This is a genomic window from Thermoanaerobacterium sp. PSU-2 (assembly GCF_002102475.1).
GTDB lineage: Bacteria > Bacillota > Thermoanaerobacteria > Thermoanaerobacterales > Thermoanaerobacteraceae > Thermoanaerobacterium.
Genome location: NZ_MSQD01000016.1, coordinates 1 through 48,391 on the forward strand (window position 1 = coordinate 1; position 48,391 = coordinate 48,391).

Annotated in this window: 46 protein-coding genes, 3 pseudogenes and 2 riboswitches; of the genes and pseudogenes, 40 read left to right on the forward strand and 9 right to left on the reverse strand. The window is 35.0% G+C overall.

Annotated elements, in window-relative coordinates:
- The 10 genes and pseudogenes from BVF91_RS13315 to BVF91_RS11215 form a co-directional block, all read left to right on the forward strand.
- On the forward strand, positions 1-342 hold a 342-nt coding region (locus BVF91_RS13315), incomplete at its 5' end, for a hypothetical protein (RefSeq protein ID WP_168170205.1).
- Positions 343-548: 206 nt separating this feature from the next.
- Positions 549-815, forward strand: a pseudogene (locus tag BVF91_RS11180) (PIG-L deacetylase family protein); the annotation flags it as partial.
- A 69-nt stretch (positions 816-884) separates the two neighbouring features.
- Positions 885-2,012 (forward strand): murein hydrolase activator EnvC family protein, encoded by a 1,128-nt coding sequence (locus BVF91_RS11185; protein ID WP_168170206.1) that lies wholly within the window; start codon positions 885-887, stop codon positions 2,010-2,012.
- Positions 2,013-2,060: 48 nt separating this feature from the next.
- Positions 2,061-3,158 (forward strand): rod shape-determining protein RodA, encoded by a 1,098-nt coding sequence (gene rodA / locus BVF91_RS11190; RefSeq protein WP_085113483.1) that lies wholly within the window; start codon positions 2,061-2,063, stop codon positions 3,156-3,158.
- A gap of 260 nt (positions 3,159-3,418) precedes the next feature.
- A complete protein-coding gene (locus BVF91_RS11195) occupies positions 3,419-5,188 on the forward strand; it encodes an efflux RND transporter periplasmic adaptor subunit (RefSeq protein WP_085113484.1) in 1,770 nt (589 codons plus the stop codon).
- A 2-nt stretch (positions 5,189-5,190) separates the two neighbouring features.
- Positions 5,191-5,883 (forward strand): ABC transporter ATP-binding protein, encoded by a 693-nt coding sequence (locus tag BVF91_RS11200; RefSeq protein ID WP_014759209.1) that lies wholly within the window; start codon positions 5,191-5,193, stop codon positions 5,881-5,883.
- Between the two features lie 15 nt (positions 5,884-5,898).
- Positions 5,899-7,071 carry an ABC transporter permease gene (locus BVF91_RS11205; protein ID WP_085113485.1) on the forward strand — a complete coding sequence of 391 codons (1,173 nt, stop codon included), beginning with the start codon at positions 5,899-5,901 and terminating at the stop codon, positions 7,069-7,071.
- 108 nt (positions 7,072-7,179) lie between these two features.
- On the forward strand, positions 7,180-7,839 hold the full coding sequence (locus tag BVF91_RS11210) for a hypothetical protein (protein ID WP_085113486.1): 660 nt from the start codon (positions 7,180-7,182) through the stop codon (positions 7,837-7,839).
- Positions 7,840-7,959: 120 nt separating this feature from the next.
- Complete coding sequence (locus BVF91_RS13320) at positions 7,960-8,121, forward strand: YrzR-like zinc ribbon domain (RefSeq protein WP_168170207.1); 162 nt, start codon at positions 7,960-7,962, stop codon at positions 8,119-8,121.
- A gap of 109 nt (positions 8,122-8,230) precedes the next feature.
- Positions 8,231-8,689, forward strand: coding sequence for a Fur family transcriptional regulator (locus tag BVF91_RS11215; RefSeq protein ID WP_085113518.1), 459 nt, complete (start codon positions 8,231-8,233; stop codon positions 8,687-8,689).
- A gap of 56 nt (positions 8,690-8,745) precedes the next feature.
- Here BVF91_RS11215 and BVF91_RS11220 read toward each other — a convergent pair whose 3' ends face one another.
- On the reverse strand, positions 8,746-8,934 hold the full coding sequence (locus BVF91_RS11220; RefSeq protein WP_085113487.1) for a hypothetical protein: 189 nt from the start codon (positions 8,932-8,934) through the stop codon (positions 8,746-8,748).
- Positions 8,935-9,141: 207 nt separating this feature from the next.
- Here BVF91_RS11220 and BVF91_RS11225 point away from each other — a divergent pair, with 207 nt between their 5' ends.
- From BVF91_RS11225 to BVF91_RS11240, 4 genes are all read left to right on the forward strand, one after another.
- Positions 9,142-9,429, forward strand: coding sequence for a DUF5320 domain-containing protein (locus BVF91_RS11225; protein WP_085113488.1), 288 nt, complete (start codon positions 9,142-9,144; stop codon positions 9,427-9,429).
- A 256-nt stretch (positions 9,430-9,685) separates the two neighbouring features.
- A complete protein-coding gene (locus BVF91_RS11230) occupies positions 9,686-10,558 on the forward strand; it encodes a YitT family protein (RefSeq protein ID WP_085113489.1) in 873 nt (290 codons plus the stop codon).
- A 102-nt stretch (positions 10,559-10,660) separates the two neighbouring features.
- Entirely contained in the window at positions 10,661-12,061 is a 1,401-nt protein-coding gene (gene hydG, locus BVF91_RS11235; protein ID WP_085113490.1) for a [FeFe] hydrogenase H-cluster radical SAM maturase HydG, read from the forward strand.
- A gap of 130 nt (positions 12,062-12,191) precedes the next feature.
- The gene (locus BVF91_RS11240; RefSeq protein WP_085113491.1) at positions 12,192-12,548 is read left to right on the forward strand and encodes a NifB/NifX family molybdenum-iron cluster-binding protein; all 357 of its coding nucleotides are present in this window, start codon (positions 12,192-12,194) and stop codon (positions 12,546-12,548) included.
- On the opposite strand, the gene BVF91_RS11245 is transcribed toward BVF91_RS11240, so the two are convergent.
- Positions 12,496-13,149, reverse strand: coding sequence for an alkyl sulfatase-like hydrolase (locus tag BVF91_RS11245; RefSeq protein WP_240495881.1), 654 nt, complete (start codon positions 13,147-13,149; stop codon positions 12,496-12,498). The genes BVF91_RS11240 and BVF91_RS11245 overlap by 53 nt on opposite strands.
- Positions 13,150-13,307: 158 nt before the next feature.
- Between BVF91_RS11245 and BVF91_RS11250 the strand changes: the two genes are divergently transcribed.
- From BVF91_RS11250 to BVF91_RS11310, 13 genes are all read left to right on the forward strand, one after another.
- Positions 13,308-13,976 carry a response regulator transcription factor gene (locus BVF91_RS11250; protein WP_085113519.1) on the forward strand — a complete coding sequence of 223 codons (669 nt, stop codon included), beginning with the start codon at positions 13,308-13,310 and terminating at the stop codon, positions 13,974-13,976.
- A 1-nt stretch (position 13,977) separates the two neighbouring features.
- Positions 13,978-15,327 (forward strand): sensor histidine kinase, encoded by a 1,350-nt coding sequence (locus BVF91_RS11255; RefSeq protein ID WP_085113492.1) that lies wholly within the window; start codon positions 13,978-13,980, stop codon positions 15,325-15,327.
- An 83-nt stretch (positions 15,328-15,410) separates the two neighbouring features.
- Complete coding sequence (locus BVF91_RS11260; RefSeq protein ID WP_085113493.1) at positions 15,411-16,004, forward strand: DUF1847 domain-containing protein; 594 nt, start codon at positions 15,411-15,413, stop codon at positions 16,002-16,004.
- A 157-nt stretch (positions 16,005-16,161) separates the two neighbouring features.
- Entirely contained in the window at positions 16,162-17,355 is a 1,194-nt protein-coding gene (locus BVF91_RS11265; protein ID WP_085113494.1) for an MFS transporter, read from the forward strand.
- An 82-nt stretch (positions 17,356-17,437) separates the two neighbouring features.
- Positions 17,438-18,163, forward strand: a complete 726-nt coding sequence (locus tag BVF91_RS11270) for an ABC transporter ATP-binding protein (RefSeq protein ID WP_085113520.1) — start codon at positions 17,438-17,440, stop codon at positions 18,161-18,163.
- Positions 18,164-18,907 carry an ABC transporter permease gene (locus BVF91_RS11275; RefSeq protein ID WP_085113495.1) on the forward strand — a complete coding sequence of 248 codons (744 nt, stop codon included), beginning with the start codon at positions 18,164-18,166 and terminating at the stop codon, positions 18,905-18,907. It begins immediately after the preceding gene.
- A 179-nt stretch (positions 18,908-19,086) separates the two neighbouring features.
- Positions 19,087-20,313 (forward strand): S1C family serine protease, encoded by a 1,227-nt coding sequence (locus BVF91_RS11280; protein WP_085113496.1) that lies wholly within the window; start codon positions 19,087-19,089, stop codon positions 20,311-20,313.
- A 107-nt stretch (positions 20,314-20,420) separates the two neighbouring features.
- Positions 20,421-21,290, forward strand: coding sequence for a hypothetical protein (locus tag BVF91_RS11285; protein WP_085113497.1), 870 nt, complete (start codon positions 20,421-20,423; stop codon positions 21,288-21,290).
- A gap of 55 nt (positions 21,291-21,345) precedes the next feature.
- A complete protein-coding gene (locus BVF91_RS11290; protein ID WP_085113498.1) occupies positions 21,346-22,068 on the forward strand; it encodes an ABC transporter ATP-binding protein in 723 nt (240 codons plus the stop codon).
- A complete protein-coding gene (locus BVF91_RS11295; protein ID WP_085113499.1) occupies positions 22,065-22,802 on the forward strand; it encodes an ABC transporter permease in 738 nt (245 codons plus the stop codon). Before BVF91_RS11290 ends, BVF91_RS11295 begins: the two co-directional genes overlap by 4 nt.
- Positions 22,803-22,894: 92 nt before the next feature.
- Positions 22,895-23,875, forward strand: coding sequence for a lipoate--protein ligase (gene lplA / locus BVF91_RS11300; RefSeq protein ID WP_085113500.1), 981 nt, complete (start codon positions 22,895-22,897; stop codon positions 23,873-23,875).
- Positions 23,876-24,022: 147 nt separating this feature from the next.
- Positions 24,023-25,687, forward strand: a complete 1,665-nt coding sequence (gene lpdA, locus BVF91_RS11305; RefSeq protein ID WP_085113501.1) for a dihydrolipoyl dehydrogenase — start codon at positions 24,023-24,025, stop codon at positions 25,685-25,687.
- Positions 25,688-25,740: 53 nt separating this feature from the next.
- Positions 25,741-26,184, forward strand: coding sequence for an OsmC family protein (locus BVF91_RS11310; protein ID WP_085113502.1), 444 nt, complete (start codon positions 25,741-25,743; stop codon positions 26,182-26,184).
- A gap of 20 nt (positions 26,185-26,204) precedes the next feature.
- On the opposite strand, the gene gcvPB is transcribed toward BVF91_RS11310, so the two are convergent.
- The 5 genes from gcvPB to BVF91_RS11335 form a co-directional block, all read right to left on the reverse strand.
- On the reverse strand, positions 26,205-27,656 hold the full coding sequence (gcvPB, locus tag BVF91_RS11315; protein ID WP_085113503.1) for an aminomethyl-transferring glycine dehydrogenase subunit GcvPB: 1,452 nt from the start codon (positions 27,654-27,656) through the stop codon (positions 26,205-26,207).
- Positions 27,643-28,998, reverse strand: a complete 1,356-nt coding sequence (gcvPA, locus tag BVF91_RS11320; protein ID WP_085113504.1) for an aminomethyl-transferring glycine dehydrogenase subunit GcvPA — start codon at positions 28,996-28,998, stop codon at positions 27,643-27,645. The genes gcvPB and gcvPA overlap by 14 nt, the downstream gene beginning before the upstream one ends.
- A gap of 29 nt (positions 28,999-29,027) precedes the next feature.
- A complete protein-coding gene (gene gcvH / locus BVF91_RS11325) occupies positions 29,028-29,402 on the reverse strand; it encodes a glycine cleavage system protein GcvH (RefSeq protein WP_085113505.1) in 375 nt (124 codons plus the stop codon).
- A gap of 12 nt (positions 29,403-29,414) precedes the next feature.
- A complete protein-coding gene (gene gcvT / locus BVF91_RS11330; RefSeq protein WP_085113506.1) occupies positions 29,415-30,515 on the reverse strand; it encodes a glycine cleavage system aminomethyltransferase GcvT in 1,101 nt (366 codons plus the stop codon).
- Positions 30,516-30,583: 68 nt separating this feature from the next.
- A riboswitch (glycine riboswitch) is annotated at positions 30,584-30,652 on the reverse strand.
- 3 nt (positions 30,653-30,655) lie between these two features.
- Positions 30,656-30,756, reverse strand: a riboswitch (glycine riboswitch).
- A 131-nt stretch (positions 30,757-30,887) separates the two neighbouring features.
- The gene (locus BVF91_RS11335) at positions 30,888-31,133 is read right to left on the reverse strand and encodes a helix-turn-helix domain-containing protein (protein WP_045410528.1); all 246 of its coding nucleotides are present in this window, start codon (positions 31,131-31,133) and stop codon (positions 30,888-30,890) included.
- A 102-nt stretch (positions 31,134-31,235) separates the two neighbouring features.
- On the opposite strand from BVF91_RS11335, the gene BVF91_RS11340 reads away from it, so the two are divergent.
- Entirely contained in the window at positions 31,236-31,958 is a 723-nt protein-coding gene (locus tag BVF91_RS11340) for a GGDEF domain-containing protein (RefSeq protein ID WP_168170208.1), read from the forward strand.
- 90 nt (positions 31,959-32,048) lie between these two features.
- Here BVF91_RS11340 and BVF91_RS11345 read toward each other — a convergent pair whose 3' ends face one another.
- Complete coding sequence (locus tag BVF91_RS11345; protein ID WP_085113508.1) at positions 32,049-32,915, reverse strand: N-acetylmuramoyl-L-alanine amidase; 867 nt, start codon at positions 32,913-32,915, stop codon at positions 32,049-32,051.
- Between the two features lie 131 nt (positions 32,916-33,046).
- Here BVF91_RS11345 and BVF91_RS11350 point away from each other — a divergent pair, with 131 nt between their 5' ends.
- From BVF91_RS11350 to BVF91_RS11405, 12 genes and pseudogenes are all read left to right on the forward strand, one after another.
- Entirely contained in the window at positions 33,047-33,748 is a 702-nt protein-coding gene (locus BVF91_RS11350; protein ID WP_085113509.1) for a coenzyme F420-0:L-glutamate ligase, read from the forward strand.
- Between the two features lie 328 nt (positions 33,749-34,076).
- On the forward strand, positions 34,077-36,851 hold the full coding sequence (locus BVF91_RS11355) for a cation-translocating P-type ATPase (RefSeq protein WP_085113510.1): 2,775 nt from the start codon (positions 34,077-34,079) through the stop codon (positions 36,849-36,851).
- A gap of 9 nt (positions 36,852-36,860) precedes the next feature.
- Positions 36,861-37,505, forward strand: a complete 645-nt coding sequence (locus BVF91_RS11360) for a potassium channel family protein (RefSeq protein WP_085113511.1) — start codon at positions 36,861-36,863, stop codon at positions 37,503-37,505.
- 67 nt (positions 37,506-37,572) lie between these two features.
- Complete coding sequence (locus BVF91_RS11365; protein ID WP_085113521.1) at positions 37,573-38,235, forward strand: potassium channel family protein; 663 nt, start codon at positions 37,573-37,575, stop codon at positions 38,233-38,235.
- Between the two features lie 226 nt (positions 38,236-38,461).
- Positions 38,462-40,597, forward strand: a complete 2,136-nt coding sequence (locus tag BVF91_RS11370) for a sodium-translocating pyrophosphatase (RefSeq protein ID WP_085113512.1) — start codon at positions 38,462-38,464, stop codon at positions 40,595-40,597.
- Between the two features lie 229 nt (positions 40,598-40,826).
- Positions 40,827-42,920 carry a ribonucleoside triphosphate reductase gene (locus tag BVF91_RS11375; protein ID WP_502688661.1) on the forward strand — a complete coding sequence of 698 codons (2,094 nt, stop codon included), beginning with the start codon at positions 40,827-40,829 and terminating at the stop codon, positions 42,918-42,920.
- The gene (locus tag BVF91_RS11380; RefSeq protein ID WP_085113513.1) at positions 42,917-43,600 is read left to right on the forward strand and encodes an anaerobic ribonucleoside-triphosphate reductase activating protein; all 684 of its coding nucleotides are present in this window, start codon (positions 42,917-42,919) and stop codon (positions 43,598-43,600) included. The genes BVF91_RS11375 and BVF91_RS11380 overlap by 4 nt, the downstream gene beginning before the upstream one ends.
- A 108-nt stretch (positions 43,601-43,708) precedes the next feature.
- Positions 43,709-44,161, forward strand: a complete 453-nt coding sequence (locus BVF91_RS11385) for a VOC family protein (RefSeq protein ID WP_085113514.1) — start codon at positions 43,709-43,711, stop codon at positions 44,159-44,161.
- A gap of 16 nt (positions 44,162-44,177) precedes the next feature.
- Positions 44,178-44,825, forward strand: a complete 648-nt coding sequence (locus BVF91_RS11390) for a ThuA domain-containing protein (protein WP_085113515.1) — start codon at positions 44,178-44,180, stop codon at positions 44,823-44,825.
- 205 nt (positions 44,826-45,030) lie between these two features.
- Positions 45,031-46,047, forward strand: coding sequence for a LacI family DNA-binding transcriptional regulator (locus tag BVF91_RS11395; protein WP_085113516.1), 1,017 nt, complete (start codon positions 45,031-45,033; stop codon positions 46,045-46,047).
- A gap of 54 nt (positions 46,048-46,101) precedes the next feature.
- Entirely contained in the window at positions 46,102-47,283 is a 1,182-nt protein-coding gene (locus BVF91_RS11400; protein WP_085113517.1) for an AGE family epimerase/isomerase, read from the forward strand.
- Positions 47,270-48,130: pseudogene (locus BVF91_RS11405) on the forward strand (glycoside hydrolase family 130 protein); the annotation flags it as partial. The gene BVF91_RS11400 and the pseudogene BVF91_RS11405, both read left to right, overlap by 14 nt.
- Before the next feature lie 53 nt (positions 48,131-48,183).
- Here the strand turns inward: BVF91_RS11405 and BVF91_RS11410 are convergent.
- A pseudogene (locus BVF91_RS11410) lies at positions 48,184-48,391 on the reverse strand (IS701 family transposase); the annotation flags it as partial.

Consider the following 48,391-nt stretch of genomic DNA (forward strand, 5'->3'; position numbering starts at 1 on the left):
TTTATAAATAAACCTATAAACATAGACAAAAATGTACCAATGCCAGATACTAAAGCAATTAGAAGATTACTTAATATTCCGATCCTTATTTTTTTAATCCCATATGCTATGGCCACAGTAAAGTTATCAATATTTGCTGATATTGAAAATAATAAACTTGATATAACATGCATAACAAAACCCCCCTATTTTAATGTGTCTTTATATTATATTCTTCATTTGAGAATTATGTTATCTGAAGCAGATGGAAACAGGTACTTTGGGATTGAATCAATAATGGTAGATAAAACAATAGATTTTTGTATGCTTAACTATATGATTCTATGGGGAGATTTGCAATGAGAACATTTGAGTATGATCTATTTGCTTTTATTTAGAAGATATCCTTGATGTTGTTGTTTTGAGTTGAACTTGTGTCAATAGAGTAGACACAAGTTCAGAAATTGTAATGATTTTTATAATTTGTTTACATCTTATTAACAATTTGTTCATAAAGTTTTGATATTATTTTCTTACAATTATGCCACAAATACGAGGGAGAATTAAAATTGAACAAGAAACTATTCAAATGGAAATATATTTTTATAACTTTTGGGCTAATCATTGCTATTATTATCGCATCAGTTATGAATTTGAAAACTACTTTTGCCAATCTCACAGAGAAAAAGCCTGTTCCAAATAACGACGATCCGGGACAAAGAATACTTGTAGTCGTACCACACCCTGATGATGAATCATTGGGAATGGCAGGTGTCATACAAAAAGCTATCGAATTGAAAAGACCTATAAAAGTGGTAATCGTAACAGATGGTGAAATTAAATATTAAAAAGATACTTTTATGGTTATTTGTAAATTAATGTTTTTATGGAGGAGAAGTAATTTGTTGCTTAGGAAGATTGTATTTTTATTAATTATAATAGAAGTAATCCGGATTGTTGCATTTCCTATGGCTGATCAGCAAAGTCAACTAAATAATATTCAAAAGTCTTTGAATGAGTATAAAACAGAACAATCTCAAATAAACAGTCAAAAAAAGGAAGTTTCAAGTGAATTACAAGATTTAGATAAAAAAATTAATGATACGCAAAAACAATTAAATAGCACAGAATTAAGTCTTTATGATTTGAATTTAAAATTAAATTCTATACAAGTAGAACTTAATAATGCAAAAGAGACCGAAAACAAGCAAAAAGAGTTGTTAAAAGAACAAGTGAATGCAATTTATACATGTGGACAGGTAGGTTATTTAGATATATTGTTTAATTCGAAAAATATAGATGATTTTTTGAACAGATTAGAATTGATAAAAAGCCTTCTAAGTTTTGACAATAATTTGCTTGTTGATTACCATAAACAAACTTTAGTAATTAAACAGAAAGAAAATCAGATGTTTTCTTTACAGCAAACAATAAAAAAACAGGAAAATTTTTTGCAAGATAGAAGTAGAGATTTACAGTATGCATTAGTATCTCGAGAGGGAATAATGAGAAGTTTGGATAAGCAAAGCCAATATATACAAGAGCGGGAAAAAGAACTTGAGAGGGAATCACAACAAATAGAGGATATAATAAGAAGTGAGCAGGAAAAATCTTTAGATGGAAAAATAAATGCAAATTCAAATGGTAAGTTAGCATGGCCTTGTATCGGCCCAATAACTTCTCCATTTGGCTATAGAGGTATAAATCCATATACCGGGCAGCCAAATGATTTCCATCCGGGAATAGATATTGGAGTCCCTGATGGAACACCAATTCGCGCTGCTGCAGACGGAATTGTCAGTTATTCAGGTTTGATGGAGGGGTATGGAAATGTAGTAATAATTAATAATGGGAATGGAATATCTACACTTTATGCACATAATGAAAAATTACTTGTTGTCGTTGGTCAACGAGTGTCAAAGGGAGAGGTTATTGCATATTCCGGGCATATAGGATGGGCTACAGGTCCTCATTGTCATTTCGGCGTTTACGTTAATGGTATTCCAGTTAATCCATTGTTATACTTAAAATGAAATGCTAATTGAAAAAATAAATGTTTTAGGTAACTAAGGAGATTTATCATGCTTGATAGAAAACTTATAAAAAATTTTGATTTTGTTTTATTTACATTAGCTATTCTAATATCGATTATAGGAGTAATTGTAATTACAAGCGCATCTCATGTTGCGGCAACAGGCTCTTTAAAACAGACTATAACCCAGTCAGTTTCAATAGTAATAGGTGTTATTGCTCTTTTGGTAATCACACTTTTTGACTACAACTTATTATCGAATTATTCTTTACAGCTTTATATATTAAACATTTTATTGTTAGTTTCTGTTTTTTTGATAGGAAAAGAGATCAATGGTGCTAAGACGTGGATTGTATTCGGTCCAATATCTTTAGAACCTGTTGAAATATCAAAAGTTTTTTTAATAATTACGTTGGCCAGTTATTTAAAAGATAAAGATGAGATTACAAATTTTAAAGAATTAATTTATCCGCTTATTTTGGTGATTATACCTTCTATCATTGTTATATTGCAACATAGTCTTGGATCGGCACTGGTATTTATTATGATTTTTATTGGTATGATTTTTATATCTGGAATAAGGTTCAGAGTGTTTTCAGAATTAATTGGTTCTAGTATAGCGATTATGCCAATAGTGTATAAGCTATTAAAACCATATCAGAGGAAAAGGCTTTTATCATTTATAAATCCTAACCTTGATCCTTTAGGTGCTGGATATCATGTTATACAGTCGATTATATCTGTTGGATCAGGTATGTTTTGGGGTGAGGGATTATTTCATGGAACAGAGACACAGTTGTTTTTTTTGCCAGAATCACAAACAGATTTTATTTTTTCAGCGTTAAGCGAAGAATTAGGATTTATTGGTTCAGCAACTTTGATTTTACTATATAGTTTGTTGCTATACAGAGCTTGGAAGATAGCATACAATGCTAAGGATAAGTTTGGAAGACTAATTTCGATTGGAATACTATCAATGTTTGCGTTTCATGTCTTTGAAAATATTGGGATGGCAGTAGGCATAATGCCGATAGCAGGGATACCTCTACCATTTGTTAGCTATGGAGGCACTTCTCTGATTGTCAATATGATGTCAATAGGCTTGCTGATAAATATTGGCATGAGGAAAAATAAAATTAACTTTTGAACAGATTATTTTAAATAAATTTTTACACATTGTTCATAATTTTTTCACAAATAGACTATATAATTATACTTGAAAGTTAAAGCCTCTCCTTGACCTCCCTTATTAATAATAGCAGCCCGAAAAATTTTGGGCTGCATTTTACTTTTTAATATTATTTTCTTACAAAAAGTTAACAAATTATTCAACAATTTTTTAAAACTAACGTGTATAATTAATAGTTAAGTACTAATTTATATTTTTCGCTGGAAAGGAAGGATATGATGAAAAAGAAATACATTGCCATCATTGTTGCTTTAGTCCTTATTGTTGGCAGTACAGCTTATTATTTTGCAAAAGTAAGAAACACTCAGAAGACATCAGAAGCTCTATACGCCACAGTAACAAGAGGAAACATAGTCATGCATATAGACGGTTCAGGAAATCTTGATGTGGATAAAAGGGTGATAACGTTAAAAGGCAATGGAACAGTGGCAAAAGTTTATCACAAAGTTGGAGATAAGGTAAAAGCTGGTGAGTTACTTTATCAAATAGAAGATGACAATTTAAACGAACAGGTACAAAATGCTCTTGTAAGTGTACAGCTTGCTCAACAGCAGCTTGATAATGATACTAAAACATATAACGATACTGTGTCAAATCAAAATATTGTATCGCCATATTCAGGAATTGTTGATAGTGTAAATGTTTCAACAGGACAGAACGTCAATCCTGGAACAACTATAGCTACAATTGCCGATTATTCCAATGCGACTGTGAGAGTGCCGTTTAATGGTTCACAGATAGATGATATAAAAGTTGGTCAGACTGCAGATATATATTTATACGACTCTTTCGCAACAGTAACAGGCACTGTGACAGATGTTTCGACGCAAGCCATACCTGTCAATGGAGCACCGTATTACTATGTAACGGTGACATTGCCAAATCCAGGTGCATTGACTGATGGAAGTAAAGTGCAAGTGACAATACATACAAGTGCTGGTGATGAAAGAGCGATTCAAGATGGTACACTAAGTGTCAAGACAACTAATATAGTTTCATCAAAGATACAAGGTACTGTAGCAAGCGTCAATGTAAAGCAAGGACAAAAGATAAATGCTGGTACGATATTAGCGACGTTGACAACTAATGTAGATGATACGGCGATAAAAAGAGATCAATTGAATCTGCAGCAAGCTCAAAATAACTACAATAACCTGCAAAATCAGTTAAATAATTTAAGTATATATGCACCGATTGATGGCGTCATCATTTCACAAAATATAAATGAAGGAGACGAGCTTGGCTCAAATTCTTACAGTGCATCTGCAAGTAGCGGCACAGGTTCAAATGCAAACAGCGGTAGTGGTGCCAACAGCAGTGGTAATGTTGCTGTAAGCAGTTTGTCATCACTGACAAGTCAAGCAGAAACAGCCGTAATAATTAATGATAGCAATTATTCGGTAGATGTACCTATAGACGAAACCGATATTAGCAAGATTAAAGTTGGACAAAAAGTCACTTTGACGACAGACGATTTACCTGGAGAAACTTTTGATGGAACAGTAACGGAAATATCGTCTATTCCAACGATACAAAATAATGTGGCGTCTTATGATGTAACTGTATCGCTGCCTTATACAGATAAGTTGAAATTAGGACAAACAATGAATGCTTCGATAATCGTGGCAGAGAAGGATAATGCGCTTCTATTGCCAATTGAAGCGGTTCAGACTAATGGGAATAACAAATACGTGATATTATATGATGAAAATAATTCGAATAACAGTAACAGAAGAAGAAATATAAGACAAGTTCAAACAGGCCTTTACAACGACAAATATATAGAGATAGTAAGCGGATTAAACGAAGGTGATAAAGTATTGATATTTGGTGCTGCGGCAACTTCGTCAAATGGCAATAACAATCGCACTGGTTTTGGCGGATTTGGCGGCGGTGGCAATTTTGGCAGTAGAAGCTTTGGTGGTGGATCAGGAGGAGCCGGTTTTATAGTGAGACAACAATCTGGTGGGAATAGGAGTAGAAATTAGCTATGGAGAATAACGGCAAATTAAACAAAAATGTCATAACCATGAGAAACCTGTCAAAGATATACAAGATGGGAGACAACGAAGTAAGAGCTTTGGACAACATAAACTTAACTGTCGACGAAGGAGAATTTGTGTCAATAGTAGGACCATCAGGCTCAGGAAAATCTACATTGATGAATATAATAGGGTGTTTAGACGTAATGACAGAAGGAGAATACTACCTAAACGGAAACGACACAAGCAAGCTAAATGAAAACAAACTGGCTGAACTAAGATCCAGCGAAATAGGGTTCATATTCCAAAGCTTCAACCTGCTTCAAAAACTTACAGCATTAGAAAATGTAGAACTTCCAATGATATACAAAGGCATACCTGCAAAAGAAAGGTACAATAGAGCAGTAGAGCTCCTTACCATGGTAGGTCTGGAAAAAAGAATACACCATAAACCTACAGAATTATCAGGAGGACAGCAGCAGAGAGTAGCAATAGCAAGAGCCTTAGCCAACAACCCGCATCTTATACTGGCAGACGAACCGACAGGAAACTTAGACTCCCAAAGCGGCAAAGAAGTCATGAAAATAATAAAAGAATTAAACGAAAGGGGCAACACCATAATACTCATAACCCACGACATAAACGTAGCAAACCAAGCAAAAAGGACTGTAAAAATAATGGACGGCAAAATATATGAATAAAAGGAAGTGCGTAGAATGGCATTGATTCAGGCAATAAAAATGTCCTTAAAAAGCATAATAGACAACAAACTAAGATCATTTCTTACCATGCTTGGAATAGTAATAGGCGTAATGTCAGTAATAGGACTGGTAAGCTTAGGACAAGGAGCCACAGAAGGAGTAACATCACAGATAAAAAGCATGGGGTCAAACCTGATAATGATATCAATAATGGGCAGGGGTATGGACACATCCTTGTCCTACAGCCAAGCCATGTCAATAGGAGACTCACCGTACATATCGCAAATATCCCCCATAATGAGTGCCAACGCATATGCCAAGTACGGTGACCAATCATACGAAGAAAACATAAGTGGAGTAAATGAAAACTATGCGACACTGAGAAATTTAAAACTTGCTGAAGGTAGGTTCATACTATCAATAGACAATGACATGAGGCAAAAAGTAGCAGTAATAGGCAGCAACGTAGCCAGTGACCTATTTGGATTCACAGACCCATTAGGAAAAACAATACAATTGGATGGAAACAACTTCACAGTAGTAGGAGTATTAGCATCAGGAGGATCATCAATATCAAACTCCTATGATGACTCAATATTCATCCCAATAAAGACGATGTTCGTATTTCAGCGAAACAGAGGAATAACCCAAATATACCTAAGCGCATCATCAGAACAATACGTAAACATAGCACAGTACCACGTAGAAAACATGCTAAACACCATATTCAAAGGCGACACAAACGCATACAGAATATTAAACCAATCAGACCTATTATCAACAGTAAACAGCGTCAGCAACACACTGTCCATGATGCTGGGTGGAATAGCAGGCATAGCATTAATAGTAGGTGGCATAGGCATAATGAACATAATGTTAGTATCAGTCACAGAGAGGACGAGAGAAATAGGCATAAGAAAAGCATTAGGAGCTAAGAAAAGGGACATACTGCTGCAGTTTATGATAGAATCGTTGACCATAAGCGGAGTAGGAGGAATAGTAGGAGTAATCTTTGGATTTATAGCATCGTATCTGATGGGACACTTTATGAACATGACAGTAAGCCCATCTGTAAATACGATATTAATATCATTCTCATTTTCTCTCTTAATAGGCTTATTCTTTGGGATATATCCTGCAAACAAGGCAGCGGGGCTTAAACCGATTGAGGCTTTGCGGTATGAGTAAAGAATGGCAATGGAAATAAACATTAACAAAAAATATACACTTATTTAACAGTTTGTTAAAAATTTTGGGCTATAATGAGTTTAAAATAAAAAATAAGGAGGATTTTTTATGACAGGGAAAAGCAAAAAAATCATAGCGACTGCTGTCATAGGCACGGTTCTTTTGACATCAATAGCCTTTGCGGATACATCAACATCATCTTCACAGGCTAATTCAAATGCCTCAACAAGCCAGACAGTTAAATCAAATAAAAAGTTTGATCCAATACAGGCATTAGAAAATTTTAAAACAAAAATTGAAGAAAAGTATAGCCAAGGCAAAATAAGTCAGGATCAAGAAAATAGTATTCTGACAAAAATAAATAATGCTGAACAAAAAATACAAGCTTTTAACAATATGACTTTAGATCAAAAAAAGCAAACGCTGATTGATGATTTTACAAATATCGTTAATAATCAAGTAAAGAATGGCAAGATTACACAAGACAAAGCTAATACTCTTATTAAGAATTTTACCGATAAAGTCAATAAATGGGATGGAAATGGCTATCCACAATTTGTCACACGTTATTTGAAGAAGTACATGGGTGTGGTACACGAAAAATTTAGTTTTATGGGAAGATTTAAAAAAGTGCTTGATGAAGCAGTTAAGAAGAATCAAATAACATCGACGCAAGAGCAACAAATACTTAATGACTTAAAAGGAAGTAAAACAAATACTCCTACAAGCACCACGACAGTAAATTCAGATGCTTCTAACACATTATGATAATAATAATGATTACAAAGGACATAACATAATTAATTATAACCTCCCTATAAAGCAGCCTAACATTAGGTTAGGCTGCATTTTTAAAATACAGAATCATTATAAAAAGAGGTAATCAAAATGAGGTGTCCTAATTGTAAAAGTAAGAATGTCGGTAAAATTGGAGGCAATTTATTTTTCTGCAGAGAATGTTTTTGTGAAATTAAAGTAAAGGAAAATAAATTCATAGTAAAATTGTACGATCAAGAAGGACGTATTAAAAAAGTACAGTACGTAACGTAAAGTTGAAGGGTACACAAAGTTGTGTACCCTTAGTTTGTGATAAATTATTGACATATGAAGAAATTAATTATATCATATATAATAAACATATGTTAATTATAATTTAATGGTGATAAAATTGGAAAATGTATCTTTACAAAATTTAATAGATTTTTTAAAAAAGACTGGTGTAAAAATCACATTAACCAGATTTATACTTTTAAAGACATTTACAGACAAACCTTATGTTCATTTTGATTTCGATAGATTGCTGAAGATTGTTAAAAAAGAAGATCCCAATTATGGCATAGCGACTCTTTATAGAAATTTGAACATGTTGATTAAAAAAAATATTATTTCTGTCAATACAATCAATAATGTAAAATATTATGAGCTAATTACACCTCAAAAGGGCAATATTCACATACATTTGATTTGTAAGTATTGTAACAATGTAGAAGAGTATTCAGATTATGAAATCATACAGTTTCTAAATTTAGTCAAAGATAAATATGGATTTGACATAAATTATGGCAGCATTAATGTATATGGTATATGTAAAAAATGCAGAGAAAAACTCAAAGAATAAAAAATTAATAGTAGCATCTCTATAAAATATAAGAGCTACTATTAATAAAATTGATTTTAGCTTTGTGTTCTTATACTTAAGCTTATTAAACCTGCTAAAATTGGTATGATTGCCATTAGTAAAATTGCTGATGTAACACCATTAAAGTCAATGGGTATTCCAAATAAACCTACGCCAAGACCACCTATTCCTGTTCCAAATTCAAGTGCCAAGCCAGAAGCCATTGCAGCATTTTTGCTCAGCAAACTTTGAGCAAGCACTGTAGTAATTGAGAATGATGCTAAAAGCTATTTATGTAGAATGTCAAGCTAGAGTCTTTGTAGATATTTATGTCATACAAAGATTTGGAGAGAAGAAATTTTTTAAAATATTATTGACATATGACAAAAACAGTGGTAATATATAATTGCGAAACGGTCATAAGACCAAAATAATTTAAAGGAGTGGTTTATATGCCAAGAGGAGACGGCACAGGCCCAATGGGCTATGGTCCAATGTCTGGAAGAGGTATGGGATTTTGTTGTGGTCATGGTGCTCCAGGATATATGAGTGGACATGGTATACACAGAGGATATAGAAACATGTATTACGCAACTAAAGCACCGTTTTGGGCAAGATATGGAAATGCTGTGGACGAGAAGTCTTACCTTAATGCACAAGCCCAATACCTCAAGGATCAACTTAAATATATAGAAGACAGATTGAAGGATTTAGACGACGAAGACAAAGATAACAAGTAATATTATGAAAAGCTGGTGGCAATCATTGCTGCTGGCTTTATTTTTTTGAAAGTGAATATAAAAATTTATGCATAATTATTTTAGTTTTTATGAATATAAATGTATTAGAATAGCATAAATGAAATTTTTACTTTTTAAAAAATTATTTTGAATAATTTATTGCATAATTAACTGACATAGTTTAAACTTAATTTTGGAAGATGTTTCATTGATATAATATCTTGTTTATATAAGACTGTAGGAGGCAATTATAATAATGTTTGTTGGCAACAATAAATTAAGAAGCAGATTAAGCGTAAAAAATATACTGGGAATCCTCTTTGGCACTTTTATTTATTCAATTGGAATTAATACATTTATCGTACATGCAAGACTTTTAAGTGGTGGTGTATCTGGTATTTCTCTAATTGTACAGTATTTGACAGGACTTCCTGCCGGATACACGATTTTCATGCTTAATATACCATTGCTTATTTTAAGCTACAAAAAAATAGGTTCTCGATTTACTTTCTATACGATATTAGGTACAGCTTCTCTATCTGTTTTTTTGATATTAACTCAGTTTTTAGATAAATTAATCAATTTTGACGATCCCATATTATTATGCCTTTACGGTGGTGTACTTACAGGTGCAGGCATGGGAATAGTCTTTGCTAATCATGGTTCAACTGGTGGACTTGATATCATATCTGTATTAGTAAAGAAAAAATATGAGAATTTTGAATTGGGCAAGACAAACCTATATATTAATTTTTTCATAGTCTTGGCTGGAGCCATATTTATAGGGCTTAAAAGTGCTTTATACACACTTGTTTCAATGTCAATAAATTCGATTGTGCTGGATAAGACGATAAATGGGTTTAACAGGCGAAAGATGCTTTTTATAATTACAAATGATGAGGAAAAGATTAGCAATGCAATCATGAATGATTTAAAAAGAGGTGTTACGTTTATTCAAGCTGAAGGCGCATATACAAAGACTAATCGCAGAATACTGTATTGCGTTGTATCACTTTCACAAATTCCATATATTAAACATCTAGTTTACAGCATTGACAGCAATGCATTTATATCAATTTTAGACGTTTCTGAGGTAAGAGGGAAAGGATTTATGGACGATTTATTTTAGCAAAATTTCATTGTTGAATATTTAACAAAATAGGTATATAATTTTATTATAAATACTAAGCCCAAGGGATTTACTGAGGGCAAGGGAAGGAGAAATCAATATATGGATAGGCAAATTGCAGATTTTATTGACGACGAGAAGATAAAAGCGGCTTTAAAATATGGTGAAGGTGCATCAAAAGATGAAGCACTGAGAATCATTGAAAAAGCCAAAAATTTGAAAGGTATTACGCCTGAAGAAGCGGCAGTTCTTCTAAATTTGGAAGATGATGAGCTTCTTGATGAAATGTACAAAGTTGCAAGATATATTAAAGAGCAAATTTACGGCAACAGAATAGTCATATTTGCGCCACTTTACATTAGCAATTATTGTGTTAACAATTGCAGGTATTGCGGTTACAAACACTCCAATGAACAAGAACGCAAAAGACTTACTATGGATGAGGTAAGGCGTGAGATAGAGATATTGGAGGAAATGGGACATAAAAGATTGGCGGTTGAGGCAGGTGAGGATCCTGTAAATTGTCCTATTGATTATGTCTTAGATGTGATTAAGACAATTTACGATACAAAATTGAAAAATGGCAGCATAAGGAGAGTCAATGTAAATATTGCTGCTACCACTGTTGAAAATTATAAAAAGTTAAAGGATGTAGGCATAGGGACGTATATATTATTCCAAGAGACTTACCACAGGCCCACATACGAATATATGCATCCTACAGGGCCAAAGCATGACTACGATTATCATACAACTGCCATGGATAGAGCCATGGAAGCGGGTATTGATGATGTAGGCTTGGGAGTCTTGTATGGACTTTATGACTACAAGTACGAGACAATAGCACTTTTGTACCATGCAAATCATCTTGATGAAAAATTTGGTGTTGGACCACATACTATATCTGTTCCAAGACTTAGACCTGCTTTAAATATAACGTTAGATGAATACCCATATCTGGTGTCTGATAAAGATTTTAAAAAGCTTGTAGCTGTAATAAGGCTTGCCGTACCGTATACGGGAATGATCTTATCTACAAGAGAACTTCCTGAATTTAGAGAAGAAGTTATAAGCGTAGGCATATCTCAGGTAAGTGCTGGTTCTTGTACAGGTGTAGGTGGCTATTACGAAGAAATATCAAGGAAAGAAAGTACGAAACCTCAGTTTGAAGTAGGGGATCATAGGACGCCAAATGAGATATTGAGAACACTATGTGAGCAGCATTATCTGCCAAGCTATTGTACAGCATGTTATAGAATGGGCCGTACTGGCGATAGGTTTATGAGCTTTGCTAAATCAGGACAGATTCACAATTTCTGTTTGCCAAATGCTATACTTACATTTAAGGAGTTCCTTTTAGATTACGGTGATGAAGCTACAAAGGCTATAGGTGAAGAAACGATTGCTGCAAACATAGAAAATATTCCTTCTGATAAGGTAAGAGAAGAGACGAAAAATAGACTCAAACGGTTAGAAAATGGTGAAAGAGATCTGTACTTCTAAAAAAATCCGGGTTATCCCGGATTTTTTTACAGAGAAATTTTAATATTTTTGTTGACATATGACAAAAATAATTATATATTTATAATTGTATATGACGTATGTTTGAAATGTTGAAAGGATGGGTGTTTAAATGAAGATAGCTGTTGCTACAGATGGAAGAAGCGTTTCAATGCATTTTGGACATTGTGAGGGATTTACGATTTTTAATGTGGAAGAAAATAAAATAGTAAGTGCCAATTTTATTGAAAATCCAGGACATAGACCAGGATATTTGCCGGAATTTTTGAAAGACAAAGGTGTAGAATGCATCATTTCTGATGGAATGGGTTCAAGCGCAATAGATTTGTTTAATTCTTACGGCATTGATGTCATTACAGGTGCGTCTGGCGATGCTGAAGATGTGGTAAAGAAATATATTGATGGAACTTTGATATCTACAGGTAGTGCATGTGAAAAACATGAACATGAAGGACACTGTGAAGACTAAAAATATAAAAAGTAATATGGCCGCGGGGAAATCTTGCGGCCATATTATATGAATCAGAAGATTGTATAGCATCATTCAGAAATTCACTTAATTGTTTACCTGATTGAAAATGCATATTTTTACCGAAACCTGTACCGTGTCCTTTGCCATATCCATTACCTGACATTCCATTTCTTCCAAAGCCTATTCCAAGTCCTGCACCACCATTGCCAGTACCATCACATGCATTTATTCTTTCTTTAAGTAGTGATTTTAGCTCTGTTGCCCTTTCTTCTGTAATTACACCATTTTTAACCATTTGGTCTATATAGTCGGTTTTTTGTTTTAACAAGGCATTTTTGAAGTCTTCTAATTTTACACCATTTTCAACTGCTATTTGTTCCAGTGTCTTACCGGAATTTAAAAGTTTCAATGTTTCGTCTGTAGACTTTCCTAAAAGATTTGCCATAAAATCTACCATTTGAGCTCTGCCATACCTTGGTGCAGTATATGATGTGTTTATTTGAGGCGAATTGTTATTTGCTGTCTCTGCATATGCAGCAATGCCTGTTAAAAGTAAACCTCCTACCATTATTGATGCTACTAATTTTTTGATGTTCATAAAAACATCTCCTTTCAAAATTTATTTATCTTACACTTTTATTCTACCCATTATATTTGATACATCTTTAATGAAATTGTGATGTTTTTGTGAAGATTTTTTGATAATATTGTAAATAGTTTTTAGAATATGTAAACTAAAATTGGAGGTGTTTTATGATGGAAAAAGTGTTGGTCATTGAAGACGAGGAGGGAATGAGGGATATTTTAAAAACTTACTTAGAGAAGAACAATTTCGATGCTTTATTTGCTGAAGATGGCATTACAGGAATAAATATGTTTAAAAGTAATTCATTTGATATAGTTTTGTTGGATGTAATGTTGCCAGATATGAGTGGTTGGAATGTTTTAAAGACAATAAGAGAATCATCTAAAATACCTGTAATGATGATAACTGCCCGCAGTGAAGAATACGACAGGCTTTTAGGATTTGAACTTGGCGCTGATGATTACGTAGTCAAACCATTTAGTCCGAGAGAAGTCATAGCAAGGATAAAAGCTATCTTATCGAGATCTAAATGGACTGAATCTGATAATCTAATATCTTTTTCGGGTATTACTATTGACACTGATTCAAGAGTTGTTAAAGTTGATGGAAAGAAAATAGATCTTACTCCAAAAGAATTTGATCTTTTAAATCTACTTGCACAAAACATGGGGAAGGCGTTAAGCCGTGAGAAATGCCTTAATATTGTTTGGGGATATGAATTTTTTGGCGATTTAAGGACAGTCGATACACATATAAAGCAGTTGAGAGAAAAACTTGGCGATAAAAGGGACATTATAAAAACAGTATGGGGTTATGGATATAAATTAGGTGGTGATTAAAGTGAGAGGCATAAGAAAAAAGCTTTTTATTACGTATCTGATTATAACAGGAATAATTTTTTTATTGTTTTACTTGTCTCAAGTTGTCTTTATAGGTAAGATATACACTTATTATAAGATTAATCAGTTGAAAAACTACAGCTTAGAAATTGCCAATGCGTTATCTAAAAATGATGACAAAACTGCTAATGAGCTTATGGAAGAATCCAATGCAAAAGTAATTGCAGTGACTGATACGGGTAAATTGATTTTTGGAACGCATGGAAACGGACAAGGCTACGGAATAGGGTTGCCAAAAACTTTCCTAAACACTAATGAAAAATTAACTGTGGTAGAATTTACGCATCCATCAATTGGTGTAAAATCTCTTGCAGTTATAAGATCATTTTCATACAATAATCAAAACGCAAAACTGGTATTGACTATTCCACTATCGACTATTACTGATACTGCTGTGATATTTAAAAATGAATTTTTTTTGATGCTACTAATATGTATTGTTGTAATAATCATTATGTCAATTATCATGTCGAAAAGGCTGACAAAGCCAATTGATGATTTAAAAAATGCGGCGCAAAATATAGCCTCTGGGAATCTTGACGTGAAATTAGATGTAAAGACAAATGATGAATTAGAAGACCTTGCAATGTCGATGAATAGCATGGCAGAAAATCTCAGTAAAGCAGAAAAATTTAAAAGAGATTTAATAGCAAATATTACACACGACCTTAAGACGCCTTTAGGGCTTATAAAAGGATACTGTGAGATGCTATTGGACTTTTATGGTGATGATAAAGAAAAAAGAAACAAATATTTAAATGCTGCATTAAATGAAGTCGATCGAATGTCAAAAATGATAGACGATGTTTTATCATTATCAAAGCTTCAATCAGGTTTAGTAAAACTAAAGATATCATTTTTTAATTTAAAAAATTTAGTTGATGATGTGGTTTTAAGCTTTGAACCATTGCTACATGGCAAAAATATAAATATTGTCACGGAGAATCTTGATGTTATTGTAAATGGAGATGTTGAACTAATTAGAAGAGTTCTGATGAATCTTTTAAGCAATTCGATAAAAAGTATTAATGAAGCAGGTTTAATTACTATTTCTTCGATATTAGAAAATAATAATGTAAAAGTCATCGTATCAGACACGGGTAAAGGCATAAAAAGAGAAGAACTTCCAAATGTTTTTAAGAAGTTTTATAAAGGCGATAAAAAAGGTACAGGTTTAGGACTTGCAATAGTAAAAGAAATATTGGATTTGCATGGCAGCGAATACTATATAGAAAGCGAGATAGATAATGGAACTTCATTTTATTTTACCTTAGAGAAAGAAAATACATGAAATTTAATCATATACTACCCCCTATACAATGGGATAGGTATGTGGTATAATATTAATGAATACAGTATACAAGGAGTGATTTTATGATTTCCATATTTTCTTGTGCAGTATGTCCTAATAAGCCTTGTGCAAAAGGTGATGATAATTTTCCTAAGAATTGTCCTACATTTATGGAAAAAGATATTATTAATGATTCAATTGAAAAATATAACAATGATGAAAATGTAAATAAGATGATGAAAATAGCAAATACACTTCCTGTTGACGAAAATGGCGAATTAAGGAGCAGAGCGGAAGAAATAATCAATTTAATTATGCAAATGGGTATGAAGAAGATAGGTGTTGCTTTTTGCTATTCACTTGAGAAAGAAGCAAAAAAATTTGTCAAGATGCTTAATAAATACGATGTAACTGTAGTACCGGTGTGTTGTAAGGTAGGTTCGGTAGATGTAAAAGAAATTGGAATAGAGAAAAAGAGGGACAAATTTATCGCAACATGCAATCCTATTACACAAGCTGAAATAATGAACAAGGAAAATACAGAATTAAATGTGGTTGTTGGGCTTTGCGTTGGACATGATATATTGTTTAATAAAAATTCTAAAGCATATGTGACAACTTTGGTTGCTAAGGATAGGAAGTACGGTCATTGTCCTGTAAAGGCATTTGAAGAATAGGAGAGGAGCTATCCATGTATGAGGATAGCTTTTTTATTTTCTACTATAAATATTTGCAAAATTACTTTAAATTAATTTAAAATTATATTAACAAGTTTCAATATAGCTTTTATTATTTCATGCAAAATGAGAAATTTTTAGGAGGAGTCAATCGATTATGACAAATTCAAAAAAAGAAGTTGTTATATCAAATATTGTACTGATTGGCATGGTAAGTTTGCTAATTGATATGAGTACAGAAATGGTGTATCCGATAGTCCCTCTTTTCCTGACGGCAACACTTAGGGCTTCGCCAGCAATTGTAGGAATTATCGAAGGTATTGCTGAAAGCATAGCATCGATTTTAAAGGTCTTTAGCGGTTACATAGGTGATAAATACAAAAACAAGAAAGTGCTGACTTTTATAGGATATGCAGCTTCGGTTATCTATAAAATACTTCTTCTTTTAGCAGGATCATGGATAGGTGTTTTGATAGCGCGAATTATAGATCGCACAGGAAAAGGCATCCGTACTGCACCGCGGGATGCTCTTATTGCGCAGTCTAGTGAAAAGGATAAACTTGGCGGATCTTATGGACTCCATAAAATGCTTGATATGGCTGGATCATCTGTAGGTGCTTTTATTGCTTTTATCATAGTAACAATTGGGCTAAAGTATAAAGTAGCATTTATGTGGTCGATTATACCTGCTATTCTTGGTATTATAATTATTCCATTTATAAAAGAGGATAAAAGTAAGAAACAGAAAAGTGAAAAATTGACGTTTAAAAATTTAAATTTAAGCTTAAAATTAAAACTTTATCTGGCTGTCATATTTATTTTTAACCTTGGGAATTCATCAAATACTTTTCTACTTTTGAAAGCACAAAATTTGGGCTTTTCTTCTCCATATGTCATGCTTCTTTATCTCGTATTTAATGTTTCCACGTCACTACTTGCCATTCCTTCCGGGAAGTTGTCAGATAAATTTGGGAGGAGATTGATTTTGGTTTCTGGTTATGCTATTTATGGACTTGTCTATTTGGGATTTGCGTTGTCTAATTCAAAAATCATAATTTTTCTTTTATTTATATTTTATGGAGCTTATACAGCATTTATAAGCGGTGCTGAGCGGGCATTTGTGGCCGAAGTTTCCCCTGATAAGTATAAAGGTACAGTATTGGGTATCTATGGTATGATGCAAGGTATAGGATTATTGTTGGCATCTATTATAGCTGGAGCTATGTGGGTACATATAAGTCCAGATGCGCCATTTTGGTTTGGCGGTGTTCTTGGACTTACCTCTGCGGCTTTAATTGCAGTTATACTAAGTTTAAGTCGATTTCAGGGAAATAAAGAATCAGGGATGTAAGAGAGGGTATTTTTCAAAAGATGTGTGAGACAAATTTATTTCCTTTAATAATAATTATACGAGGAGGATACATTTGCGCGAAATGAAAAAAATAAAGTTCATTGATGCATGTTTTAAGGATCATGATGATGTAATATTGAAAGATATATCAATGGAAATTTCTTTAGGTTATATATATACAATAATTGGGCCGTCTGGCGCTGGCAAGTCTACTTTTATAAAATTAATAAATAGGCTTATCGATCCAACTGAAGGGAAAATATTGATAAATGAGAGAGACATAAAGGATTATGACGTAATAGAACTTAGGCGAAAGATTGGGATGGTTTTTCAGCAGCCATATCTTTTTGAAGGAACTGTTGAGGACAATATTAAATACGGACCTATGCTTAAAGGAAAGAAAAATATTGATGTTGAATATTACTTGAGTATAGTTGGGCTTGATAAAAATTATAGAAAAAGAAAAGTTGATGACTTATCTGGTGGTGAAGCACAGAGAGTTTCAATAGCAAGGTCACTTGCAAATGAACCTACAGTATTACTGCTAGATGAACCTACGTCTGCACTTGATCCAGCATCTACACAAGTGATTGAGGATCTTGTCATGGAGTTAAAAAACAAATTAAATCTTACAATTATATGGATTACACATAATATGGAACAAGCGAAGCGTGTTGGAGACTTTACCATTTTCATTAACAATGGTAAACTGGTTGAATATGGAAACACGAAAGATTTTTTCTCAAATCCCAAAAATGATGTGACAAGGCTTTTTATTAATGGAAAATTGACAAAGGAGGGGGATTAAATGAGCGTTTTGTCGCTTATATTGTCATCAAGTCTCGTATTAGTATCAATTTTCATTTCATATTATCAGAAACTTGGGGTTGAAAAAGAAATTATTATCGGTTCTATAAGAGCAATTGTACAACTGACGATTGTTGGATATATTCTTCATTATATTTTTAGAGCAAATAATATATTTTTTACACTTGCAATGGTTATTTTAATGACTATTGTGGCGGGAAACAATGCAGCCAAAAGGGGAAAGGGAATACCATATGTGTTTTATTTTATAACGATATCTATTGCATTTGGTGCTGCTATAACACTTACAGCACTCATATTATTTGGTAGTATCCATTTTAGGCCGCAGGAGGTGATCCCTGTATCTGGTATGATAATAGGAAATGCAATGGTTTCATCAGGCTTGACAGTGTCAAGGCTTAAAGACGAGGTAAAAAACAGAAGACACGAAATTGAAACGTACCTTGCTTTGGGAGCCAATTCAAGACAAGCATCACAAAAAATATTGAAAATAGCTATTAAAACAGGAATGATGCCTACGATAGACAGCATGAAAACACTTGGAATTGTGCAGTTACCAGGCATGATGACAGGTCTTATCCTTGGCGGCGTTGATCCTGTAAATGCAGTAAAATACCAAATGATGGTTACATTTATGATGACATCTACTACAGCAATAGCGTGTTTTACAGTTGCACTATTATCATATACTCGATTTTTTACAAAAAACCATCAATTGATATAAAATATATCTATATTTAACTTTTAACGTGCACATAGTACATAAAATTAAGCTATCCTATATAAGGATAGTATTATTTTTTTAAAACGTAAAAAAATATTTACAAAGTATTCACAAATTCTTAAAAAATGTTATTTATAATATAATCGTGAAAAGAAAAAATTGTAAGGAGGTTGGTATAAATGGAATTCAACAATGGTTTTGAAAATTACAGGCTTCCTGAGGTCAATCCAAAAAATGATAAGAAAAGTTTAGGCAAGATGGTTAAAAGATATAGAAGAAAAATGTTTATGTCATTTGTAGCTGTAGCACTTGTTGCTGCATTGGCTGGTGGTGCTTTAGGAGCTGGAATTGTTAAATACGTTGATACAGGCAATACTCAAGTTGTGAATAGGTATTTACCGCTTTCATCTGACAACAACAACTTTAACTTGATTACAAACATTGTAAAGGCTGTAAGCCCATCAGTTGTCGGCATAGATACATATATTAATGGTTATGGGGCTTATGGATACGGTGGCAATTCTTACGTTGAGGAAGGAAGCGGCTCTGGAATAATCATAGATTCGGAAGGTCACATTGTCACAAATGATCATGTTGTGGAAGGCGCATCAAAGATAACCGTAAACTTGTCTGACGGAAGGAAATTTCCTGCACAATTGGTAGGTAAAGATTCAAGGACAGATCTTGCGGTTTTAAAGATAAATGCTACAAATTTGACACCTGCAAAATTAGGAGATTCATCAAAGCTTGAAGTAGGAGAATTAGCAGTAGCTATAGGAAATCCATTGGGTGACAGCTTTGCTGGAACTGCGACAGCAGGTATCATAAGCGGTTTAAATCGAAATTTGCAAAGTGATTATGGTCCGGTAAATCTTATCCAGACAGATGCTGCGATAAATCCAGGAAACAGTGGAGGACCTCTTGTAAATAGCATCGGTGAAGTGATAGGAATAACAAGCATAAAGCTTACATCAACTGGCGGTTCAAGTTCTGGGGATCCTTTTGGACTATTTCAAAGTCAAAGTGTGCCGCTTGAAGGAATGGGTTTTGCGATACCTATAAACGAAGCAAAACCTATAATTGAAGAGCTTATTCAAAAGGGATATATTGAAAGACCTGTTATAGGTGTAAGTGTGCAACAAATAACGCAGCAGCAAGCAAATCAATACAATATACCGGTAGGACTTTATATTGCACAAGTGCAGCAAGGAAGCGGTGCTGATGCTGCAGGTCTTCAAGCAGGTGATATAATAACCGCTGTAGATGGAAATAATATAACCACATTTAATCAACTTGAAAATATTTTAAATAAACACAATGTTGGCGATGTGATAAGCGTGACAATTTGGAGAAACGGTCAAACACTTACAGTTAATGTGAAACTTTCAGGCTCAAATGGGCAATAATAGAATTATTTTATTAAAAGATCATTAAAAATCGCTACAGTTATTGATACTGGTAAAAATGAGAACTATAATGTATGTAAACAAATTTATAAAAAGGAGATAATAATATGAAAAAGAAAGGACTAAAAATTGCGATTGTAGCTTTAGTGGTTGGTACAATGCTATTGACTTACAGCTTAATGGCTTTTGCATCGTCTGGTTCTGGGTATGAAACATATAAAAATGCTGTGGTTTCAACTTTGCTGGCCAAAAATTCAACTATTGATGCGCAATTTACAGTTACAGATAATGGAAATACAGTCTTAACAGGAACTACCACTAAAAAAATTGACAATGGCAATTTTTCTACTAAAACAAATTTAAATATTATGGGCTTAACTAACAACGTTGAAAGCAGTTATGATAACGGCAACTTGATAACAGAAGTTAATGGAAAGTACTACAGCATGAGTGGAAAGAGATTTGACAAGATGGAGAATTTGACAAGCTCCAGCAGCACTGTTAAATTAGCGGAAGTTTTGGCAGATACTCTGGTTGGCAATGTAAAAAATGATTTCATTGAGAATGGACAGACAATCAGTGTAAATTTACAAGGATCACAAATTCCAGAACTTGCTAAATTAGCTATTTCAGCTATGGCAGAGAATATGGATAGAATTAAAAATCACAGCAGTGCAGAAATATCAAACAATGGTATGGCAAGCATGAAAAACATAATGAGCCTGATTCCGACCCTTAGCAACATCGATGTCAAATCAATAGGGTTGATAGCTACTGTTGATGGCAATTTATTAAAAAGCAACGAATTTAACATTGCAATTTCAGGCACCGATACCAGTGGCAATGTGCACAATATAAATTTGACAGTAGATGCAAACATCAGCAATGTAGGCAATACAAAAATTGATACGATTGATACCACTGGAAAGCAAGTAATTACTGTAAATAATGCTGGAAGATTTCATGGTATGCACTAAATAATTTGTAAAAGAGTGGCCTGTTGTGCCACTTTTTTATTTTGGAGGGAATGCGATGGTTTTGAAAGTTGATAACTTAACGAAAAGATATCACAATGGGAGAGGAATCAATTCGATTTCTTTTAGTGTTGACGATGGGGATATTTTCGGATTGCTTGGTCCAAATGGTTCTGGCAAGACCACCACAATGAAAATTATAGTAGGCCTTATGAAACCTGATAGTGGAAGCGTAGAGATCTTTTCAAATAAAATAGATGATATTCAGGAGAAGTATCTGAGGGATGTAGGGTGTTTAATTGAAGCACCAGCATTGTACGATTTTTTGAGTGCCAGGAAAAATTTAGAAATCGCTGCATCTTACTATGATGACATTGATGATTATAGAATTGAAGAGATGCTGAACATCACCGGATTGGTAAAATTTCAAAATGAAAAAGTAAAAGAGTTTTCGCTTGGAATGAAGCAAAGGTTAGGGTTGGCTTTGGCGCTTATATCGAACCCAAAGCTTGTCATACTTGATGAACCAGCCAATGGATTAGATATAGAAGGAATGGTATCCATAAGAAAAATTATAATGAATGAAAATAGAGAAAAAGGAACTACATTTTTAATATCAAGCCATTTAGCACATGAATTAGAAATTATGTGCAATAAGATCGCTGTCATGAAGGAAGGTCGTTTATTAAGCGTTGCTACAATGGAAGAAGCATTAAAAAAAGGAAGTCTTGAAGCGTATTTTATGGAAACCATAAATAAAACGGATGGAGGATTGCAATGATAAAGATAAAAAAAGATTTGCTTAATGAGTTGATAAAGATTCTGTACAGAAAAAAATATTTGCTTTTACTTATGTTTATATTTTTTATGTCTATTGCATTTGCGTTGATTGGTAAATTTGTAAATGGACTAATAGGCCTTTATATATCGAATTTTCCAATGACAGTTTTATCTGTATTAGTTACTTTTATTTTGCCGTTGATCGTCTTTATGGTTACTGCTGATGTGTTTACAGCAGAGCAAGAAAATGGCACTATAAAAGCGATCTTGAAAAGACCCGTAAGCCGTATCAGAATATACATTTCAAAGTTCATGGCGATATTAATATACTCATGTATGATATTGCTTTTGGGATTTATCTCAAGCCTTGCATGTGGAACAATTTTAAACTCTTTCATGTCAATTAGCATAGGTTCTACTATAGTAGCATATATATTGTCAGTTTTTCCATTGATTCCAATAATATTTTTTGCTATTACAATTTCACAGATATCGAGAAGTACATCTGGCACGGTGATGATTTCTGTATTGACTTATATTACCATCTATGTAGTAACTGTTATTTTCCCTAAAACATATCCTTTATCATTTACATCGTATACAAGTTGGTATCTACTATTTATTGGCTCAGTAATACCAGTCTTTAATGTGTTAAATATCATTGTATTATTTTTAGCATATAGCTTAATATTTTTTGCCATAAGTTTTTGGCTTTTCGATAAGAGACAATATTGAATTCATTTAAAGCTTAGTATATTATTGGCCTTTATTGTTTTAAATGATATACTTTAATAGGAATAGTTTAATTTTTGGAAAGGGTGTACACTATGATTTATATCTACAACAAGAACACAGATCCTTATTTTAATTTAGCGGCGGAAGAATATGTGTTAAAGCAATTTAGCGATGAATGTTTCATGCTTTGGAGAAATAGGCCAAGCATAATAATAGGTAAAAACCAGAATGCTTTAGCGGAGATAAACCTTGACTACGTTAAAGAGCACAATATACCGGTTGTAAGAAGGTTGTCTGGAGGTGGAGCGGTATTCCACGATTTAGGCAATGTGAATTTTACCTTTATTGTAAACGATGATTTGAATGGGTTTAGCGACTTTAGAAGATTTACACAACCTATTATTGATGTGCTTCGAAAGCTATCTTTAAATGCTGAGTTTTCTGGCAGAAACGATATAACGATCGATGGTAAAAAAATATCAGGCAATGCGCAGTACTATTATAAAAACAGGATACTTCATCATGGAACACTGCTGGTGTCGTCAAATATGGCAGATCTATCAGCGGCATTAAAGGTGCGACCTATAAAATTTGAAGACAAAGGTGTGAAGTCTGTATCTAAGAGAGTGACCAACATAAATGAACATTTGGAAAAGCCTATAGATATAGAGGAATTTATTAACCTTATAATGGACGATATAAGGCTAACTACAGGTGGAAGTGGCCTTTATGAATTTACAGACGAAGATATAAGAAATATAGAAAGGCTGAGAGATGAGAAGTACAATACGTGGGAATGGAATTTTGGTATGTCTCCAGATTACAACTTAAAAAATGAAAAGAAATTTTCAGGCGGTACGGTAGAAGTGGATTTAAACGTGTCTGACGGGATAATAAGAGATATAAAGATCTACGGCGATTTCTTCGGAAAAAAGGATGTAAAAGATGTAGAGGAAATGCTAAAGGGTGTAAAGCACTCTGAAAATGATATTAAAAATGCGCTTTCATCAATAGACATTGGAGAATATTTTTCAAACATAACATTAGAGAATTTGCTTGAGGTTATGTTTTAATCAAAATTATGTTCAAAATATTGAACTATCGTTTAGATAGTGCTAAAATATGGTTAGAGTGAGTTGTCAAATAATTAACTTGCTTAATGATTTCACTTCAAGCAATAATAATTTAGTGAATAGTAATTAAAATTGGAGGTGTACCTTATGGAGTTAGAAGTTAAGGTACCTGTCTTGTCTGATACTATTAATGAGGGCAAAATAACTAAATGGTATATTAGCGAAGGGCAATTTGTTAAAAAAGGAACTTCTTTATGCGATATATCGGTTGGTAAAATGAATTTTGAAGTGTATTCAGAATATGATGGCATAATTTCTAAGATTATTTTTCCTGCCGGTAGTACAGTAAAATCAGGAGATGTCATTTCGTTGATATCAGAATCTGAAGAAGTTTCTCAAAAGTCAATTTCAGGTGATGCAGATACATTTTATAGTGAAGTAAATGATTATGATTTGGCTGTCATAGGTGGCGGCCCTGGAGGTTATGTGGCTGCTATAAAAGCTGCAAAAAAAGGTGCAAAAGTGGCACTTTTCGAAAAAGATAAAGTAGGTGGTACTTGTCTTAATAGAGGCTGCATACCCACAAAAGCTTACGCAAGAGTTGCAGAAGTTTATGACATTATAAAAAGGGCAGATGAATTTGGCCTCAGTGTAGATGTAAAATCTTTTGATTACAAAAAAGTGGTTGAAAGAAAGGATAGTATAGTAAACGAGCTTGTATCTGGCATAAAAGCATTGCTTAAAGCCAATGGTGTTGATTTGTATTCTGAAGAAGCAAAAATAGACAAAGATAAAAACATATTATTTGGAGAAAATAAGATAAAGGCGAAAAACATAATAATAGCAACTGGTTCTAATCCGCAAGAATTGCCTATTGAAGGCATTAAATCAAAGAACGTCATAAATAGCAACGACATTTTGGAGATTACATCATTGCCTGACAGCATGTGCATAATAGGTGGTGGTGTAATTGGCATGGAGTTTGCCTTTATAATGAACCAATTTGGAGTAAAAGTATCTATCGTTGAGATGATGCCAAGACTTCTTCCTCAACTTGATAAAGAAGTAAGCAATTTAATAAAGTCTGAGGCGCAGAAGCGTGGTATGAAGATTTACATATCTTCTAAGGTCGAAAAGATTTTAGAAGAAGAAAACGGTGGAAGCATTGTAACGATAGAAAAAGATGGTGGGACAAAATGTATATATGCTGACAAAGTGTTTATTTCCATTGGAAGAAAACTAAATACAGATGTAGGGCCAATTTCAGAACTTTTAGAATTCGATGGAAAAGCTATAAAAGTCGACGAATACTTAAGGACGAATATTGACAATGTATACGCCATTGGCGATGTTACAAACAAAATGATGCTGGCACATGTGGCATCAGCGCAAGGAGAAGCAGCAGTTGACAATATTTTTGGAGGCAATGTTGCTCTCGATTATATGAAAATACCTGCTGCTGTATTTACAGAGCCGGAGATAGGTTATTTCGGCTATACGGAGGAAGAGGCTAAGAGCAAATTTGGAAATGTAAAAGTGGGTAAATTTTACTTTGCAGCTAATGGCAGAGCAAAAACGTACGGTGAAACAAAAGGCTTTGCCAAGATCATATCTTCCGAAAATGGAGATGTCTTGGGAGCATGGGTTGTGGGAAGTGATGCATCTGAAATTGCTCAGATAATATCTACTTCATGTCAAAGTGGTGCAAAGGCAGATGATCTTAAAAAAGCCATATACACTCATCCTACCAGAAGTGAGACTATAATGGAGGCAGTAAAAGACATTTTTAAAGAATCTATACATAAAGTGTAAATAGCGATCAAAGCTTATATAAAAGCTTTGAAATAAATAAGAAGGTAATTAAAATGGCAGTGGAAACTTTTAAGGCGGTTTCTAAAAAATTGCCGGAAGGATTGGCAGTGGAAAGCGAAGTAAGAGGCTTTAAGATGGTTTTAGACGAGCCGAAAGAAATGGGCGGTACAAATAAAGGAATGAATCCTGTAGAGGCATTGCTTTGTGCTTTGGGCTCTTGCCAAACCATTGTAGCATCAGCTTTTGCAAAGGCAAAAGGCATAAATCTTCAAGACTTCTGGGTAGAACTAGAAGGCGATATTGATTTGGATGGCTTCATGGGAAAATCCGACGTAAGACCAGGTTTCCAAGAGATAAGATTTAAGATGCACATTAAGACAGATGCTTCAAAAGAAAAAGCAGAGGAGTTTGCAAAGTTTATTGAAAAAACATGCCCAGTAGGCGATTCTATAGCGAATCCTGTAAAATTAGTTTTGTCAGACGTTGTCGTAGAATAATATTATAAAAGCCGGTGTCATTAGACACTGGCTTTTACTATTGGATTTCTTGCTGCTTTTACTTCATCAAGCCTTCTTACAGGCGTATTGTGAGGCGCTGTCTTTAATATTTCTGGGTTTTCTTCTGCTTCTTTAGCGATTGATTTCATCGCATCTATGAACTCATCTAAAGTCTCTTTGCTTTCGGTCTCAGTCGGTTCAATCATCAGTGCACTGTCAACTATGAGAGGGAAGTAGATAGTAGGAGGATGGAACCCATAATCTATCAATCTTTTTGCCACATCCAGCGTCGTTACGCCAGTTTCTTTATTCTTGAGGCCACTTAAGACAAATTCGTGTTTGCATATTGTATCATATGGAAGATCATAGTGGCTTTTAAGCTTTTCTTTAAGATAGTTTGCATTTAAAACAGCCATTTCACTGGCAAACTTAAGTCCTTCAGCACCCATAGTCAATATATATGCGTACGCTTTGACAAGTACATTGAAATTGCCGTAAAAACTCCTTACTCTTCCTATTGTATGCGGTAAATCATACTTAAAATAATATTTATCATTGTTTTTTTCAACTACAGGTACAGGCAGAAAATCTACAAGATCGCCTTTCACGCCAACTGGTCCGCTTCCAGGCCCACCTCCACCGTGTGGTGTGGCAAAAGTCTTATGGAGATTTATGTGGACCACGTCAAATCCCATGTCACCTGGTCTTGTTATACCCATGTTGGCATTCATGTTTGCTCCGTCATAGTACAGAAGACCTCCAGCATCATGAACTAGCTTAGCTATTTCTATGATGTTTTTTTCAAAAAGGCCGAGAGTATTTGGATTTGTAAGCATTAACCCTGCCACATCATCGTTAAGCATTGATTTCAATGAATCTATGTCTATAAGGCCATCACTTCCGGATTTTACTTCTACAACTTCAAAACCGGCTGTCGCGGCGCTGGCTGGATTTGTGCCATGGGCAGAATCGGGTACTAAGATTTTTTTCCTTTTGTATTCACCGATGCTTTCGAAGTATGATTTAATTATCATCATTCCAGTAAGCTCTCCATGAGCTCCTGCAGCAGGTTGAAGCGTTATCCCATCCATGCCTGTTATTTCTTTTAGCATTTCTTGCAAATTGTACATAAGTTTTAAAGCGCCTTGTACAGTGCTTTCACTTTGCAGTGGATGTATATTAGTAAATGCTTCAAAGCTGGCAATATCTTCATTTACTTTTGGATTGTACTTCATAGTGCAAGACCCTAATGGATAAAATCCCTTGTCGACGCTGTAGTTTTTATATGACAAATTTGTATAATGCCTTACAAGCTCTACTTCGCTGACTTCAGGAAGGATTAAGTCTGTATGTCTTAAAAGCTCGTCTGGAATGGATTCTTCTAATTCAAAATCATCTACATCTAATGGTGGAAGGCTGTACGCTGTATGGCCTGGTTTTGATACTTCAAATATAAGTTTATCGTAGCTCATCACTTGCACCTCCCATGACACTTACAAGCTTATCGATTTCTTCTTTAGTCCTTTTTTCAGTGACGCAGACAAGCATTGAATTTTTGTACTTTTTATACTCCTTTTCAAGGTTATAACCGCCAATTATGCCATTTGACAAAAGAAGTTCATTTAAGTCATCCACGTTGCTTTCACATTCAATTGCAAATTCCATGAAAAATGGCTTTTCAAATAGAGGCTTAAACTTTCCTGTTTTTAGTAGCTTATTATATGCATAATGAGCCTTTTTATAGCACTGTGAAGCAACCTCTTTGATGCCATGTTTTCCAAGTGTTGCCATATACACGGCGGCAGTCAATGCGTTCAGTGAGTGATTTGTGCAAATATTTGATGTGGCTTTTTCTCTCCTTATGTGCTGTTCTCTTGCTTGCAGCGTCAATACAAACCCTCTTTTGCCATCTACATCATTTGTTTCGCCTATGATCCTACCTGGCAATTTTCTCATTAATTTTTGCGTAGTTGCAAAAAATCCCAGGTGAGGACCGCCGAAGTTAAGACTATTTCCAAGAGGCTGGCCATCACCAACCGCTATGTCTGCACCTATTTCGCCAGGCGTTTTTAATATAGATAACGATATTGGTTCAACGTACATGATGAGAAGTGAACCATTTTTATGAACAAGTTTTTCTACATCATCAAGGTCTTCTATTATGCCGAAGAAATTCGGATTTTGTGCTATGAATGCTGCCGTATTGCTGTCAATAGAAGATTTTAAAAGATCTACATCTATCGTGCCTTCTTTATCATCTATCTCAACAATTTCTATATCGCTAAATCTCATGTATGTACGAAGTACCTTTTTTGCTTCAGGATTAACTGACGATGATACAAGCACTTTTTTCCTGTTTGTAACAACGGAGGCCATTTTTGCAGCTTCGCTTAAAGCTGTAGCACCATCGTACATAGATGCGTTTGAAACATCCATACCAGTCAAGTTGCATATCATCGTCTGATACTCATATATGGCTTGCAATGTACCTTGACTTATCTCAGGTTGGTACGGCGTATAAGCTGTATAAAATTCAGGCTTTGATACTATGTGCTTTACAACAGATGGTATAAAATGATCGTATACGCCTGCACCTAAGAAACAAATAAGATCATCTGTCGTCTTAATATCTTTAGCCAATTCTTTCATGCTTTTTATAAGCTCTGCCTCTGACATAGGACCTGCCACATTAAGCTTCCGCTTTAACCTTATATCCTCTGGAATGTCCACGAATAAATCTTCGATTGATTTTACATTCACAGATTTAAGCATTTCGCTTTGTTGGACATTGGATGTTGGGATGTATTTGTGCACTATACCCACTCCTTTTAGAAAAATTTTGATTAATTGCAAAAATCGCTGTATTCTTCCGGTGACATAAGCTGGTCTAATTCACCCTTGTCATTTATTTCAATGCAAATCATCCAGTTTTCGTATGGATCGCTGTTTAAAAGTGATGGATCGTCTGCGACGGCTTGGTTTACTTCAACTATTTTGCCGCTTATAGGGCAGTAGACATCAGATGCTGCTTTTACTGATTCAACAGTGCCTAATGTATCTCCTGCATTTAATACTGTATCAATTTCAGGAAGTTCTGCGTATACTATGTCGCCTAATGAATGCTGAGCAAAATCAGTTATTCCAACGTATGCCTTGTCGCCTTCAACTTTTACCCATTCGTGATTTTTTGAGTAATAAAGACCTTCTAAAATTTTCATAAAAACAACCTCCTATTTTTTGTAATTTTTCTTGTAAAAATTTTTGCTTGCCACAAAAGCCTTATATGGCTTATTGCGTATTATTATGTTTATTTCATTGCCAATAGTGGCAAATTGACTATTTATTAACGCCATACCTATGTTTTTCTTTAGCGTAGGCGATAGATATCCGGTTGTCACATATCCGATCTTTTCGCCTTCTGCATAAACATCATAACCATGGCGCGGTATAGCATTGTCCGCCATTTCAAATCCTACTATTTTCCTTTTAAGTCCTTCTTCTTTTTGATTTAAAAGAGCTTCTTTTCCTAAAAACAATTTATCAAGTTTAACAAATGAACCTAATCCAGCTTCTAATGGTGTTATGTCATCAGAAAGTTCATTGCCGTATAGCGGAAGTCCTGCTTCAAATCTCAGCGTATCTCTGGCCCCTAAGCCGGCGGGCTTTATGCCAAGATTTTCTCCGACAGATAAGATTTTTTCCCACATCAATGCTACATATTCGTTTTTTAAAAATATTTCGAAGCCGTCTTCGCCAGTGTAGCCAGACCTTGAAACAAGGCAATTTATCCCGTCTAAGTCCATGTAATCAAAATGGTAGTATTTTAAACTGTCTAAATCGTAATTTGTAATTTTCTCAAGTATTTCCTGCGATTTTGGCCCTTGCAAAGCAAGCTCTGAGATCTCTCCTGATTCATCTTTTATTTCCACATCAAAGTCATTTTTGTTTTCCCATAACCATTTGTAATCCTTATCTATATTGCTAGCATTTACTACTAACATGTATTTTTCATAAGAAAATTTGTACACTAATAAATCGTCTACTGTTGTGCCATTAGAATAGCACATAGGAGAATACATTGCTTGGTTTGCACCAATTTTTGTGATGTCATTTGTAACCATGTAGTTTATGAATTTTTCAGAGTCACGACCTTCTACAATTATTTCACCCATGTGTGATACATCGAAAAGACCTGCGTTCTTTCTGACTGCTTCGTGTTCTTTAAGTATGCTTTCGTACTGTACAGGCATTTCAAATCCTGCAAAATCTATCATCTTTGCGCCGTACTTTTTATGGATGTCGTAAAGTGGAGTTCTTTTTAAGCTGTCCAATCAGTTCATCCCTTCCTAATTAAATTTGTCAACAAAAAAGGAATATGAAGACAAGTGTCATCATATTCCTCTGTATCATGACCTGAGAGTTTCTACCAAAAGGTATTGCCCCATCGGTGCCATACGGCTTTCCAGAGTCCCATCAAATAGCGATTAATTTGCCTGAGAGATTTTATGAAGCCGTGACCCACTTCATATTGCTCCTTCGGCCACCTTAAAAGGTGTCTCTCGCCATCCTCATCTGGATTTTATTAAACTCGCGCTACTATAATTATAGTGCAGCAAATTTATTAATTCAATATAATATAATGGAAATAAAATTGATTTACAAAAGATAAAACAAATGATATAATGTTCTAATAAAGAACAAAATTATTTTTCAAGTCCTAACAACCAATTAGGGCTGACTTTAAGTATTTCGGATAAAGCAAGTAATTCAAAATCGGTAACGATGCGTTTTTGTTGCTCAATTTTAGAGATACTTGCTCTGTCTATGTATACAGCTATTGTTTCTAATTTTGCAGATAATTGTTGTTGAGTCAATTTATTTTTTAATCTTATGGTTTTTAAGCGAGGACCAATAATATTTCGGTTATCATTGTCAAGTATTAGTTTCATATTAACCACCTTCGTGCTTAATTAGAACATTTTTAGTTTAACTCAAATTTTATAAATATATGTTCTAATAAAGCACACAATTACTTTAAAAGGAGAATGAAAATGGATAAGATTACTGAATCTGAAGATATAATATACATTTTAATAAATCAGCAACGTAGCATTTGTTATAGCAATGTTGATAAAACTATTGCCGAAGAACATTTATCTGAATTACATATATTTGATTATCTTCCTTTTGATAATACTATTAGTTATGAAATTAAATATTATAAAGTGACTGTTTATAAATTTAATTTGGACAAAACAATGTACTATTTAGCCGTTATTAGATTACAAGACAATTTATATAAATATGCATATAGAGATTATTTAACAGGATTGTATAACAGAAATTATTGGGAGCAATTAAAAATAAAAATATCGGAAGCAAATTTACATAAACGATTTTATTTAATCATCATTGATATTGATAATCTTAAGTTTATTAATGACAATAAGGGACACTTAGAAGGAGATAAAGTTATAAAGATCGTTGGACAGTCTATTAAGGAAAGTATACGAAAAGATGATATTGCAATAAGGTACGGAGGTGATGAGTTCTTTATATTGATTTCAAGCAATAAAATGTATGTAGCACAAATGGTAATAAATAGAATCAGAAAAAGCATCAACAAAAGATGCAAAACTGGGGATATTCGTATTGAAATAAGTGCGGGAACAGCATATTATAATTCTGTTTGCAATCTGGAAAATGTGATAATCATGGCAGATAAAAATATGTATAAGGAGAAAAATAGGAAAAAATCAAGTAGAATATTTTAAACCGCTCTGGAGCTAGCAGGGCGGTTTTTCTTGTTTTTAGAGTAGAAATAAAATTTAATACAGATTATATTATAGCTTTTACTTGCTTTATTAATTAGATTTAAAATACTCCAGTATTCCATTAAATACTGCTAATGCAATTTTGCTTCTGTAGTCTATGTCTCTTAAATGTGCATCATCTAATCTGCTGTTTTCTATGGCAGGTACAATTGTCACAATAGGTATTTCAAAAAATTCATCGCCGTATTTTTTTGCATGTATTCCTAAATTGTTCAATGGAGATTTTCGCTCTAAAGCTTTACTGAGGATTTCAGCAAGACTTTTGGATTTGTCATTTTGTTCGTCGTAGTATATCTTAAATCCGCTTTCATCTTTTAAAGATGCTTCGGTTGCAAAACTTATTGCAATATCGTATTCTACATCATCATTTATGGCAAATGAGTCGCTGTAATTGCTTCCTATTATATGTGGCTTTGCATATAGCAAATTAAGCAATTCACTTGTCTTTTTTGCGATATCCTTCATTGGCACTTGAGGTAAAAGATTTGTAGGGCTTTTAGTAGTTTTTTTATGTACAGGATTTAGTGCGATTTTTTTGTCTGATAAAATCTTTTTAAGTGGTGTTCTGTCAACGTAGAAATCCATCTTAGCGGGTACTCCATTTGACACTTTAATGTCGCTATCTGATTCCATGGACAGTTTGATCGTGGCATCTACATTTTTTTCATTGCACTTCAATATGACCTTATCGACGATGCCGTCATCAACTGTATATGTTCCGTCTGGCATATTTATTGAAGCATCTTTAAATACAATTATATAATCACCATCCGATTTTTCTACGCTGTATTCCGGAATATCTGTATAAAAGTCAAAGCCTATTAAACTTTTATTTTCCTTTATACAGTTATTTGCGGCTTTTGTATCAAGCCTGATGTTTGTCAATATACTTTTCAAATAAAAGACCTCCTTCTTTCTTATATTGTTGACATAAATTTGATACATTTGTGATATAATTATTTATGTACAACCTTAATATATCACAACATCAAGAAAATGGAAATAAGTTTTATTGGGGGTTATATTAATTGCCATACGGGAAAATTCCTATAAGGACCCATGTTATAACAAAAGATGACGATATAGCTGATGTGGTATCAAGATACACAAAAGATATTGCAGAAGAAGGGGATTTGATAGCCATTGCAGAAAGCGTTGTGGCTATTACCCAGGGAAGGGCATATATGCCTGATGAGATAAAAGTGGGATTTTTGGCTAAAATCTTATGCAGGTTTACGGGGAGAAATGGGAGCCTAACTTCGCCACAAGCCATGCAGTGTGCCATAAATGAGGTTGGTTGGCTTAGGATTTTTGTGGCTGCACTTGTAAGTGCAATAGGCAAAATATTTAAGAAAAGAGGACTTTTTTTCAAGATAGCAGGGAGAAAAGTTGCACTTATAGATGACGTGGCAGGAACCATGGCGCCTTATCACAAGTACATAGTATTAGGACCTGCTGAACCTGATTTGGTATGCGATATGATAAAACAGAAAACAGGTATCGATACTGTCATAATCGATGCAAATGACTTGCATTGTGCTGATTGCATTGGCGCGTCTAAAGGTGTCTCAAAATCGTACGTTGAGAAGCTTTTTTTAGACAATCCGTCAGGAAATTCAGAACAGCAGACACCTATTGTCGTTATTAAATCGTATAAAGAGCAAACCGCAGAAATCGCTGATGATGTAAGGTGTGAAAAAGAATTGCATGAGATTTTGCAGAATCAATGAAATAATATAAAAATTACTGTAGCAAATTTTGTATTGCATGATTTTGCTATGGTTTTTTTATTTTGTAAAACCATGATTTTATGCAATAAATGAAGATTGCGAGACAAAATAAGCTATAAGATTGATAAGAAGAAGATTGTATAGCTTTAATTGAGGATAATAAGGCTAAATTCACGCTTAACTATGCAGCAGAATAATGCTATACTGGAGAAAAATGTATGAGGTGATAGTTATGCCTTTATGAAGTGTTTTCACTTCTATAGAGTATTACTATATAGACTATGATTAAGAAGGAGGTGTGAAACCTGTTTAATACAGGTTTGCTGCTTTGAAAACTGATGATATATTTAGAATGACAGAAGACCAATTGTTTAAAGAATTAGACACATCTATAAAGGGCATTTCAAAAGAAGAAGCTAATAAAAGATTAGAAAAGTATGGATACAACGAAATAAAAGAAGTCAAAAAGACATCCATGTTTTCAAGATTCATAGCAAATTTTACACATCTATTGGCAATACTTCTTTGGATAGCCAGCATACTTTCCTTTGTAGGTGGGATGCCACAACTTGGCTGGGCAATAATACTTGTAATAATTGTAAATGCTTTGTTTAGCTTTTGGCAGGAGTTTAAGGCAGAACAAGCGACAGAAAGCCTTAAGAAGATGCTGCCATCGTATGTGAAAGTCATAAGGGACGGGCAACAAGAACAAATATTGGCACGTGAATTAGTTCCGGGAGATGTTATATACCTTGAAGAAGGCGATCATGTACCTGCCGATGCAAGACTCATCGAAGCTTTTGAGATGAGAACTATTAATGCTGCATTGACAGGAGAATCAGAGCCTGTCAGAAGGACATCTGATGTTGTCTTAGACGAGGATGTATCGCTTATACAAGCGCCAAATCTGGTCTTTATGGGGACAAATGTTGCGTCTGGTTCTGGAACTGCAGTTGTCTACGCTACAGGCATGAATACCCAATTTGGTAAGATAGCTTCATTGACACAGACTATAAGTGCAGAGCAAAGCCCACTGCAAAAGCAGCTTACGAGAGTTGCAAAGGTGATAGCGTATTTGTCTCTTGTGATGGGAGTATTTTTCTTCCTTTTAGGCCTTTTGATGGGAAGGTCTTTGGTTGATACGTTTATGTTTGCAATAGGTATAATAACAGCTAATGTACCTGAGGGATTATTGCCGACTGTGACATTAGCACTTGCAATGGGCGTACAGCGAATGGCAAAAAGACATGCTTTAGTGAAGAAACTTTCCAGCGTTGAGACATTAGGCGGTGCAACAGTTATTTGCACAGACAAGACGGGGACACTGACGCAAAATGAGATGACTGTAAGAGAAATCTGGACTAAAGTGGCATATTACAATGTAAGCGGTGTGGGGTATGAACCAAAAGGCGACTTTTATGTTGATGACCAAAAGGTAGATGTCAAAAATCTGCCTAATGAACTTTCATTGCTGTTAAAAATAGGTTTATTGTGCAACAACAGCCGATTAGTTAGACCGACGAATGAGAACCCATCCTGGGGAATAATAGGCGATCCTACAGAAGGTTCACTGGTGGTGCTGGCTGAGAAGGCAGGATTTACATTTGAAGAAATGTCGAGGGAGTACCCGAGAATATCTCAACTGCCATTTGATTCAAGGCGGAAAAGGATGACTTCCATACATAAGTATGGAAAAGAAATTTACGTATTTACTAAGGGTGCGCCAAAAGAAACCCTTTCAGTTTGCAATTACATTTTAAGCGATGACGGCATCAAAAAATTGGAGCAGTCGGATATAGATGATATAGTTAGGCAAAATGATAAATTTGCTGAATCGGGCCTTAGAGTGCTTGCAATGGCATACAAAAAAATAGATAATGAGATTAAAGAATATAGCATCGAAAATGTGGAAAACGACTTGATTTTTGTAGGCTTAGTTGCAATGATGGATCCGCCAAGGCCTGAAGTCGAATTGGCTGTCAAACAGGCACACAAAGCTGGCATAAAGATCATCATGATAACAGGTGACTACGGATTGACGGCTGAGTCAATCGCAAGAAGGATAGGCATAGTGAAAGGACCAAGGCCAAGGATAATAACAGGCAATGAATTGGACAAGATGTCTGACGAAGATCTGAAGAAAGAATTAAAGAATAAGGAGATAATATTTGCCAGAGTTGCTCCAGAACACAAAATGAAAGTTGTGGCTGCTTTAAAAGATATGGGTGAAGTAGTGGCTGTTACAGGTGATGGTGTCAACGATTCGCCTGCATTGAAGAAAGCCGATATAGGCATTGCAATGGGAAAATCAGGAACAGATGTGGCAAGAGAAGTGGCTACGATGGTCCTGACAGATGATAATTTTGCCAGCATTGTAAATGCCATTGAAGAAGGCAGAGCAGTTTACGACAACGTCAGGAAGTTTATAACGTACATCTTTGCACACTTGACACCAGAAGCAATACCATATATCTTGTTTTCACTGTTTAATATTCCTGTACCTATAACGGTAATGCAGATATTGGCTATAGATTTAGGTACTGAGACGTTGCCAGCTCTTGCTCTTGGCGTGGAGCCGCCTGAGCCCGGTGTCATGGATAGACCACCTAGATCGCCAAAAGAAAAGCTTCTGAATTTGTCGTTGTTTTTAAGAGGCTACGTGTTATTGGGCATAATAAGCTCAATAGCTGTTTTGTCTGGATATTTCTGGGTTCTGTACAGCGGTGGATGGCATTGGGGAATGACGCTTCCTCTGTCTGACCCATTGGCAAGAAAGGCTGCTACAATGAGCTTTTTGGGGATAGTCATTATGCAGGTAGCAAATGTATTTGCATGCCGTACAGAGGTTGCTTCAATGTTCAGTGTAAGTTTCTTCAAAAATAGATTGCTAAACATTGGTGTGGTCTTTGAGCTGGTTTTGACAGCATTGCTTATATACGTTCCGTTTTTGCAGAAGATATTTGACACGTATCCGGTGCCATTTAAGAATTGGCTGTTTTACGTGGCGTTTATGCCGATACTCATAGGTGCTGAAGAAATAAGGAAGTATATACTTCGCAGAAAAATTGCATCAAATCAAAAGGAGGTGAAAGGCTCTATTTGAGCCTGATTTATGAATATAATTGTTGCTGGATGCGGCAGGCTTGGAGCTGAGTTGGCACAGATGTTAGATTCAGATGGCTATAGTGTCGTAGTCATAGACAAAGACGTAAATGCCTTTAAAAGATTGAAGCCTTCTTTTAAAGGAAAGTTCATTGAAGGTGTTGCTTTTGACAAGGCTACTTTAATAAAAGCAGGCATTGAGCATGCAGATGCTGTTGCATCAACTACGAACGGTGATAACACCAATATCGTTACAGCTTTGATTGCAAAAAAGAAATTCAATGTCCCTACTATTGTGGCAAGGATATATGATCCCATAAGAGCGGAAATATACAGAAAAATGGGCATCAATACTGTTTCCCCTACATTGTGGGGTGCAAACAAGATGAAGGATTTGATATGCCATCCTGACCTTTTTAGGATTTCATCATTTGGCAGTGGCGAAGTGGAGATAGTAGAGACGGAAGCTTCGGCTTATTTGGATGGGCGACACGTAAAAGATTTAGTAATTCCGTCAGAAGTGAATGTAGTCAGCATAGTGAGGGATGGCATCGCTATGATTCCAACACAAAGCACAGTTGTGAAAAAAGGAGATAAGATATTTATAGCCGTTACAGCTTTTGGAAAGACAAAGATGAAGCAGATGTTTATGTAAATATTGGTAAGGAGGTGGAAAACCTGACGGAAACAATAAATATGTTTCCAAATTGCAGGTTATAATCATGTCAATAATGATTGTTGGTGCTGGTCGATTAGGTTTATATCTTGCTCAATTGATGGATGAAAGACAAGAAAAAGTTGTAGTTGTTGAAAAAGATGAATCGAAAATTGATAAACTAAGGAAAGAATTAAAGTGTGAAATAGTGGTTGGAGATGGTTGTAACTCGGATGTTTTAAAAAAAGCTGGAATAACAGGAACGGATATTGTTGTCGCTGCCACAGGACATGATGAAGATAATCTTATAATTTGTCAACTGGCAAAATACGAGTTTGGCGTATCGAGAGTAGTGTCCAGGATAAACAATCCGAAAAATGACTGGCTTTTTACTAAAGATATGGGAGTGGATGCGGCTGTAAGCAGTGCCAGGATAATCGCAAGATTGATAGAAGAAGAAGCTGAAATAAGTGGACTTACGACAATAATCAATCTTTCAGAAGGAAAAATTTCTATCGTAAGGAGTATCATTGAAAAAGGATCCAATGCTGCCAATAAAATGATCAAAGACTTAATGCTACCGAAAAACTGCGTTATCATGTCGGTAATAAGAAACAACAAAGTTTTGCTTCCAAACGGTAGCACATACATCTTACCGGGGGATGAGGTCTTAAGCGTCGTAAGCGATGAAAGCAAGGAAGCATTAAAGAATATTTTTGATGCAGAGTAAGAAAGACTTTTGCACAAATGACTGAATATGTCATAGTGCAAAGCCTTTTTTTTATACAAAAAAACAATTTGAGGCTTTAACTGCTTTTTGCGAGCAGCTATGATTAATACTGACTGGTCAATAAAAAATATAAAATATTTTTAAAAACATGAAGGAATTTTTTATTCAGTGTAGAAATAATACTTTAGTAAACATATTAATTAAATTATTAAAGGAGATGGTCTAATTGAATTCCTATCTACTTATCATCTATGGAGTTGTTATTATTGCAGCTCTTGCCATCATTGGTTTTATTAGGTTTATTTTCAGTCAAGACAAAGGTGACGAGAAGATGCAGCAGATCTCAGACTCCATAAAAGAAGGTGCAATGGCTTTTCTAAACAGGCAGTATAAAACGATAACAGTCCTTGCACTGATAGTTGCCGTCATAATAATAATTGCCAATTACTACGGACATCAGGCAGAAGGTGTTGGCTCTGCTATAAGCTATGCATGGCATGTTGGATTGGCATTTATATCTGGAGCTTTGTGCTCTGCTATATCAGGCTACATAGGCATGTACATGGCAGTCAATTCAAATGTGAGGGCAGCCAGTGGTGCAAGAAAAGGCCTTAACAAAGCTTTACAGATCGCTTTAAGAGGTGGGGCTGTTACAGGCCTTGCGGTTACAGCATTATCCCTTTTTGGCGTTGCGACTTTGTTTTTTGCTTACGGTGGAGCATCTGGACAACAGGAATTGGTTAAAAATGCTCCATCATTGATAGTAGGTTTTGGATTTGGCGCTTCTTTCGTTGCGCTTTTCGCACAGTTAGGCGGTGGTATATACACAAAAGCTGCTGACGTAGGGGCTGACCTTGTCGGCAAGGTAGAAGCAGGCATTCCAGAGGATGATCCAAGAAATCCTGCAGTAATCGCTGATTTGGTTGGCGATAACGTTGGAGACTGTGCTGGAAGGGGAGCCGACCTGTTTGAATCAACAGCCGCTGAAAATATAGGTGCTATGATTTTGGGTGTAGGCTTGTATCCTGTCTTTGGATTAAAAGGCATATTGTTCCCGCTTGTAGCACGTGCTATTGGTATTATCGCTTCAATCATCGGTATTGTATTCGTAAACACGAAAGACGAATCAAAAGATCCTATGATTGCTTTAAACAAAGGATATTTTGTAACGACAATAATAAATATAATTGTACTTTTCTTCGCTGTGAAGGTTATGCTTTCAGGTCATTTGTCAAATGGAAATAGTGTAAATTATTTGCTTCTATACGGTGCAGCAGTTGCAGGCATATTGTTAAGCTACGTATTTGTATTTTTGACAAACTACTACACATCTATGAGCACAAGACCTGTTCAGGAGATCGCAAAGGCTTCAACAACAGGCGCAGCTACAAACATAATAACTGGTATCTCCGTAGGCATGGAGTCACCAGCACTTCCAGTCTTGTTCATATCTGCAGCAATAATCATAGCATACAGGCTTGGTGAATTGGCACTTCCAAATATAGCTACAGCGGGCTTCTATGGCACTGCCATAGCTACAATGGGAATGTTATCAACGACGGCATATATTTTAGCAATGGATACTTTTGGCCCTATAACTGACAACGCAGGTGGAATCACTGAAATGTCCGAAGCACCTGAATCTGTAAGGGTTGTCACAGATAGGCTTGATGCATGCGGAAATACGACAAAGGCATTGACAAAAGGTTATGCAGTAGGATCTGCAGCATTGGCAACATTCCTCCTTTTCTCTGCATACCTTGATGAAGTTAAGAAGATACTTGGCAAACCTATCGATTCTTGGTTTGCTGTAGACATAGGCAAACCTGAGGTTTTCATAGGAGCTTTTATAGGCGCTATGATAGTATTTCTTTTCAGCTCTACAGCTATAAGGGCTGTTGGTAAAGCGGCACAGTACGTCATACTGGAAGTCAGAAGGCAGTTTAAAGAAAACCCCGGCATCATGGAAGGCACATCAAAGCCAGACTACGCTAAGACAGTCGACATAGTCACAAAAGGTGCATTGAAAGAGATGGTAATCCCAGGTCTTATTGTCGTTGTTGCGCCTATCTTAGTAGGAATTTTGCTTGGAAAAGAATCTGCAGCAGCATTTTTGATGGTTGGTACAATATCCGGTGTAATAATGGCTTTGTTCTTAAACAATGGTGGTGGTGCATGGGATAATGCTAAGAAGTTCATCGAATTAGGAAACTATGGCGGTAAGAAGTCAGATGCGCATAAAGCAGGTGTTGTAGGCGATACAGTAGGTGACCCGTTTAAAGATACGGCAGGTCCGTCATTGCACGTTTTGATAAAACTTATAAGCACTATCACACTTGTGTTTGCATCCTTGTTTAGATAAAAAAATCTATACTAAGGTGGAGTTTAATGCTCCACCTTTTTTAATTGCCTTTGGCTCTTGAAAATTTTTATTGACTGAAGGATGTATCAATGATATACTATATATTGATGTGATGATATAATTAAATACAATATATAGAGTTAATATTAGAAAATTTCAGATATGTTTGCTTATTTGATTAACTTTTAATCGGGGTATTTGCTGAATCATTTTTACAGATGATAAAGTAATGGAGGTTTTGAAATTGGATAAGGAAATGAAAGTAGTCAAGAGAAATGGTAAAGAAGAAGAATTTAAGAAAGAGAAAATAGCAAATGCTATATACAAGGCATTTGAAGCTGTCGGCGAAGGGAAGTACAGTGATGCTTCAAAGATAGCTGATGAAGTTACAGAGTACATAGGAAATAATTTTGAAGGGCGCGCAAGTGTAGAGGAGATTCAAGACATTGTAGAACAATTTTTGATAAAACATGGATTTGCAAAAGCGGCAAAAGCGTACATATTGTACAGAAAACAACACCAAGACATAAGAGAATTTAAAAATATGTTTATGGACATTGAAAAAATGGTGGACGAGTACATAGGGAAGCTTGACTGGAGAGTAAATGAAAATAGCAATATGAGCTACTCTCTTCAAGGCTTGAATAATCACATAGCAAGTACGATAACGGCTAATTACTGGTTGAATAAGATATATCCAAAAGAAGTAAGAGATGCTCATGTAAATGGCGATTTGCACATACACGATTTAAGCCTTTTATCTGTGTACTGCTGTGGATGGGACTTGAAAGACCTCCTCGTATCTGGATTTACCGGCGTAGAGGGAAAAGTGCAAAGTAGACCTCCAAAGCATTTTAGATCTGCTTTAGGACAGATAGTTAACTTCTTCTATACACTTCAAGGAGAAGCTGCAGGTGCACAGGCATTTTCTAATTTTGACACTTATTTGGCACCGTTTATATATTATGACAAGCTTTCGTATAAAGAAGTAAAGCAGTCATTACAGGAATTTATTTTTAACATAAATGTTCCAACAAGAGTAGGTTTTCAGACGCCATTTACAAATATAACGATGGATCTTGTGGTGCCAGACATACTGGCTGACGAACCTGTAATAATAGGCGGCAAAGCCATGAATAGATCGTATAAAGAATTTCAGAAGGAAATGGACATGCTTAATATGGCGTTTGCTGAGGTCATGATGGAAGGGGACGCAAATGGAAGGATATTCACATTTCCAATACCAACTTACAATATAACGAAGGATTTTGATTGGGAAAGTCCTGTCATTGATAAAATAATGGAAATGACTGCAAAATACGGCCTTCCGTATTTCAGCAATTTTGTAAATAGCGATCTAAACCCAGAAGATGCAAGATCAATGTGTTGTCGTTTAAGGCTTGATAATAGAGAGCTCAGAAAGCGCGGTGGCGGTCTTTTCGGAGCAAACCCACTTACAGGTTCAATTGGCGTTGTAACGATAAATATGCCAAGGATTGGGTATTTATCAAATTCAAAAGAAGAGTTCTTTGAAAGATTAGGAAAGCAAATGGATGTAGCAAGAAAGAGCCTTGAGATAAAGAGAAAAGTGTTGGAGAATATGACTGAAATGGGGCTTTATCCGTATTCTAAATTTTACTTAAGAGATATAAAGATGAGATTTGGCTCGTATTGGCAGAATCACTTTAATACCATCGGCTTGATAGGAATGAATGAGGCACTTTTGAATTTCATGGGATGCGGCATCACGAGTGAAAAAGGCAGAAATTTCGCATTGGAAGTTTTGGACTTCATGAGAAATAGATTGGAAGACTATCAGATAGAATCAAATTACCTTTACAACCTTGAAGCATCGCCTGCTGAAGGTGCGTCGTACAGATTGGCAAAAAAAGACAAAGAGCTATACAAAGACATCATCACTGCAGGAGGAGATGTGCCGTATTACACTAATTCCACACAGCTTCCTGTCGACTTTACAGATGACATATTTACGGCTCTTGATTTGCAGGACGAACTTCAGACAAAATACACAGGCGGAACAGTATTTCATGGTTTTTTAGGTGAAAACATAAACGATCCTGATACATGCAAAGCATTGGTGAAGAAGATAGCTTACAATTACAGGCTTCCTTATTACACAATAACGCCGACTTTTTCAATATGCGACAACCATGGCTATATATCTGGAGAACATTTTAACTGTCCGCAATGTGGCAATGAATGCGAAGTATACAGCAGAGTTGTGGGATACTACAGGCCGCTTCAAAACTGGAATGAAGGCAAAAGAGAGGAGTTTTCTGACAGGAAGGAATTTGTAATATGATGTATGATTATTTGCCGGTGTCTATGGTGGATTATCCAGGCAAAATAGCTACGACGGTATTCGTAAGTGGATGTAACTTTGTTTGCCCATACTGTCACAATAGCCAGCTTATTAAGCGCAAAAAACCTGTTAAGAGTGAAGCTGACTTCATGGAATATTTGAATAAAAGGAAAAATCTAATAGATGGCGTTTGTATAACAGGTGGAGAGCCAACACTGTGGGATGGCTTATATGACTTTATTAATGATATAAAAGATTTAGAGTTTAGCGTTAAGCTTGACACCAACGGTTCTCGCCCTGATGTCATAGAAAGGCTTTTAAGAGATGATTTGGTAGACTACATTGCTATGGATGTAAAGGCACCTAAAAATAAATACGGTTTATTCGTAAAAAACAATGAAGATATAGAGAGAATTGTAAAAAGCATTGATTTAATTAAAAACTCTGGAATAGACTATGAATTCAGGACGACTGTAAATGACAAGATACTTAGCTTAGAAGATTTTTCGTCAATTGGTGATTTGATTTCTGGCAGCAGAAGATATGTGCTTCAAGCTTACAAGTATTCTGACGGTGTTTTAGATAAAGACTTGTGCGGCGAAAAACAGTGTGATATTGAATTTTTGAAAAATATAAAAGAGATGTTAAAAGATAAAGTAGATGAGGTATTGATAAGGTAAAAAAGAGGAGATTTTCTCCTCTTTTTTTTGTGAAAAATTATGGAAGGTGTATAATTTTATTAGATATGTTGCAGTAAGTTCAATTAAAAATTTGTTAGGGGGATATTTATGGACAAGAATTTATTAGGTACCAACATCGTCACGCAGATAGGTATAATAGTAAAAGACATTGATGAAGCATCAAAGACTTTTGCAGACTTTTTTGGAGTGGAAAAGCCTAAGTGGAATTGGACAGATGGCTATGAGAAGTCACATGCAGAATATAATGGAAAACCATCTGATGCTCGTGCAAAGCTTGCCTTTTTTGATATGGGGCAAGTTCAAATAGAGCTTATTGAGCCAGATGAAAACATAAGCACTTGGAGGGAGTTTTTGGATAAACACGGGGAAGGTGTACATCATATAGCGTTTCAAGTAAAAGACATGGATGAAAAGATAAAAGCATTAGAGAAAAATGAGATGAGCCTAGTCCAAAAAGGCGATTACGAAGGTGGAAGATATGCTTACATAGATACTTTTTCGAAGTTAAAGGTAATCATAGAGCTTTTAGAGAATTTTTAAAAAAAGGGATGATATTGTGAAAGAGATAGTTGCGATTTTAGGTGATTTTTACCACAATGAGGAAATTATAAAAAGATCTCTATATAGAGTCATAAATAATCTTGGCAATGTAAATCTTAGATTTATAGATATTGATGAGTTACAAAAGGAATTAGAATCAAAACCTGATTGCGTAATATTATTTAAAGAAAATAGATTAAATCCACAGTCAGAGAGTGTTAATCTCTGGATGACAGAAGAGATAGAGAAGAAAATAGTAAACTACGTAAAAGACGGTGGAAGCTTATTTGCATGGCATTCTGGCCTATCATCATATCCGGAAGATGGAGAATACAATAAAATGCTAAAGGGATATTTTTTACATCATCCTGAAAAAAACGATGTTGTACAGTACGTACCACAAAAAGATATGCTAGGAGAATTTGAAAGTGCTATCCAGACGTTTGAGTTTGTTGATGAACATTATTTCGTCAAATGCGAAGAAAATGATACAAATGTATTTTTGCGTTCTTTCTCTAAATACGGACAATCCATAGCAGGATGGTATCATCACTTTGGTAAAGGCAAGGTGTGCTGCTTGACTCCTGCCCACAGGGAAGATGGACTGTTAAACGAGTCGTTTTTGAAGACGTTACATGAGTGTGTAAATTGGTGTATAAAATAGTAAACGCTTTTAAGTGAAAAGACAAGATAGGCTGTATTAGATGATAAGCAGCCTATCTTTTAATTTACTTGTATTTTGTACAATAAATGCGATACGATTTCTACAAATCAAATTTTAAAATCGTGTTGACACTAAATAAAAGTTACATTATACTTAAATTAAGCAAAAAAATAAAGTGCAAATCAAACGAATGCAGGTGATAAACATGAAAAAAGTAACCTTACAAGATATTGCAGAGGTCATAGGTGTATCGAAAAATACTGTGTCCAAGGCACTGAGAGGTGCTGAAGGCGTAAGTGCGGAAATGAGAAGCCGCATCTTAGAGACAGCCATGAAAATGGGGTATAAAAAGATTAAAGACATACCAAGTAAAATCTTAAACGTGACCATACTTTGCAGAGCGGATTTTCTTATTGAGTCAACTTTTTGGTCCAATGTCCTATATGGAATTGAAAACGCAGCCAGAAACAACAATTTGAAATTAAGCATTACGGGCATTGATGAAGAAGGCGAGGAAAATTTAAGCATTCCCAGCACTATTACGAAAGATACCACAAATGGAATCATAATAGTAGGTACTTTGAATGATGAATTTATTAAAAAGGTTAAGGCTACAAAAATACCATTTGTTGTCGTAGATCATTACAGCAATGTAATTGATTGTGACTACATAAATACGGCAAATGAAAATGGAATGTACAAAGCAGTAAAACATCTATATGATAACGGTCATAGAAAGATTGGCTTTATCGGTAACAATGAATGGGCATTTAGTTTCAGGGAAAGGTATTATGCTTATGCAAGGACTATGGAAGATCTGGATCTTAGTATCGATAAAGATTATGTATGGTTAGACATAAACTTAAAAGGTGCAGAATTTTTTAAAGATCCTGATTACTTTAAGAAAAAGATTACCGTAGCAGAGAAGTTTCCTACTGGATGGGTTTGTGCAAATGACAAAATTGCATTGGCGTTTATGAGAAGCTTAGAAGATTTGGGGGTTAAAGTGCCTGACGATGTTTCTATTGTAGGATTTGACAATATTGAGATGAGTGCGTATTCTCATCCTGCTCTTACGACTGTAGATATTCCAAAGAGATCTTTAGGTGAAAAAGCTGTCAATCAACTTTTGTACAGGATGAACAATCTTGAGAAGCCGTATGAAGATATTAAGCTATATACAGAGCTTGTCGTTAGAAATTCAGTTAAAGATATAAATTAGTTTTTGTTATTGTGGGAATTAAATGTGAAAAATTAAGGTGAGGGGACATGTCGAATGGATAAAATAGCACAGGAAATGTATAAAGAGTTGAAGGATAGAATTTTTCCTTTTTGGAGCAAACTGAAAGACGAAGAAAACGGTGGTTTTTATGGATATGTTGACTATGACTTAAATGTTGACAAAAAAGCCTTGAAAGGTTCAATATTGAATTCAAGGATACTGTGGTTTTTTTCAGCAATTTACTGTTTAGATAAAGATGAAAAAGCACTTAAATTGGCCCATCATGCTTATAAATTTTTAAGAGATAATGTATTGGACAAGGAAAATAAAGGACTTTACTGGATGGTAGATTATAAAGGAGAGCCTGTTGATACCAGAAAGCATACCTACAGTCAGGCTTTTGGCATATACGGATTGGCTCAATACTACAAAGCGACAGGCAATGAAGAAGCCTTAAATATTGCAATCGATTTATTTAACATCATTGAGAGAAATTGCAAAGATGAAAATGGATATTTGGAGGAATTTGATCGCAATTGGAATCTTAAAGAGAATTGCGAACTTAGCGAACATGGGGTAATATCCAGCCGTACAATGAATACGCATCTTCACATATTGGAAGCTTACACATTGCTTTATGATGTATGGAAAGATGATAGCTTAAAAGAAAGCATAAAGTATCTTTTCAAGATTTTTAAAAATAAAATATACAGTGAAGATGGAAAATATCTAAAAGTATTTTTTAATGACAATTGGGACACTACCATTGATATGAAATCATATGGACACGACATAGAAGCAAGCTGGCTTTTAGATAGGGCTGTGGATGTATTATGTGATGAAGGAATAAAAAATACAACAAAAAAATACACTATGGAAATTGCTGAAAACATATTAAATAATATATATTCACCGGATGGCATAGCAAATGAGACCGTTGAAGGAAAAACTGACACATCGAGAGTATGGTGGGTTCAAGCAGAATCTGTAGTGGGGTTTTTTAACGCATATCAAAAGGCAAATGATGTTAGATTCATAGAAGCTTCAAAGAATATCTGGGAATATATAAAAAGATATGTGATTGACAAAAGAGATGGGGGAGAATGGTACTGGAAGGTTGATGAAAATGGGGAACCATTTGAAATGCCTATAGTGGAGCCGTGGAAGTGTCCTTATCACAACAGCAGGATGTGCATTGAGATTATAGAGAGGGTGAAAAATAATGAAGTTTCATGATAGATATGAAATAGAATTGCGAAAGTATGAGGATCTGATAAACAGAAAGAATGAGAAGACTGAAGACTACAACGGCATATTTGACAGGTACAAATACCCTGTCTTGACAAGAGAGCATACACCGCTATTTTGGAGATACGATCTTGATGAGAGGACTAATCCATACTTTATGGAGAGGCTTGGCATAAATGCGGTGTTTAATCCGGGAGCGATAGAACTGGACGGAAAGTTTTATCTCGTTGCTCGTGTTGAAGGATACGACAGGAAATCGTTTTTTGCTGTTGCGGAAAGCGACAGCGGCATTGACGGGTTTAAATTCTGGGATTACCCTGTAGAATTTGATGATTTATATCCTGAAGAAACGAATGTATATGATATGAGGCTTACAAAGCATGAAGATGGATGGATTTATGGCGTATTCTGCTCTGAAAGCAAGGATCCAAATGCTCCTCCAGGTGACTTGTCGTCTGCTATTGCCAGTGCAGGTATAGTTCGCACAAAAGATCTCAAAAAATGGGAGAGGCTTCCTAATCTTAAGACGAGATCACCACAGCAGAGGAATGTAGTACTGCATCCTGAGTTTGTAAATGGAAAGTATGCATTTTACACAAGACCTCAAGATGATTTCATAGAAGCAGGAAGCGGCAGTGGGATTTGTTTTGGGCTTTGTGACAATATAGAAAGTCCGGTGATAGATGAAGAAAAACTTGTAAGTCCAAGAGTTTATCATACTATTACAGAAGTGAAAAATGGTGCGGGATGTGTTCCTATAAAGACTGAAAAAGGATGGATACACATAGCACACGGTGTCAGAAACACTGCTGCTGGATTGAGATATGTTATATACTATAGATGAGAAAAATTAATAACAAATATTACCATTAAATAGATACACTATGCCTATGCTAATTTTAGTTGTTCTAAAATTTCATCAATAGGTACTTTATTATTAGCTTGTTCATATAGCCATTGAACATGCTGCTTTTGTACTTCTTTACGAACCATTTTTATTCCCTGCCCAAATTTGTAATATTCGTCGCCCGAAGTCGTACAATACAGGTATGTCAATGATATAAGCCATAATAATCTATCTATTGATTTTGTTGAG

What these genes read in the sequence shown, in the direction of transcription:
- rodA (WP_085113483.1), top strand. Translation starts at nt 2,061, where the DNA reads ATGCTTGATAGAAAACTTATAAAAAATTTTGATTTTGTTTTATTTACA.
- BVF91_RS11195 (WP_085113484.1), top strand. Translation starts at nt 3,419, where the DNA reads ATGAAAAAGAAATACATTGCCATCATTGTTGCTTTAGTCCTTATTGTT.
- BVF91_RS11200 (WP_014759209.1), top strand. Translation starts at nt 5,191, where the DNA reads ATGGAGAATAACGGCAAATTAAACAAAAATGTCATAACCATGAGAAAC.
- BVF91_RS11205 (WP_085113485.1), top strand. Translation starts at nt 5,899, where the DNA reads ATGGCATTGATTCAGGCAATAAAAATGTCCTTAAAAAGCATAATAGAC.
- BVF91_RS11210 (WP_085113486.1), top strand. Translation starts at nt 7,180, where the DNA reads ATGACAGGGAAAAGCAAAAAAATCATAGCGACTGCTGTCATAGGCACG.
- BVF91_RS13320 (WP_168170207.1), top strand. Translation starts at nt 7,960, where the DNA reads ATGAGGTGTCCTAATTGTAAAAGTAAGAATGTCGGTAAAATTGGAGGC.
- BVF91_RS11225 (WP_085113488.1), top strand. Translation starts at nt 9,142, where the DNA reads ATGCCAAGAGGAGACGGCACAGGCCCAATGGGCTATGGTCCAATGTCT.
- BVF91_RS11230 (WP_085113489.1), top strand. Translation starts at nt 9,686, where the DNA reads ATGTTTGTTGGCAACAATAAATTAAGAAGCAGATTAAGCGTAAAAAAT.
- hydG (WP_085113490.1), top strand. Translation starts at nt 10,661, where the DNA reads ATGGATAGGCAAATTGCAGATTTTATTGACGACGAGAAGATAAAAGCG.
- BVF91_RS11240 (WP_085113491.1), top strand. Translation starts at nt 12,192, where the DNA reads ATGAAGATAGCTGTTGCTACAGATGGAAGAAGCGTTTCAATGCATTTT.
- BVF91_RS11245 (WP_240495881.1), bottom strand. Translation starts at nt 13,149, where the DNA reads ATGAACATCAAAAAATTAGTAGCATCAATAATGGTAGGAGGTTTACTT.
- BVF91_RS11250 (WP_085113519.1), top strand. Translation starts at nt 13,308, where the DNA reads ATGGAAAAAGTGTTGGTCATTGAAGACGAGGAGGGAATGAGGGATATT.
- BVF91_RS11260 (WP_085113493.1), top strand. Translation starts at nt 15,411, where the DNA reads ATGATTTCCATATTTTCTTGTGCAGTATGTCCTAATAAGCCTTGTGCA.
- BVF91_RS11265 (WP_085113494.1), top strand. Translation starts at nt 16,162, where the DNA reads ATGACAAATTCAAAAAAAGAAGTTGTTATATCAAATATTGTACTGATT.
- BVF91_RS11270 (WP_085113520.1), top strand. Translation starts at nt 17,438, where the DNA reads ATGAAAAAAATAAAGTTCATTGATGCATGTTTTAAGGATCATGATGAT.
- BVF91_RS11275 (WP_085113495.1), top strand. Translation starts at nt 18,164, where the DNA reads ATGAGCGTTTTGTCGCTTATATTGTCATCAAGTCTCGTATTAGTATCA.
- BVF91_RS11280 (WP_085113496.1), top strand. Translation starts at nt 19,087, where the DNA reads ATGGAATTCAACAATGGTTTTGAAAATTACAGGCTTCCTGAGGTCAAT.
- BVF91_RS11285 (WP_085113497.1), top strand. Translation starts at nt 20,421, where the DNA reads ATGAAAAAGAAAGGACTAAAAATTGCGATTGTAGCTTTAGTGGTTGGT.
- BVF91_RS11290 (WP_085113498.1), top strand. Translation starts at nt 21,346, where the DNA reads ATGGTTTTGAAAGTTGATAACTTAACGAAAAGATATCACAATGGGAGA.
- BVF91_RS11295 (WP_085113499.1), top strand. Translation starts at nt 22,065, where the DNA reads ATGATAAAGATAAAAAAAGATTTGCTTAATGAGTTGATAAAGATTCTG.
- lplA (WP_085113500.1), top strand. Translation starts at nt 22,895, where the DNA reads ATGATTTATATCTACAACAAGAACACAGATCCTTATTTTAATTTAGCG.
- lpdA (WP_085113501.1), top strand. Translation starts at nt 24,023, where the DNA reads ATGGAGTTAGAAGTTAAGGTACCTGTCTTGTCTGATACTATTAATGAG.
- BVF91_RS11310 (WP_085113502.1), top strand. Translation starts at nt 25,741, where the DNA reads ATGGCAGTGGAAACTTTTAAGGCGGTTTCTAAAAAATTGCCGGAAGGA.
- gcvPB (WP_085113503.1), bottom strand. Translation starts at nt 27,656, where the DNA reads ATGAGCTACGATAAACTTATATTTGAAGTATCAAAACCAGGCCATACA.
- gcvH (WP_085113505.1), bottom strand. Translation starts at nt 29,402, where the DNA reads ATGAAAATTTTAGAAGGTCTTTATTACTCAAAAAATCACGAATGGGTA.
- BVF91_RS11335 (WP_045410528.1), bottom strand. Translation starts at nt 31,133, where the DNA reads ATGAAACTAATACTTGACAATGATAACCGAAATATTATTGGTCCTCGC.
- BVF91_RS11340 (WP_168170208.1), top strand. Translation starts at nt 31,236, where the DNA reads ATGGATAAGATTACTGAATCTGAAGATATAATATACATTTTAATAAAT.
- BVF91_RS11360 (WP_085113511.1), top strand. Translation starts at nt 36,861, where the DNA reads ATGAATATAATTGTTGCTGGATGCGGCAGGCTTGGAGCTGAGTTGGCA.
- BVF91_RS11365 (WP_085113521.1), top strand. Translation starts at nt 37,573, where the DNA reads ATGTCAATAATGATTGTTGGTGCTGGTCGATTAGGTTTATATCTTGCT.
- BVF91_RS11375 (WP_502688661.1), top strand. Translation starts at nt 40,827, where the DNA reads ATGGAGGTTTTGAAATTGGATAAGGAAATGAAAGTAGTCAAGAGAAAT.
- BVF91_RS11380 (WP_085113513.1), top strand. Translation starts at nt 42,917, where the DNA reads ATGATGTATGATTATTTGCCGGTGTCTATGGTGGATTATCCAGGCAAA.
- BVF91_RS11385 (WP_085113514.1), top strand. Translation starts at nt 43,709, where the DNA reads ATGGACAAGAATTTATTAGGTACCAACATCGTCACGCAGATAGGTATA.
- BVF91_RS11395 (WP_085113516.1), top strand. Translation starts at nt 45,031, where the DNA reads ATGAAAAAAGTAACCTTACAAGATATTGCAGAGGTCATAGGTGTATCG.
- BVF91_RS11400 (WP_085113517.1), top strand. Translation starts at nt 46,102, where the DNA reads ATGGATAAAATAGCACAGGAAATGTATAAAGAGTTGAAGGATAGAATT.